The 47,137-nt window shown below is 39.3% G+C and carries 33 protein-coding genes and 1 pseudogene (1 of these 34 cut by a window edge); 15 read left to right on the top strand and 19 right to left on the bottom strand.

Annotated features, from left to right (window positions below):
• The 7 genes and pseudogenes from EIY84_RS11990 to EIY84_RS05195 form a co-directional block, all read left to right on the top strand.
• Positions 1 to 120, top strand: a pseudogene (locus EIY84_RS11990) (IS30 family transposase); the annotation flags it as partial.
• Positions 121 to 182: 62 nt separating this feature from the next.
• Positions 183 to 1,073, top strand: coding sequence for a pirin family protein (locus EIY84_RS05220; RefSeq protein ID WP_124640888.1), 891 nt, complete (start codon positions 183 to 185; stop codon positions 1,071 to 1,073).
• Positions 1,074 to 1,592: 519 nt separating this feature from the next.
• Complete coding sequence (locus tag EIY84_RS05215) at positions 1,593 to 1,985, top strand: hypothetical protein (RefSeq protein WP_124640886.1); 393 nt, start codon at positions 1,593 to 1,595, stop codon at positions 1,983 to 1,985.
• Positions 1,986 to 2,106: 121 nt separating this feature from the next.
• Positions 2,107 to 3,192, top strand: a complete 1,086-nt coding sequence (locus EIY84_RS05210) for an efflux RND transporter periplasmic adaptor subunit (RefSeq protein ID WP_187478276.1) — start codon at positions 2,107 to 2,109, stop codon at positions 3,190 to 3,192.
• Between the two features lie 7 nt (positions 3,193 to 3,199).
• A complete protein-coding gene (locus tag EIY84_RS05205; RefSeq protein WP_124640884.1) occupies positions 3,200 to 6,388 on the top strand; it encodes an efflux RND transporter permease subunit in 3,189 nt (1,062 codons plus the stop codon).
• A complete protein-coding gene (locus EIY84_RS05200) occupies positions 6,369 to 7,817 on the top strand; it encodes a TolC family protein (RefSeq protein WP_124640882.1) in 1,449 nt (482 codons plus the stop codon). The genes EIY84_RS05205 and EIY84_RS05200 overlap by 20 nt, the downstream gene beginning before the upstream one ends.
• 109 nt (positions 7,818 to 7,926) lie before the next feature.
• Positions 7,927 to 8,217, top strand: coding sequence for a DUF4298 domain-containing protein (locus EIY84_RS05195; protein ID WP_124640880.1), 291 nt, complete (start codon positions 7,927 to 7,929; stop codon positions 8,215 to 8,217).
• 81 nt (positions 8,218 to 8,298) lie between these two features.
• Here the strand turns inward: EIY84_RS05195 and EIY84_RS05190 are convergent, their stop codons facing one another.
• The 4 genes from EIY84_RS05190 to dnaE all read right to left on the bottom strand — a co-directional run bounded on the left by EIY84_RS05190 (position 8,299) and on the right by dnaE (position 21,176).
• Entirely contained in the window at positions 8,299 to 8,922 is a 624-nt protein-coding gene (locus EIY84_RS05190; RefSeq protein WP_241154737.1) for a TMEM175 family protein, read from the bottom strand.
• Positions 8,923 to 9,062: 140 nt separating this feature from the next.
• Complete coding sequence (locus EIY84_RS05185; RefSeq protein ID WP_124640879.1) at positions 9,063 to 12,416, bottom strand: GEVED domain-containing protein; 3,354 nt, start codon at positions 12,414 to 12,416, stop codon at positions 9,063 to 9,065.
• Positions 12,417 to 12,672: 256 nt separating this feature from the next.
• Positions 12,673 to 16,305 carry a fibronectin type III domain-containing protein gene (locus EIY84_RS05180; protein ID WP_124640878.1) on the bottom strand — a complete coding sequence of 1,211 codons (3,633 nt, stop codon included), beginning with the start codon at positions 16,303 to 16,305 and terminating at the stop codon, positions 12,673 to 12,675.
• A gap of 236 nt (positions 16,306 to 16,541) precedes the next feature.
• Positions 16,542 to 21,176, bottom strand: coding sequence for a DNA polymerase III subunit alpha (gene dnaE, locus EIY84_RS05175; protein ID WP_124640877.1), 4,635 nt, complete (start codon positions 21,174 to 21,176; stop codon positions 16,542 to 16,544).
• Between the two features lie 262 nt (positions 21,177 to 21,438).
• Here dnaE and EIY84_RS05170 point away from each other — a divergent pair, with 262 nt between their 5' ends.
• Both EIY84_RS05170 and EIY84_RS05165 read left to right on the top strand, forming a co-directional pair.
• On the top strand, positions 21,439 to 23,511 hold the full coding sequence (locus EIY84_RS05170) for an alpha-ketoacid dehydrogenase subunit alpha/beta (protein ID WP_124640876.1): 2,073 nt from the start codon (positions 21,439 to 21,441) through the stop codon (positions 23,509 to 23,511).
• Positions 23,512 to 23,596: 85 nt separating this feature from the next.
• The gene (locus EIY84_RS05165) at positions 23,597 to 24,019 is read left to right on the top strand and encodes a hypothetical protein (RefSeq protein ID WP_124640875.1); all 423 of its coding nucleotides are present in this window, start codon (positions 23,597 to 23,599) and stop codon (positions 24,017 to 24,019) included.
• Between the two features lie 69 nt (positions 24,020 to 24,088).
• Here the strand turns inward: EIY84_RS05165 and EIY84_RS05160 are convergent, their stop codons facing one another.
• The 3 genes from EIY84_RS05160 to tyrS all read right to left on the bottom strand — a co-directional run bounded on the left by EIY84_RS05160 (position 24,089) and on the right by tyrS (position 27,208).
• Complete coding sequence (locus EIY84_RS05160) at positions 24,089 to 25,102, bottom strand: acyl-CoA dehydrogenase family protein (protein WP_124640874.1); 1,014 nt, start codon at positions 25,100 to 25,102, stop codon at positions 24,089 to 24,091.
• Entirely contained in the window at positions 25,095 to 25,685 is a 591-nt protein-coding gene (gene pnuC, locus EIY84_RS05155; protein WP_124640873.1) for a nicotinamide riboside transporter PnuC, read from the bottom strand. The genes EIY84_RS05160 and pnuC overlap by 8 nt, the downstream gene beginning before the upstream one ends.
• A gap of 227 nt (positions 25,686 to 25,912) precedes the next feature.
• A complete protein-coding gene (gene tyrS, locus EIY84_RS05150) occupies positions 25,913 to 27,208 on the bottom strand; it encodes a tyrosine--tRNA ligase (protein ID WP_124640872.1) in 1,296 nt (431 codons plus the stop codon).
• Positions 27,209 to 27,347: 139 nt separating this feature from the next.
• Here tyrS and EIY84_RS05145 point away from each other — a divergent pair, with 139 nt between their 5' ends.
• Positions 27,348 to 27,908, top strand: a complete 561-nt coding sequence (locus EIY84_RS05145; RefSeq protein WP_124640871.1) for an RNA polymerase sigma factor — start codon at positions 27,348 to 27,350, stop codon at positions 27,906 to 27,908.
• Between the two features lie 59 nt (positions 27,909 to 27,967).
• Positions 27,968 to 28,834, top strand: a complete 867-nt coding sequence (lipA, locus tag EIY84_RS05140) for a lipoyl synthase (RefSeq protein WP_124640869.1) — start codon at positions 27,968 to 27,970, stop codon at positions 28,832 to 28,834.
• Positions 28,835 to 29,194: 360 nt separating this feature from the next.
• Here lipA and EIY84_RS05135 read toward each other — a convergent pair whose 3' ends face one another.
• From EIY84_RS05135 to EIY84_RS05095, 9 genes are all read right to left on the bottom strand, one after another.
• Positions 29,195 to 29,869: a DedA family protein gene (locus EIY84_RS05135; protein WP_124640867.1), complete on the bottom strand. Its 675-nt coding sequence runs from the start codon at positions 29,867 to 29,869 to the stop codon at positions 29,195 to 29,197.
• Positions 29,870 to 29,945: 76 nt separating this feature from the next.
• The gene (gene prfB, locus EIY84_RS05130) at positions 29,946 to 31,055 is read right to left on the bottom strand and encodes a peptide chain release factor 2 (RefSeq protein ID WP_124640865.1); all 1,110 of its coding nucleotides are present in this window, start codon (positions 31,053 to 31,055) and stop codon (positions 29,946 to 29,948) included.
• A gap of 92 nt (positions 31,056 to 31,147) precedes the next feature.
• Complete coding sequence (locus EIY84_RS05125; RefSeq protein WP_124640863.1) at positions 31,148 to 32,494, bottom strand: AAA family ATPase; 1,347 nt, start codon at positions 32,492 to 32,494, stop codon at positions 31,148 to 31,150.
• A 48-nt stretch (positions 32,495 to 32,542) separates the two neighbouring features.
• On the bottom strand, positions 32,543 to 33,799 hold the full coding sequence (locus EIY84_RS05120) for a CinA family nicotinamide mononucleotide deamidase-related protein (RefSeq protein ID WP_124640861.1): 1,257 nt from the start codon (positions 33,797 to 33,799) through the stop codon (positions 32,543 to 32,545).
• 3 nt (positions 33,800 to 33,802) lie between these two features.
• A complete protein-coding gene (locus EIY84_RS05115) occupies positions 33,803 to 34,690 on the bottom strand; it encodes an alpha/beta hydrolase (protein ID WP_241154736.1) in 888 nt (295 codons plus the stop codon).
• Positions 34,691 to 35,080: 390 nt separating this feature from the next.
• On the bottom strand, positions 35,081 to 37,420 hold the full coding sequence (locus EIY84_RS05110) for an ATP-dependent helicase (RefSeq protein ID WP_124640859.1): 2,340 nt from the start codon (positions 37,418 to 37,420) through the stop codon (positions 35,081 to 35,083).
• A gap of 81 nt (positions 37,421 to 37,501) precedes the next feature.
• The gene (locus EIY84_RS05105; RefSeq protein WP_124640857.1) at positions 37,502 to 38,824 is read right to left on the bottom strand and encodes an Nramp family divalent metal transporter; all 1,323 of its coding nucleotides are present in this window, start codon (positions 38,822 to 38,824) and stop codon (positions 37,502 to 37,504) included.
• Between the two features lie 110 nt (positions 38,825 to 38,934).
• A complete protein-coding gene (locus EIY84_RS05100; protein ID WP_164472020.1) occupies positions 38,935 to 39,921 on the bottom strand; it encodes a hypothetical protein in 987 nt (328 codons plus the stop codon).
• Positions 39,921 to 40,118 carry a hypothetical protein gene (locus EIY84_RS05095; protein ID WP_124640853.1) on the bottom strand — a complete coding sequence of 66 codons (198 nt, stop codon included), beginning with the start codon at positions 40,116 to 40,118 and terminating at the stop codon, positions 39,921 to 39,923. The genes EIY84_RS05100 and EIY84_RS05095 overlap by 1 nt, the downstream gene beginning before the upstream one ends.
• Positions 40,119 to 40,215: 97 nt before the next feature.
• Here EIY84_RS05095 and EIY84_RS05090 point away from each other — a divergent pair, with 97 nt between their 5' ends.
• Together EIY84_RS05090 and EIY84_RS05085 are read left to right on the top strand one after the other, a co-directional pair.
• Positions 40,216 to 40,932, top strand: a complete 717-nt coding sequence (locus EIY84_RS05090) for a glycerophosphodiester phosphodiesterase (RefSeq protein ID WP_124640851.1) — start codon at positions 40,216 to 40,218, stop codon at positions 40,930 to 40,932.
• Between the two features lie 73 nt (positions 40,933 to 41,005).
• Positions 41,006 to 41,719 carry a 3-ketoacyl-ACP reductase gene (locus EIY84_RS05085; protein WP_124640849.1) on the top strand — a complete coding sequence of 238 codons (714 nt, stop codon included), beginning with the start codon at positions 41,006 to 41,008 and terminating at the stop codon, positions 41,717 to 41,719.
• Between the two features lie 72 nt (positions 41,720 to 41,791).
• On the opposite strand, the gene proS is transcribed toward EIY84_RS05085, so the two are convergent.
• On the bottom strand, positions 41,792 to 43,267 hold the full coding sequence (gene proS / locus EIY84_RS05080; RefSeq protein ID WP_124640847.1) for a proline--tRNA ligase: 1,476 nt from the start codon (positions 43,265 to 43,267) through the stop codon (positions 41,792 to 41,794).
• 147 nt (positions 43,268 to 43,414) lie between these two features.
• Here proS and EIY84_RS05075 point away from each other — a divergent pair, with 147 nt between their 5' ends.
• Together EIY84_RS05075 and EIY84_RS05070 are read left to right on the top strand one after the other, a co-directional pair.
• Complete coding sequence (locus tag EIY84_RS05075; RefSeq protein WP_241154735.1) at positions 43,415 to 44,407, top strand: prolyl-tRNA synthetase; 993 nt, start codon at positions 43,415 to 43,417, stop codon at positions 44,405 to 44,407.
• Between the two features lie 26 nt (positions 44,408 to 44,433).
• Complete coding sequence (locus EIY84_RS05070) at positions 44,434 to 45,825, top strand: OmpP1/FadL family transporter (protein ID WP_124640845.1); 1,392 nt, start codon at positions 44,434 to 44,436, stop codon at positions 45,823 to 45,825.
• A gap of 376 nt (positions 45,826 to 46,201) precedes the next feature.
• Here the strand turns inward: EIY84_RS05070 and EIY84_RS05065 are convergent, their stop codons facing one another.
• Together EIY84_RS05065 and EIY84_RS05060 are read right to left on the bottom strand one after the other, a co-directional pair.
• Entirely contained in the window at positions 46,202 to 46,894 is a 693-nt protein-coding gene (locus EIY84_RS05065) for a ZIP family metal transporter (protein ID WP_124640843.1), read from the bottom strand.
• A gap of 17 nt (positions 46,895 to 46,911) precedes the next feature.
• Positions 46,912 to 47,137, bottom strand: the 3' end of a protein-coding gene (locus tag EIY84_RS05060; protein ID WP_124640841.1) for a class I SAM-dependent methyltransferase. Its footprint extends 518 nt past the window's final position; the window shows 226 of its 744 coding nt (coding positions 519-744); its start codon lies beyond the right edge, outside the window; the stop codon is at positions 46,912 to 46,914.

Raw genomic sequence — 47,137 nt, 5'->3', positions numbered from 1 at the left:
ATTGAAAGGGTAATAAATATTTTAAACAACAGACCACGAAAAAGATTTGGTTTTAAAACGCCCAATGAAATTTTCGCTCAAAAATTGAATGAAAACTGTGATGTTGCATTTATAACTTGAATCCACCCTTCAAAAACTTTATATCTTTTAAATGATTACCTTTAGCATATTAATTCAACAGTATGTCAAATCTCAATCTCATCATAGAAGAAAGAGCGGCCGATATTGGCGGCTTTTTAGTAGGAAGGTTACTGCCTTTCATCCAAAAAAGAATGATAGGTCCTTTTTGTTTCATCGATCATTTAGGCCCTGTGAAAATGGACGAAAGAAAAAATATGGATATTCGTCCTCATCCGCATATTGGGCTATCCACCCTAACTTATCTTTTTGAAGGAAGCATTATGCATCGGGACAGTATCGGGAACACTATGGAAATCACTCCAGGAGCGGTGAATTGGATGACCGCCGGAAAAGGAATCGTTCATAGCGAAAGAACTCCGGACTATCTAAGACAAAAAGATAAAACCCTTCACGGATTGCAAATTTGGGTGGCACTCCCAAAAGATTTGGAGGCTATGGATCCCCAATTTACCCATGTGGAAAAAGATGCTCTCCCAACATGGACGGAAAATGGAGTCGATTTTAAATTAATCGCTGGAAAAGCATTTGGAAAAGAATCTCCTATCCCAGTCTTTAGTCCCTTGTACATGATTGAAATAAAAACCAAATCTGCCCAGATCTTGAACTTAGGCGAACAACTTTTTGGAGAATCCGGACTCTATATTTTAGAAGGAAGTATTGAAAGTGAAGGACAAATTTTTGGCTCTCGACAATTATTGGTGGCTAAAAACACAAAGTTATGCGAGTTTAGCATTCAAGAAAATTCAACGATCTATCTTTTTGGTGGCGAAGCATTTCCTGAAGAACGATTCATTGATTGGAATTTTGTTTCCACATCCAAAGAAACCCTCAAGGAAGCCAAACAAAGATGGAAAGATCAGAAATTTGACAAAATAGTTGGAGACGACATCGAATTTGTACCCTATCCGGATTATAAAATTCCTAAAAAATAAGGCGTAGAAATCTGGCTTATCCACTCTGGAAGTAATATTAATACCAACTCGTTTTAGATAAAAATGAGTACCTCTAAGTAAAAACAAAAACCCAACTTCTAGCCCTGAAAGGGCGAAATCCTTCTTCTTAAATTCTTTACATCAAATTAAAATAAACTTAAAAACAACCCTCTGGTACAGCATTTGAACGGATAAAATGATTTTAATTTTTGAGATTTTAGTTTTTTTGAAAATAGTAATAAATGACAAAAAAATATTTGAAACCACATAGTCACTTAGGGCGATTTTATTTGCTAAAGAAACAGCAGTAACACACAAGAGATATCCGTCTTTGACGGATACTAAGTGCAATTGTGCAGACTTATTGTTGCATTTACTATATTTCTATGGGGTTTAAATAATGGGTTTTATGTACCACAATTCTTGTCATGTACTTAGTTTGAAAATATTAAAAGAAAATTAAAAAGCACCTTGTCCATAGGAGATTTGTTAAATCAATTCTACATTTGCAGACCTAAAATGAGAAACCTTTCGATCTATATTCTGACCAGTATTTTCCTTCTTTTATCCATTGGGAGCAGATACTTTGTCAACTATATTTATCAAGATCATTTCTCGCAAACTACGCATCATTTCCAGGGGAAACCTGCTGGTTTAAAATTCAACCATCACAAACTCACTTCAGAAAAAGTACTGAATGATGTTGGCGATTTAGAGTCCATTATCGTTTCAGAAGACGATATGCGATTCACAGAAAACCTCCAAAATTTGGTAGTTTTCGCCACCGTTTTCGGTTTTTTCATTTTACTAGGACTGCACTTTAAGAAAAGAAGTTCAGAGGAAGTTCTGTCTGAAATCCTCCTCAGCAGTTCCATCAAAAAATTCATACTCCTGCGATCCATCAGGATTTAGACCCGCACATAACTTTCTTACCGTTTTTATTTAAGCGGTACCCACCCGTGTTGTGAAGTTTTCATTTCGCAATAATGCATTATTCAAACCAAATTTTTCACGAAAACCATTCTCTCTAATTATGATGAAGAGCGTTATTACAAGCTGTTTGCTTGGCTGTCTGTTGTGGCTTACGGGCTGCACGAAGAAACAAGAAGAAAAAGAAGAAAAAACCGTTTATCCTACCACCTCTCCCGTGGTTATGGATACGGTGATCGATAAAGATTATGTCGCCCAAATACAATCGGTAAAGAACATCGAAATCCGAGCTCAAGAAAAAGGTTTTCTGGAGAAGATTTTTGTGGACGAAGGACAATTTGTACATCAAGGTCAATCTTTGTTCAGAATCATGCCTCAAGTTTACCAAGCCGAGGTCATGAAAGCAAAGGCCGAAGTAGAACAAGCCGGTATAGAACTGAAAAATGCGACCACCTTGGCCAACAACAATATTGTTTCTAAAAACGAAAAAGCCATGGCCCAAGCCAAACTCAATGCTGCAAAAGCCGAATTGAGAATGGCAGAAATCCACCTTTCTTTTACCGACATCAAAGCTCCTTTTTCAGGAATCATCAACAGAATCCCTCTCAAATTGGGATCTCTGGTGGACGAAGGCGCTCTGCTAACTTCCTTATCCGACAATACGGCAATATACACCTACTTCAATGTGTCTGAACCTGAATATCTTAATTATCAATTGAATGCCGCTTCACGAGGTCAAAATTTAGTTTCGCTAATCTTGGCCAATGGACAAGACTTCCCCCAAAAAGGAGAAGTACAAACCATAGAAGGCGAATTTGATAACGAAACCGGAAATATTGCGTTTCGGGCTAAATTTCCCAACCCCGAAAAACTCCTCAGAAACGGACAAACCGGAAAAGTTAGGATGACTGTACCCTTGAAAAACGCAGTCGTTATCCCACAAAAAGCAACCTTCGAAATTCAAGATCAAAAGTATGTTTTCGTGGTGGGCAATGACGGGAAAGTCAAATCCAGAAACATAAAAATCGCTTACGAATTGCCGGATGTCTATGTCATCAGTTCCGGGTTGAGCCCTCATGAAAATTTTCTTCTGGAAGGGGTGCAAAAAGTAAAAGACGACGAAAAAGTAAAGACCAAACTTCAGGATCCACAGCAAGTTTTGCAATCTTTAAAACTAAAAGCAGACTAAATTTATCATGTTTAAAAAATTCATTCGTAGACCCGTTCTGTCTATTGTAATATCTCTGATTATCGTGTTTATGGGAATTTTATCTTTGGTAAAACTTCCGGTAACGCAATTTCCGAGCATCTCGCCACCCAAAGTGAACATCAACGCCTCTTATCCTGGTGCCAATAACGAATTGCTGATAAAATCAGTCGTTATCCCTTTGGAAAGAGCCATCAACGGTGTTCCGGGGATGAAATACATGGCTTCAGATGCCGGTAACGACGGTGAAGCGACCATCTCTGTAGTTTTTGACTTGGGCACAGATCCCAATGTGGCAGCAGTCAATGTTCAGAATCATATTTCTTCCGCCATCAACAAACTCCCACCGCTTGTGGTGAGAGAAGGGGTGAAAATTACCCGTGAAGAATCCAACATGCTGATGTACATCAATGTGTACAGCGACGATCCAAAAGCCAATCAAAAATTCCTCTTCAATTATGCCGACATGAACATCTTGTCTGAGCTGAAAAGAACCAAAGGTGTGGGAGATGTGGACATTATCGGTACCCGGGAATTTGCCATGCGCATTTGGCTGAAACCCGATCGATTGACCGCCTACGGAATTTCTGCCGATGAGGTGATGGAAGCCCTGCAAGCGCAAAGCATCGAGGCTTCTCCCGGAAGAATTGGTGAAAGTTCTGGTAAAAGACCTCAAGCTTTTGAATATGTTTTGAAATATCCAGGCCGATTCAATACAGAAGCAGAATACGGAAACATCATCTTAAAATCCAACAGCAGTGGGCAATTCATTCACCTGAAAGATGTTGCCGATATTGATTTTGGATCTGCAGCCTACGATATTTATTCCACTTTGGATGGCAAACCTTCTGCAGCCATCACCCTAAAACAATCCTATGGGTCTAATGCCAGTGAAGTCATTAAAAATGTAAAAACTTTGATGAAAACTCTGGAAAAAGATATGCCCAAAGGCATGCATTATAAAATTTCGTATGATGTTTCGCACTTTTTAGATGCTTCCATAGAAAAAGTAGTCCATACCTTGTTCGAAGCTTTTATTTTGGTGGCCATTGTGGTGTTTTTATTTTTGGGCGATTGGCGATCCACCCTTATCCCAACGCTTGCCGTTCCGGTTTCGTTGATCGGTGCATTTGCCGTAATGTCGGCCTTCGGAATCACCCTCAACCTCATCTCGCTTTTCGCTTTGGTAATGGCGATTGGTATTGTGGTGGACGATGCCATTGTGGTGATAGAAGCCGTACACGCCAAGATGGAAGAAAAAGGATTATCACCACTAAAGGCTACTGAAGAAGCCATGCACGAAATTAGCGGAGCCATTATCGCTATTACTTTCGTAATGGCCTCGGTGTTTATTCCGGTTGCATTTATGAGCGGTCCGGTTGGTATTTTTTACCGTCAGTTTTCCATCACCATGGTTTCCTCCATCATCCTATCGGGTTTGGTAGCACTTACATTAACACCGGCTTTGTGTGCCATGATTCTGAAAAACCACCACGGAAAATCTCCTAAAAAAACGCCAATCAATCGTTTCTTGGACCAATTCAATTCCGTTTTCACCAAGGGTGCCGATCGTTATAAAAATTTACTCACCAAAACGGTTACTCGTAAAATGGTAACCCTGCCCCTTTTATTGGCTTTCTGTATCGGAACTTTTTTCTTGGCAAATAAAATACCGACCGGTTTTATCCCGGCAGAAGACCAAGGAATGATCTATGCCATTGTACAAACACCTCCCGGATCAACTTTGGAGAGAACCAATCAAGTGGCTTTAAGGCTTCAGAAAATTGCTCAGAAAATCGACGGTGTACAATCGGTTTCCTCTCTGGCGGGTTTTGAAATCTTGAATGAAGGAACGGGATCCAATTCGGGAACTTGCCTCATCAACCTAAAAAATTGGAAGGATAGAAAGAAATCGTCCATAGAAATCATTGAAGAATTGGAAGAAAAATGCAAGGACATCAGTGGTGGAAGCATTGAGTTTTTCCAACCTCCATCCATTCCGGGATACGGCGCAGCAGGTGGTTTCGAACTTCGATTGCTGGACAAAGCCGGAAGTGGCGACTATCATAAAATGGAAAAAATATCCAACGATTTTGTAAAAGAACTCAGAAAAAGACCAGAAATAGGTTCTGTGTTCACCTTTTATTCGGCATCTTTTCCGCAATACATGCTTAAAGTGGATAACGAATTGGCCGAACAGAAAGGGGTTTCCATAGATAAAGCCATGTCCAACCTCTCTACTTTGGTAGGATCCGATTACGAAACCAGTTTTATCCGTTTCGACAGACCTTACAAAGTCATTGTGCAAGCCGGTCCACAGTACAGAGCGTTGCCAAGCGACTTGATGAAGCTGTATGTTAAAAACAACAAGGACGAAATGGTTCCTTACTCCGCATTTATGAAGATGGAAAAAGTCTATGGACTGTCGGAAATCACCAGATACAACATGTACAATTCTTCTGAAGTTACCGGAAATCCTGCACCGGGTTACAGTTCTGGCGATGCCATAAAAGCTATACAAGAAGTGGCGGACCAAACGCTTCCAAGAGGTTTCGGTATCGATTGGGCGGGGATTTCTAAAGACGAGGTGAGCCGTGGTAACGAAGCGGTTTACATCTTTTTAGTTTGTCTTGGTTTTGTGTACCTCATTCTTTCGGCACAATATGAAAGTTTTATTTTGCCCTTGCCCGTAATTCTCTCTTTGCCTACCGGAATTTTTGGAGCTTTTATTTTCCTACAATTTTTTGGTTTGGAAAACAATATTTATGCTCAGGTTGCCATGGTGATGCTCATCGGTTTGGTAGGAAAAAATGCGGTGTTGATTGTAGAATATGCCGTGCAACGAAAGGCCGAAGAAAACATCTCTGTGGTACAAGCCGCTATTGATGGGGCACACCTAAGATTTAGACCTATTCTGATGACTTCTTTTGCATTTATTGCCGGATTAATTCCTTTGGCACTGGCAACAGGACCTGGAGCAATTGGGAACAGAACCATTGGCTCGGCAGCAGCTGGAGGAATGCTTTTCGGAACCGTTTTCGGATTGCTCATCATCCCGGGATTGTACTACATTTTCGGAACCCTTTCCGAAAGAACCAAACTGGCTAGATATGAAGAAGAAAATCCATTAACAGAACAAACTGAACCTTACCAACACGATGAAAAATTTAACGATTAACAAATTAGTGGTGCTGCTCGCAGTATCGGCGGCAGTAACGGGTTGTAAAGCACCAATGGCAACTCTGGTAAATTCTGAAATTAAAAAAAACATTCCAGAAAATTACAACCAACAAGATCCCGGTTTAGACCAAAAAAACAGTGGAACTACACCTTGGCGCGTGTTTTTTACAGATCCAAACTTGGTAAGTCTGATCGAAATTTCCCTGAAAAACAATCAGGAACTCATGATCACCTTGCAACAAATTGAAATTGCAAAATCTGGGGTTTTGGCAAAAAAAGGAAAATTGAGTCCTTCGGTTTCGGCAGGAGGCGGCATCGGACTGAAAAAAGCAGGAAGATACACCAGTGAAGGCGCCGGAGATGCAAGTACCGAGATTGAACACGGAAAGGAAATGCCCGATCCTTTGGCGAATTTTGATTTGGGAATATCCGCCAATTGGGAAGTGGATATTTGGAAAAAATTAAGAACAGAAAAAGAAGCCGCCGTTGCTCATTACCTTTCGACCGTGGAAGGAAAAAACTTTGTTCTCTCTAATTTGATTGAAGAAGTGGCCAATTCATACTACGAACTTTTGGCCTTAGACAATCAGTTGGAAATCATCCAGCAGTACATCCAGTTACAGCAAAAGGCATTGGAAATTTCGAAAATCCAAAAACAAGCTGCCGCCACAACAGAACTGGCGGTGAAAAAATTCGAAGCCGAATTGTCCAAAGCTAAAGCAAGAGAATTTTTAATAAAACAACAAATTACAGAAAAGGAAAATCAGATCAATGCATTGTGCGGGCGTTATCCGCAACCAATTCTGAGGGCTAAAGAAAATTTCATGTCCACTATTCCACAAACTATTTTTAGCGGAATACCTTCTCAACTTTTGTCCAACAGACCGGACATAAAACAAGCCGAACTGGAATTAAAGGCTGCAAAACTGGATGTAGAAGCGGCCAGAAAGGAGTTTTATCCCTCTTTGGAAATTTCGGCGGCTCTTGGTTTAGAAGCTTTTAAGCCATCTTATTTGGTGAAAATGCCAGAATCTCTGGCGTACGGTTTGGCTGGAGATTTGGCCGGCCCTCTCATCAACAAATCAGCCATAAAAGCCAATTTTAACACTGCCGATGCACGACAAATACAGGCTTTGTACGAGTACGACAAGACCGTTCTGAAAGCCTATTTGGATGTTGCTAACCTGATGTCGAAAATAAAAAACATCGACCATTATTATCAGTTAAAATCTGAGGAAACGAAAGCTTTGGAACAGTCGATTGGGATTGCTAACCAATTGTTCAAAAACTCCAGAGCCGATTATCTTGAAGTATTGCTGAACCAAAGAGATGCCTTGGATGCAAAAATGGAATTGGTGGAAGCCAAGCAACAGCAACTGAGTACCGTTGTCGACATCTACAAAAATCTTGGTGGCGGTTGGCAATAAGAAACCGTCAATGGGAATTTTATTTTGTTGAAAGATTGTGGTAAATTTGGATTTTCTATCTTTCAAATCGAAGCAAACAAGCCGAAGGATGATATAAAAACAATGAAGAATGCCAGAAAATACAAATCTAGAAACCATAAAAAAATTAGACCAATTGCTTTTTGAATTTGACAAAAACATTCAAGAAATTAAGGCTTTTGAACTGAAATTAAAATCGACCCAGAACATGGGAAATGAACTGTCCAATTATCTTCAATCTGAAGATTGGATACGCGATTATGAGAATTTTGGGCATTTGGACTTTCACATTTTAGGCGAAGACGGACTTTATAATGCACTTGAAGATTTTGAGAATTTGAAGAAGGAAATCTTACAGTTCATTGCAAACAATTTGAAGTAATTTTTTTGCATCAAATACATGAAATATCCAAGGGGAAAAACTCCTTGGATATTGTTTTATAAAACGGAAAAGTATTACGATTTATTTTAATTTGGAACTGAGCCCGAAAGCGTAGTTGATCTGAATGAGAATGATAAATCCTATACTCAACAATGGAGAAATAAAACAAAGTAAAGCTCCCAAAGCATACAGAGATTGGGCAACAACGATTCTTTTCCTGAGAGGTTCATCTACCAAATTTTTGGTTTCTTCGTTTACAAAATCTTTTTTCACCGCATAGATCCAATTGGTGTAGAGCATTGCTCCCAGCATAAAAATATTGATCCAATAGATAAAAACAGGAAATTTGTACGAGGTATAATCTCCCAAAAATGCTGTTGTAAATGGCAACATGGACACAAAGAGCAAGAAGAGCAGATTAATCCAATTCAGGTTTCTGTCGCTTTTTTCGATGTGTTTGTATTGTGATGCATGACCTACCCAAAAAATTCCTGTGGTCATGAAGGCTAAAAGATAAACCAAAAATTTTTCCTTCAGCTCCATAAAGGCAGAAATTAAGTCTTGTTCAGAATGTATGGATTCCATCACCGGAACGCGGATTTCTAAGACCAATAAAGTTAAGGCGACACCAAAAACGCCATCGCTAATGGCAATAATCCTTCCGGTGTCTTGGCCGGCAATTTTGTTGTAATGCACATTCATCATCTTATCGTTTTGTACAAATATAAATATTCCTAAAGAATTTTTTAAATAAAGGGTTCAACTTTAAATTTAATAACATCAACAAAGCAAAAAAAAGAGAGGCAACCTTTTGGGTTGCCTCTCAAGTAGTTATCAATTAAAGATTATTTCTTCATTGCTTTCACTGTTTTCACAGATCCGTCTTTGTAATGTAAAGTTACCATATACAATCCGGTTTTCAAATCTCCTAATTGCAATTCAGCAGTTGGTTTAGCAATTGTTTTCACCAATCTACCAGAAGCATCTACAATAGAAATGGATCTCACCTCTCTCACATCAGAAATATGAAGAACATCAACAAATGGATTAGGATAGATTTTCACACTGTCTTTAGCTGCTACTTCAGCCGTTGCTAAAGCCCCAACAGACAAAGTAAAGTCTACATAATTACCATACGCCGCAGGTCCACAAGGGGTAAGTGTACCAATATAGGACTCTGCCATTCTTACTCTATAATTACCCGGAGTCTGAGCTGCCGGAATATTAATAGTACCCGTTGCAGATGTTGCATAAGATGTTGTTGCCAAAACTGATTCTCCCGGTCCATCAAACTTCATATCGTTGTTCCAATCTACCCAAATATAATAATACGCATCCGCAGATGAAGGTAACAAATTAACAGTTATTGCAGCACCTTGTACTCCACTAAAAGTAGTTGCTGTTTGATTATCATACGCCTGATACGAAGATGCCGTATAAGCCAAGTTAGTCACACCTCCTGTAGTAGAAACATTTCCTAAGTAATACAACTGAGAAGAAGCTCCTCCTGTAGGTCCACAATAGCCTGTTCTTACTTCTATAGGACCAGACCAAGTACTTTTATCAGATGCTGTACAGCTGGATCTTACCCAAACGAAATACGAAGTATCCATAGTCAAACCTGTCATATTATAAGTAGTTGCAGTTACAGAAGCTGTTGGCGTTGTAGTTGCAGTTGGCGCCGTATTGGTCGTTGACGAATACACATCGTACCCTAATCCAGGAGCTGGAGTTGGAGCTGTCCAATTTACCGTTCCTGAGGTGTTGGTAACATTGGCGATTGATAATCCAGTTGGAGCTACACAAGTAGGAATCATTAAATTGATATTATCAACAGCTGCTGGAGGGTTGGTACCACCCGAACCATCATTCCACCATTCAAACAATAGACGAACCGTCTGACCAGCGAATGCAGATAGATCCACATTTGCATTTACATAATTTTGCCAAGAACTTTGTTGGTTAAATACTCCTCCAATCTGGGTAATACCCGTAGTTGTATTTATTTTTGTCCCTGGTGTTGGGTTAAATGAAGTTGGAACCAAGAACACTCTTAAGTAATCGTAAGAAGCAGATTCTCCTTGAGCTTTCCAATCAAATGAAAGTGTTGATAAAGTTGTACCGGCCGGCACAGCTATATCTCTGTATGCATGTACTGCAGTTGTAGAAGCTGTGTCGTAAGCATTGGTAGTACCGCCGTCATTGGTTACATACAATGAACCTGCCGGGTTACCCTCTGCCGTACCTACAAACCACTGATTGGTTTGTGTACCGTTGATTAACGCCATATCATTCGTACCACTAAAATCTTGAGTATACGGTAACGATGCAGGAATCTGTCCCGTCATAAATGAAGGTAAAGCCTCCCAAACACTTTGAGCTGCACCACAATTGGATCTTACCCAAACATAATACACGGTATTCGGTGTCAAAGCAGATAAGTTGGTTGTAGTTGCAGTCCCGTTCCATGTCGGTGTTGTAGTCGCTGTTGGATCTACATCAGAAGTTGAATAATACACATCATACGATGCAGGAGCAGGTCCAGCCGGTGCATTCCAAGAAAGTGTAGCCGTTGCACCTGTTACATTGGAAGCAGCTATCGCAGAAGGCTCAAGACAACCGGCAACTTCTTCAATAGATATATCATCCATGGATAAATACCAAGGAGAAGAGCTTATTTCCCCTTTGATACCAACTACATAAGTACCGGTAGTAGGAACCGTAAAGTTACCCGACACTTTTTGGTAATCGCCATTGATAATATTAACAGCAGGAGCAATCACATTGGTCATTGCTGCAGCAGTCGAAGAAGTACCATAGCTAATCGATACATTTGCGTAAGTAGGAGTTGATGAATCTTGTCGTGCATACACTTTAGCCGAATAAGTTGTACCCGCCGTTAACTGTATCGGGATAAACAACCAATCCTTATTACCGTATTGCAAGAAAGTATTCCAACTACCCGTCCTAGGCGTTCTATTGTATGTAGTATATGTGTTATTTGCTCTCCAAACTCCTCCTCCCTCAATAGAAGCTTGAGCTAAGCAACCGGTAACCGGAGTATCGTGAACATATCCACTTTCAAAACCTTCGAAATATGGGATTGTATATGGATCACACATGGTAGTAAAACTTCTCTCTGTACATGAGTTAGAATACACCGTTCCATTATCCGCATTGATTGTATAATAGTAGGTCGTGTTCGTAGTAAGAGGTGTTGCAAAAGTATAAGAAGTAACATTACCCAAATCAATACCAGCCAAAACATCACTTGCACCAGGTGTAGATCCTACAGTAATATTGTAATTGGTAGCACCGGTTACAGCAGTCCAAGAAATCGTTGGTGTCAAAGATTGACCATTCGCTGCATTTGCAGGGGAAGTTACTGACGGACAGAAAGTCAAGGTTGTAGAAGAATTACCCATAACCCAAGGACTTTGCTCGGAAGTACAATTTGATCTTAACCAGAAATAATACTGTGTGGACGGTTGCAATCCTGTTACCACTGTAGAAGTCCCTGTAAGCCCGGTTACCAATGGTGTTGTAGCCGCATCTGGAGACGGAGTGCTTGATGTTGAATAATACAAATCATAACCTCCTGTCGGCACTGTAGTTGGAGCCGTCCACGCCAAATTAACAGTCGTAGCAGTAGCTCCTGAAGTTAAAATCGCTGAAGGCGTTAAACAAGATGGAGCAGCCGTAACTACCACTTTATAATCGTGCGCTTCTCCATACGCAAATGATGTATTATCACACGGGACAGGATCTTGAGAATACCTATCTCCCACTCGCATTCTGTAAGTTCCTGGAGTCACATTTCCCGGGATAAGAATATTCCCATTGGTTGTATTTCCTGAAGCAGAAGCTGAACTCACCGTTTCCGTAGCATCGTTTGCAAAAATTCCGTCGTTGTTAAAATCGATCCAGATTTTCACTTTCTGACTCCCAAAACCGTGGGTTACCTGGTAAGCAGTAGAAACACCTGCTTGGATCGTAATGGTTTCCGTCGCATAATAGTCTCCATAAGCACCTGTAGAACATCCCGTACTCAAATGCTGATAGGAAGCACTAGGCACTGAAAAGGAGTCTATCATATCTCCATCACTACAACCCTCATCATAAGTGGGTGTACAATAAGTTTGAGCATTGAGCTGGTAAGCCGTCAGCACCAATGCTGCTAAATAATAAAATCTCTTCATGTTTTATATTTTTTTAACATAATTTGGCTAAGTTATAAAAAAAAATGATAAAACTCATGTTTAATTAATTTTATTTGTCAACATTTTAAAAAAGACACATAAAGAACATTGTTAACACTAATAAAAAACATATTTTATTAAACATTCAATTAATTAAAGTCACAAAGTCAATAAAATTCAACAAAAAAAAAAAAAAAAAAAAAAGGTTGCCCAATTCTGGACAACCTTATTTAAAAATAAACAAATTATTTTTTGATTATTTCTTCATTGCTTTCATCGTTTTTACCGAACCGTCTTTATAATGAAGAGTCACCAAATACATTCCGGTTTTCAGATCTCCTAAATGCAATTCAGTAGTTGGTTTAGCAATTGTTTTCACTAATCTACCAGAAGCATCAGTGATGGTTACAGATCGAACATCTTTAACATCTGAAACATTCAACACATCAACAAATGGATTAGGATAGATTTTCACATTATCTTTAGTTGCTACTTCAGCCGTTGCCAAAGCTCCAACTGACAATGTAAAGTCCACATAATTACCATACGCAGCAGGTCCGCACGGAGTAACAGCACCAATATAAGATTGAGCCATTCTTACTCTATAATCACCTGCAGCCTGTCCCGCAGGAATATTTATGGTCGCTGTAGCCGAAGTCGTATAAGAAGTAGTCGCTAAAACAACTTCACCCGCACCATCGAATTTAAAATCATTATTCCAATCCACCCAAACATAATAGTATGCATCCGAAGAAGAAGGCAATATATTCACCGTAATAGCAGTACCAGGAGTTCCGCTAAATGTTGTTGCTACTTGGTTATCATACGCCTGATACGAAGACGCAGTATAAGCCAAGTTAGTCACACCACCTGTAGTAGAAACATTTCCTAAGTAATACAATTGGGAAGAAGATCCACCTGTTGGAGGACAGTATCCTGTTGTTACCATTAACGGTCCAGCCCAAGAACTAGACTCCGTAGTAGAACAAAGAGATTTTACCCAAACATAGTATTGCGTATCCGATGTCAAACCTGTAAGTGCAGCTGTAGTTGTTGCAGAAGTTTGAGACGCAACCGTTGTAGCATCTGGCACCACACTGCTTGCCGTATAATACACCGCATATCCGTTTGCAGGAGCCGTACCAACCGGTGCCGTCCATGAAATATTTGCAGAAGTAGCCGTTGCAGAAACCGTAGCTAACGCCGTTGGCTCAATACAAGAAGAAGCCTCTTCAATAGAAATATCATCTAAAGAAACATACCAAGGAGTACCATTCATATACCCTTTGATACCCACTACATAAGTACCGGTAGTTGGTACCGTGAAGTTTCCGGAAATTTTTTGGTAATCTCCATTAACAATACCTGTAGGCGCAGCTACAACATTAGTCATTGCAGATGCAGATGCAGAAGTCCCATAACTAATTCCAACATTGGAGTTGGATGCAGTTGCACCATCTTGTCTTGCGTACACTTTTGCAGTATAAGTTATCCCTGCCGTTAACTGAATCGGGATAAACAACCAATCTTCGTTACCGTATATCAAGAACGCATTCCAAGAACCCGTTCTAGGAGTTCTATTGTAATCTGTAAAAGTATTATTCGCCTTCCACACACCAGTACCCGTCTGTGACGCTTGAGATAAACATCCCGCTACAGGAGAATCGTGTGTATAACCGTTTTCAAAACCTTCGTTATACGGAACTGTATACGGCAAACACATCGTTCTGAACATTCTTTCAGTACATGAGTTAGAATACACCGTTCCATTATCCGCATTAATAGTATAATAATATGGAGTATCATTCAACAACGGTGTTGCAAATGTATAAGAGGTTACATTCCCCAAATCTACTCCCGCCACAACATCACTAGCACCAGGCGTTGACCCAACAGTAATATTATAGTTTGTAGCTCCATTAACCGCATCCCAAGTAATCGTTGGAGTTGTAGAAACCCCAGTTGCGTTGTTTGCTGGTGCAGTAACATTAGGACAGAAAGTTAATGTTGTAACTTTTCCACCATAGAACCAAGTACTCTTTTCAGTTGCAGAACAATTGGATCTTACCCAAGAATAATACTCTGTTAACGGTTGCAAGTTAGAAACATTTGTCGTCAAACCGGTTAAACCAGTTAGCGTTGGAGCCGTACTCGCATCCGGCGGAGTGTTAGAAGTTGAATAATACACATCGTATCCGCCAGCCGGAGCTGTTGGAGGAGCCGTCCAAGTCAATGTATAAGAAGTTGCAGTTGGAGCCGAAGAAGTCACACCATTAGGCTCAATACAAGCAGCAGCAACATCAATAGAAATATCATCTAAAGAAATATACCAAGGAGATCCGTTCATATACCCCTTAATCCCCACAACATAAGTTCCGGTTGTTGCAGGAGTAAAGCTTCCTGAAACCTGTTGATAATCTCCATTAATAATACCCGTAGGCGCAGCTACAACATTAGTCATTGCCGCAGCAGATGCAGAAGTCCCGTAACTAATTCCAACATTGGAGTTGGTTGCTGTCGCACCATCTTGTCTCGCAAACAATTTCACCGTATAAGATGTACCTGCAGTTAACTGAACAGGAATAAACATCCAACGATCACTACTGTATTTCAAGAAAGCATTCCAAGAACCCGTTCTAGGAGCTCTATTATAATCCGTTAAAGTATTATTTGCAGTCCACACATTGGTTGATGTCCCGGTAGCATTCGCCTGAGACAAACATCCCGCAACAGCAGTGTTGTGCGTATAACCGTTTTCAAAACCTTCAAAATAAGGGATTGCAAATGGATCACACATGGTGGTAAAATCCCTTTCCGTACAAGATGAGGAAGAAGAAGCACCAGCAATCGCATTGATTGTGTAATAATACTTAGTATTAGTACTTAAAGGAGTTGCAAAAGTATATGAAGTTACATTCCCCACATCCACACCTGCAACTACATCACTAGCTCCAGCCGAAGAACCAACAGTTACTGTATAGCTCGTAGCTCCAGCAACAGCTCCCCAAGAAATAGTAGGTGTTAAGGATTGCCCAAATGCACCAGCAGTTGGTGCAGAAACAGCAGGACAAGGCACCGTTGCCGTTGTCGTAAACGAAGTCTCTGTACAACCTGTAGCTAAACCGAAATTATTTTTAGGAAGAACATTAACATAATACTGAGTATTATATAACAATCCTGGAGTTACGGAATAACTGGTCACATTCCCAACATCTACCCCATTCATCACATCGGTTCCACCAGGAGTGGTCCCCATATTCACAACATAACTGGTTGCTCCAGGCGCAACATTCCAAGAAAGAGTAGCTCCTGAAGCTACACCCGTTGCCCCAGCTGTTGGAGCCGTAATCGTTGTACACGCTGGCGCAGTCGTCGCAGTTTGATTTAATTTTACATCATCAACAACCAACCAATAGTCACCAGAAATAAACTGATTAGAAATTCTAAATTTGAAGTTTGCCGCAGCCGGAATTGTTCCCGCAGGAATATTCCCTGTAAAAGTAGTACAAGAAGTTACCGATGACAATGCCACATCTGCACCTAATTGCGCATAAGTTGTACCTCCATCTATGGAGTATTCAACTTTTAATGTTCCTCCAACTCCAGAACCCGAACTGTATTCTAAAGTTTTGTACTGGAAAGAAACCGCCAAATCTCCTCCGTTAGAAACATTAGAGGTATACACCAAATTCCCAGCGTTTCCTCCATAAAAGTTTCTGCTTAAACCTGCAGTCCCCGCGCAAAATCTTGGCGAAGTGGTCGTCCTTGAAAATCCTGAATACGCCCACCCCGTAGGTGTTGTTGTGGACTCAAAACTTTCATTAACTGTAATTTGCGCTGAAGCACCGATTCCCAATGCCGCAAAACACGATAATAAAACTCTCTTCATATCTATTATTTAAAAATGATAAGTGGCAAATATAACAATAATCCACAACCAAACACAAAGCTTCAAACAGAATTTAATAATTTTTAAATAAAATTCATGAAAACAACGCAAATAAACACTTAAAAACAATTGCAATGTCACAAATTCAAGCTTCTGAAAGATATTCAATTTAACATAATAAAAAAGAGAAAGACATACACTTTCTCTTACTTTCGATAACAATCTGTAAACAATTCTTAATTTAGATAGAATTGATATTTCTGTTCTTGAGCTACCAGACCCAACATATCTCCATCCAGCTTCAAAGCACATTTTAAAGAGATCAATTCCATACAGGACTCGTCTTCTGGATTTCTAATACTAAAGGACAGTTTCTGAGCTCCCTCTTCGTTCATAAAATTGTTTTTTATAAACTCGATATCCTCTCGTCTTATGTCGTTGACATCCATTACCAAGGTCATGCTTTTTACAAATTGGTTGAAAACATCCTTCAATTCCGACACATCGACCACATTGATAAAAACCCTTCCATCGGATAAAACAGCATATTTTATTTTGAAAATCAAAAATCGCTGCAGATCGATCTTATCCCTTAGCTTCATATAATCCCGATCGCCCAAACGGAAAGAGCAACTACCGGTGTAATCTTCCAAAGTAACAAAAGCTACTTTTTCGCCGCTCATCTTACCGTCTCTTACCACATATTCCGTCACCAAACCGGCTACTGTATATTCAGCACCTCGATCTTTCATGGCCTGTTTTTCTTTCCATGACAATTTGGGATCGTTAAAAAGTTCTACCTGTTTTGTTAAAATCGATGAATTTTTGAACGCTTCCACCTCGTCCAAATCTAAGAAATTAAAACTTCCTTTTGGTTCGGCTTTTTTTGATACTTCTTCAACCTCAAGATTTTCTTCCATTTCAAAATCATCAGAAATTATCTCCGTTAATTGATCGTCAGAATCCTGAGTTTCAACCGGAAGAATCACTTCTTCATTATTAACATTTTCACTTTTCTGCTCTTCCAAAATGGCTTTTTTACTCAGCAATCCTTTAATAAATTGGAATTGATACTTGAACTCGTCCAAAGGATGTGCAGATAGATAGAAGCCAATAATTTCCCTTTCCTTATTCAGTTTGAACATATTTTGCCATTCCGGAGCAGGATTAATTTTGGGTTGTTCAATCTTAACCTCATCGGCAAAATCGGCAAATAGAGAGTTTTCCATTTCGTTTTTAGAATCTTGGTAACTCGATCCGTACTTCAACAATCTCTCAATGGTTATTCTACCACTGATGTCGGGTTCAAAATATTGAGCGCGGTTGTACTGATCGGTTTCGTCGAAAGCACCGGCAATAACCAAACTTTCCACCACTCTTTTATTGATTTGCGAAGAAGGTACTCTTTCGAAAAAATCAAAAATATTTTTAAATCGTTCTTGCTTTCGTGTTTCCACAATGGCTTCACTCGGTCCCTCACCAATTCCTTTTATCGCGCCCAAACCAAAACGAATCTGACCTTTATCATTCACCGAAAATTCGTATTGACTTTCATTAACATCAGGACCCAAAACATCCACACCCATAGATTGACAATCCTCCATGAACAAGGTGATTTGTTTGGTATTGTTGATGTTGTTGGACATCACACTCGCCATGTATTCTGCCGGGTAGTTGGCCTTGAGGTACGCAGTATGATACGCAATCAGCGCATAACAAGTTGAGTGCGACTTATTGAACGCATATTCTGCAAAGGCCTCCCAGTCTTTCCATATTTTATTGAGTTTTTCTTCGTCCAGGTTATTTTTTCTTCCTCCTTCCAAAAACAACGGGAACATTTTATCCAAAACATCTTTTTGTTTTTTACCCATTGCTTTTCTTAAGGTATCCGCTTGGCCTTTGGTGAAATTTGCCAACTTTTGAGAGAGCAACATTACCTGCTCTTGGTACACGGTAATCCCATAGGTTTCTTTCAGATATTCTTCATTTTCAGGCAAATCGTACACAATTTCTTCCAAACCGTGTTTTCTGTTGATAAAGTTCGGAATGTACTTGATCGGACCCGGTCTGTACAATGCATTCATCGCGATAAGGTCGGCAAAAACTGTAGGTTTCAGTTCTCGCATGTATTTTTGCATACCGGCACTTTCGTATTGGAAAATCCCAATGGTCCTTCCCTCTTTGAAAAGTTGATAGGTTTTAGCATCGTCCAAAGGAATTTCGTCCGGATTGATATCGACACCGTGTCGGTCTTTCACCAATTTTATCGCATGCTTGATGATGGTTAAAGTCCTAAGTCCCAAGAAATCCATCTTTAGAAGCCCGGCACTTTCTGCGACGGAGTTATCAAACTGCGACACCAAAATATCAGCATCTTTTGCAGCAATCGTAATCGGGACCAGATTAGAAATATCTTCCGGAGTAATAATCACACCGCAGGCGTGGATCCCGGTATTTCGGATGCAACCTTCCATTTTTTGTGCCGATGCCAAAACTTCGTGCCTTGCATCTGATTGATCCTCAAGAATGGCTTTCATTTCGTCCACCAAGACCTTATCTTCATCTGCCAATTTATCGTATTTGGATAGTGCTTTGGCAATGTTCATCCCTGGAGTTGCAGGAATTAATTTGGCTATATTATTGGTTTCCGGAATGGAAACATCCAACACCCTTCCCGCATCTTTTATCGCCGACTTTCCTCCCAAAACCGAGTAAGTAATGATCTGCGCTACATTCATCTTACCGTATTTTTCGACCACCCATTTGATGATTTTATCCCTTCCTTCATCGTCAAAATCGATATCGATATCCGGCATGGAAACCCTTTCAGGATTCAAGAATCTCTCAAAAAGGAGGTCGTACTTAATAGGATCTACATTGGTAATCCCGATGCAATAGGCTACAGCCGAACCTGCAGCCGAACCCCTTCCAGGGCCTACCCAAACCCCCATATTTCGGGCTTCGTTACAAAAATCCTGAACAATTAGGAAATATCCCGGATATCCGGTATTGGCAATTACCGACAATTCAAAATCCAATCGTTCGGAAATTTCTGGGCTTATCTCATCGTATTTTGCTCGAGCTCCCTCGTAGGTCAAGTGCCTTAGAAAGGCATTTTCGCCCCGCTTACCACCGTCTTCTAAATCCTGAGCATCTTGAAATTCTTCTGGAATATCAAAAGCCGGAAGCAGGACATCTCTTTTTAATTTGTACGGTTCAAATTTTTCTAAAAATTCAGAATACGCCTCAAAAGCCTCAGGATATTGATGAAAACTTTGCCTTAACTCTTCTGCTGACTTTATAAAATAATCCTGAGTAGCCAAGCCTCGTCTTCTTCCAAAACCTTTGCCTATCTCTGTCGAAAGCTTCTCTCCGTCTTTAATGCAAGAAACAATATCCTGGATGTTGGCATCCGATTTATGGGTATAAAAAGTTTCGTTTTGCGCCAAAACCTTCACCCCATATTTTTCCGCCCATTTCAATAAAATACCGTTGACATATTCCTCTTCGGGAAGTTGATGATTTTGAATCTGAACATAGAAATCCGAACCGAATGTTTCTTTCCACCACAAGAAGAGCTCTTCACCTTTTTGTTCTCCGTACTCTAAAATGGTTGCCGGTATATCTCCAGCAATCCCCGAGGTTACGGCAATTACATTTTCTTTGTATTGAGCCACCATCGCTCTGGAAATTCTCGGAACACCGAAATAAAAACCATGAAGAAACCCTAAGCTGGAAAGTTTTGTTAAATTTTTATATCCTGAAAAATTCTTAGCCAAAAGCACCATCTGAGTTCTTCGATCGGGGTCATCTTTGGTAAATTGCTTCTGCTCCGGTCGATCAGAAAGGTAAAACTCTGAACCCAAAACCGGTATTAATGTTTTTTTCTGTAAGATTAATTCATCCTCAGGGGATTTATTCTCTTTTGCTTCTGCTTCTTCTTTTTTCTTTTTAAGATCGCCGTTGTATTTTTCAACTTCAGAAACAAATTTAAAAGCCCCCATCATATTCCCCAAATCTACCAAACCTACAGCCGGGAAATTTTGATCAGCAGCTGTTTTCACCAAACTGGAAAGACTGGTGGTTGCTTGTAACGACGAAAAAATGGAATGGTTATGAAAATGAAAATAACTTCCCAAATCGATGTCCGAACCCAAACCAACACCTTGTTTGGATTTACTTTTTTTAGAATCCGCGACTTGTCTTCGGATCACAATATCAAAAGGAGCAATCGGCTCGATGTATTTCAACTGGAACCGTTCCAGCACCTCAGGAGTGGTTTTCAGATTTTCAGCAGGGATCACTCCAATCCGCATCATTTCAAAGAAAACCTGGGCTGTAGCATTAACATCGGCTGCGGCATTGTGGGCTTCATCAAATTTTTCGCCATAAAGTTTTTGATAAAGTTCTTCCAATTTCGGACTCTTAAACCTTCCCATTCTTCCTCCTGGAAGTTGACAGAAATCCGTTCCTAAATGCATGGTATCGGCAGACGGAAGTTGCTCTAAAACATTATCCAAATTCTTCCTAAAAAATTCAGCTCCAACGATGTTATAATCGAATTCTATGTTATGTCCAGCACCAATTCTGGATCTCTTGACCACTTCGGCAAATTCTTGCAAGACTTCGGTAAGATCACGACCTTGCTCGTGAGCCATTTGGGTAGAAATACCGTGAATTTTAGTGACATTAAAGGGAATATCGTAGCCTTCAGGCTTTATGATATAATCCTGATTTTCAATAAGATTACCTTCATCATCGTGCAGTTGCCAAGCAATCTGAACCATTCTTGGCCAATTGTCCGAATCTGAGAGTGGTGCATTGAAATTTTTTGGCAACCCGGTGGTTTCAGTATCAAAAATCAGGTACATAATTCTAGAATTTTGGTAAAAATAATTGAAAAGAAACGAATAAAAAAGTGGTTTAATCAAAAACTTTTATCAGCAAAAAATTAGTCTTTCTTTTAACAAAACCAAACTTACTTAAGATCAGTCTTTAACTCAATTGTAAAAACCATACAAAAACATCTTAATTTGAAAAAATTAACATAAAAAACGCAACATAAATCATATATTATTAAAATTATCAAAATAGATTTCATCCCTAACTATAAAATATATACTTTTGCTTTCTATGGAAAAAGTACAAGAAAAAATAAAACAGGACACTTTACTTCAAGCCTACCAGCACATGATGCTTGCCAAAGCCATGGCAGATATTTATGAAGAAAATAGATCCATAACCAAATATGTTCACTCAACTTCTAGAGGTCACGAAGCCATACAATTGGCCACCGCATACCATCTTTGTCCGGAAGATTGGGTCTCTCCATACTACCGAGACGAAAGCTTGCTTTTAGGAATTGGTTTTGAGCCGTACCGTTTGATGTTACAACTTTTAGCAAAAGCCAACGATCCTTTTTCGGGAGGGAGATCGTACTATTCCCATCCATCCAGCCGAGAAGAAGATAAACCGAAAATCATCCATCAAAGTTCTGCAACCGGAATGCAAGCCATTCCGACCACAGGAGTTGCACAAGGCTTGAAATACATTCAAGAATTTAACTTACAAAATTTTGACAAAAACCCTGTTGTGGTTTGCAGTTTGGGAGACAATTCTGTCACAGAAGGTGAAGTAGCAGAAGCTTTTCAGTTTGCAGCACTGCACCAATTACCGATTATTTTCTTGGTACAAGATAACGATTGGGGAATTTCGGTAACCAAAGAGGAAGCCCGAACCAGCGATGCCTACGACTACGCAGCAGGTTTTGTAGGTCTAAACAGAATGCGTGTGGACGGAACCAATTTTGTGGAAAGTTACCTCGCCATGCAAGAAGCCATAAACTTTGTGAGAAACGAAAGAAAACCCATGTTGGTTTGTGCTAAAACCGTTTTGATCGGCCACCACACTTCTGGAGTGAGAAGAGAATTTTACCGAGACGATGCCGATCTGGAAAAACACAGAGCTCAAGATCCCGGGAAAAAACTATATGCTTATTTGCTGGACAATGGAACCGATGAAAACCACCTAAAACAAATAGAAAAAAAGGCAAGATTAGAGGCGGAACAAGCTTTTGAAAAAGCCTGCAATGCCGAAGATCCCAAAGCGGAAAGCGTTGAAGATTTTGTTTTTGCTCCAACCCCCATCACCGAGGAAGTAGGGGAAAGATGCCCGGCTGAAAATACAGAAAAAATCGTGATGGTGGATGCCGCCATCCATGCCATACAAGAATTGATGTGGAAACACCCAGAAGCCCTGCTTTACGGTCAAGATGTGGGTGCCAGAATTGGAGGCGTATTCCGTGAAACCGTAACCTTGGGAGGTAAATTTGGTGAGAAAAGAGTGTTCAACACCGCCATACAAGAAGCCTACATCATTGGATCTACCGTCGGGATGTCTGCCGTTGGACTAAAACCCATTGTTGAAGTTCAGTTTGCCGATTACATTTACCCCGGAATCAACCAACTGATTACAGAAATTTCTAAATCGTCCTATCTAAGTGGTGGAAAATTCCCAGTGAGCAACATCATCCGTGTACCGATTGGAGCTTACGGAGGTGGTGGCCCATACCACAGTGGAAGTGTAGAAAGCATCTTGGCGAACATCAAGGGAATAAAAATCGCTTATCCCAGCAATGCTGCCGATTTCAAAGGCTTGTTAAAAGCAGCTTATTACGACCCAAATCCGGTAATTATGCTCGAGCACAAAGGATTGTACTGGAGTAAAGTTCCGGGAACCGAAGACGCAAAAACCATAGAGCCTGCAGAAGATTACATCTTACCATTTGGAAAAGCCAATACCGTAATCGCAGCCGATGATGGTGAAATAAACAAAGGCAGAACAATGGTTGTTGTCACCTACGGAATGGGCGTCTATTGGGCCAAAGAAGCAGCAAAACAATTCCAAGGAAGAGTGGAAGTCATTGACCTAAGAACCTTGATACCTCTGGATGAATCCCTGGTTTTTGAAAGAGTAAAAGCGCACGGAAAATGCCTAGTGCTAACGGAAGAGCAAGTTCAAAATTCTTTTGCTGAAGCCTTTGCCCATCGTATTTCTAACCATTGTTTCAAATATTTGGATGCTCCGGTAGAAGCCATGGGATCTTTGAACCTCCCTGCTGTACCTATTAATTTGATTTTGGAAAAAGAAATGTTGCCCAATGCAGAAAAATTAGCCTTGAAAATCAGAAAAATACTCAACGACTAATAGAACTTTTAAAATATCAAACAAAAGCTAAATTAATTTCAAAAAAAATAGTATTTTTACCCCGATTTAACAAGAAACTTTAAACATGAAAAAAATATCCTCAATTAAAAAAATCTGGACTTTAGCTCTAACCGTTTTATTTTCGCTTTCCATTTTCGGAATGTTGCAATCTTGCGGTACAGACGGTGTTGAAGTTCTGCCCAATCCTACTCCGGCCGAGCATACCGTTCAGTTCAAACTAACAGCGACCAATGCAACCGTCGGAAATGCAGTTGCCATGATAGGATCGGCAACCACCGAATACGCTTCTCTGAGTGGAAACACTTGGGAAAGTCCCGAGCTAAAAGTTGCACACTCAGAAGGTTCAGTAGCAATCTCGGCATACGGAACCGGTTTTGGACCTACTTCGGTATTGAAAGCTGAAATTTTTGTTGATGGAAAATTAGTAAAATACGGCACTGCAAGCGGACAAGACTTAAATGCCATTGCTTTTTACTCATTCAAATAGACCAAATCTTTTTTTTAATATCCTGAACTGCTTCAAGAAATTGGAGCAGTTTTTTTTATAAATACCACTCTACTCTTTCCAATCTTTTCTAAAATTAGCATGTTGAGTGGCCGTAAAAAAATCATTGAATATTTGATGAATAGGCTCATCTACATGCGTTGCTTTGGTGCCTAACTGAAAATAAATTTCCAACAAGTCATGGCTTAATTTAGAAACCGACTCTTCTCCAAATTGATGAATTTCCGTTTGTTTTTCAGAAAGATCCAAACTTTCAGACCTTAATAATTCTTCGATTTCCAAAGCAAAATATTCTGTTTTGGCTTCTGTTTCTTTAATGAATTTGATGAAATTTGAAAAATCCAATAGAGGTCGGATAATCTTAGCTTCTTCCACAAAATGCTCTGCCATCCCCAAATAATTAACCAAAAGTGTGAGATCGGCAAATATCCTGAACGGAATTTTATCCAACACCGAATGGGTAAAAAACTCATTGTACACAAAGCTGAAATCCTCTTCTACATCCACATTTTCTACCGAAAAAGAATAAGTTCCGGTTGCTTTCATCCCCATCGATTTCCAATTTGGGATGATTGTAACTTTCGTTTTTGGAATGACAAAAGATTTAAATTGCTCGTTTCCGTTCTCATCCAAAATTGCGTTTCCATCCTTTATCAACACTGCATTGAGCGTAAAATGAGTGAGATGAGGAGCTCCAGTAGCAAAATGCCAAGTTCCGTTGATGTGATATTTTCTTTCTTTAATTTCGGCGGTCCCTCCCAACATTCCGCTACCTCCAAAACAGGCTTTGGGATCAGTAAATAATTGCTGAGCGATTTGAGGTTTTAGGTTTCTGGAAAAATAATTGGCTCCAGAACAGAGCGTAACCATCCAACCCAAGCTGCCATCAATTTTGGCTACGGTTTTCAATACCTTCAAACCTTCATGGAAACGGCATCCCAAACCTTGATATTCTTTGGGAATCCAAATTCTTAACCATTGTTTTTCGTGAACGATATCCATGATTTCATTTGGAATTAAATTCACTCCAAATAGTTTTTGTTGAATGTCTTGAATCTTAAGCATACTGAGGTTTTAAAAGAAGTTTTTTCCAATGAAGATAACCCGCCACTCCGGCACAAAATAAGAAAATAGAAAACAAACCGTAGAGGTACAAATCTTTATGAAACATCAGCGGAATGGAAATAATATTGCTCACATTGAGTAAAATCCAGTTTTCAATTTTTCGTTTGGCCATCAGCCACATTCCGGACCAAGCAAAGGCGGAAACCAGAGAATCCCAGATTGGGACATCGCTGTTGGTAAAATGGGTGAGGAAATAATAAAAAATCCCGAAACTGAGAACGACAATTCCCCCTGCTTTCAGTTTTTCTGAATGATTGGTTTGGGAAATGGCAACTTCGGTTTTTTCTTTCCCGAATTTCCAGAAAAGCCAACCGTAAATGCTCATCACCAGATAATAAATATTCAAAGTAAATTCGGCATACAACTTGGCTCTGAACATCACCAACATGGACAATACAATCCCGGCAATCCCAAAAAGATAATTGTGAACATAGTTTTTCCTGGCCAAAAGCACTTGGAAAATAGAAAGAATAACGCCCAACCATTCGAAGATGGTGGTTTTTAGAAAAATATCCTGCATCATAACATTTTTTAAATTGTATGATGAGATGATGGCAACAATCCCTACGCCGGCATTATCCGGATCAGGTGCAGAACTGGAGAGTTCTTGGGTATCATCTCAGCCAACTCTATTGGCACCCCATTGATGCGGCAAATTTGAGAAAAATTCTGGAATTAGAAAAACGAATACTCACAAAAAAAAAGACCTCCCAATCCGGGAAGTCTTGTGTAGGGTATCTCAACTCTAGTTTAAACCAACTTTAGGATGAAATAGCTCTTCTTTCCTTTTTGTAAAAGCAAGAACTGACCGTCGATCAGATGGCTTTCTTCGGCTACAAAATTCTCATCAACTTTTTGTTTGTTTACCGAAATGGCATTACCTTGAAGTTCTCTTTTGGCTTCGCCTTTGGACTTTAGGAAACCTGATTTTTCAGATAACAAATCAACAATATTTTGTCCGATTGCTTCGGATTTCGACACTTTTTTTTGTGGCACTCCATTGAAAACATCCAAGAAAGTTTCTTGATCCAAGCTTACCAAATCTTCGGCTGTTGAACGACCAAACAAAATTTCTGAAGCTTTCAAAGCTTTTTGATATTCTTCTTTTCCGTGTACCCAAACGGTAACTTCTTCAGCCAATTTTTTTTGCAATTTTCTTTCGTGAGGAGCTGTTTGATGTTCCGCAATTAAGGCATCAATCTCTTCTTTCCCAAGGAAAGTATAGAACTTGATGAATCTTTCGGCATCGGTATCGGTAGCGTTTAACCAGAATTGGTAGAAACGGTACGGTGAAGTCTTCTTTTTATCCAACCAATAATTTTCGCCGCTTTCAGATTTTCCAAATTTGGAACCGTCGGCTTTGGTAATCAAAGGAATTGTTAAAGCATACGCTTCTCCTTGCACTTTTCTTCTGATCAGTTCGGTACCGGTGGTAATGTTTCCCCATTGGTCTGTACCGCCCATCTGAAGTCTTACGCCTTCTTTTTGGTACAGGTGTAAGAAATCATATCCTTGCAACAATTGGTAGGTAAACTCGGTAAAACTCATCCCTTCTGCACCTCCTTCTCCGGTAAATCTTCTTTTTACCGAATCTTTGGCCATCATGTAATTTACGGTGATGTTTTTTCCGATATCGCGGATGAATTCTAAGAAAGAAAATTCCTTCATCCAATCGTAATTGTTGACCAAAACAGCAGCATTGGGTTCGTTGCCGTCGAATTTCAGAAATCTGGAAAGTTGATTTTTCAAGCAATCCACATAATAATTTAGGGTTTCCTCATCGAGAATATTTCGTTCAGATGATTTACCCGACGGATCTCCAATCATACCGGTTGCACCACCTACTAAAGCCATAGGTCGGTGTCCGTGGAGTTGGAAATGAGCCAAAATTTTAATCTGAACGAGACTTCCAATGTGTAATGAATCAGCGGTTGGGTCGAATCCGATATAGGCCGTAGTCATCTCTTTATTGAGTTGTTCTTCGGTACCTGGCATCATATCGGCATACAAGCCACGCCATTTCAATTCTTCTATAAAAGCGTTCATGTTAAAAAAAATTTAAGCTGCAAAGATAGTTTAATTTGTTGGAAGAAAAATCTAGAATCCTCTAAAAATGGTATAAAATGGTGAGAAAGAAGATCAAAAACACAGAAAACACATTCAATTTCATTACATTTGTAAGACTATGAAAAATGAGGAATTACTGCAACTGATTATTGCTGCCAACCAAAAAGATCAAAAGTCCCAAACGCAATTGATTAATTTGTTTTGGGAAACCGTTTTTTCATTCATCATGAAGAAGGTTCAGGACATAAATACAACAGACGAACTTACCGTGATTGTCTTTACCAAAGTCCTTTCCAAACTCAACCTTTACGATCCTGATTTCCAGTTCAAAACTTGGGTGTTGACCATTGCTCAAAACACCATTATCGATTACTGGAGAAAAAACAATACCGAAAAAGAATATACGACTGACCAATGGCAGGACATGAAAAACCAATTTGCCCAGTCTCCTGAAGAACTGATGATCTCTGTAGAAGAGCAACAAAAAATACAAAACATCATTTCCGGTATGGACAGCCGCTATCAAAAAATTATTCAGCTGCGATTTTTTGAGGAAAAAAGCATAAAAGAAATTTCGGAAGAACTTAACATAACGGTTGCCAACACCAAAGTATGCATCATGAGAGCTAAAAAAATCTTGGTCGAATTACTTAAAGATTATAACCTGAACAATGATTAACATTCTTTGGGAATAACTATGGAAAATTGCTTAATTTTGCATCGAATTTTTTTACAACAATGGAAAATCAACCTCAAGATACAACAGTACAAAAACCCAAATGGATCCGTGTAAAACTTCCGACTGGGAAAAACTACCGTGAGCTCCGCTCTTTGGTGGACAAATACAAACTAAACACCATCTGTCAAAGTGGCTCTTGTCCCAATATGGGCGAATGTTGGGGCTACGGAACGGCAACTTTTATGATCCTTGGAAACATCTGCACCAGAAGTTGTGGCTTTTGTGGTGTAAAAACCGGAAAACCCATGGATGTGAATTGGGACGAGCCTGAAAAAGTAGCACGATCCATCAAGTTAATGAACATCAAACATGCGGTACTGACCTCCGTGGATAGAGATGATCTGAAAGATATGGGATCTATACTTTGGGCCGAAACAGTAAATGCCGTGAGAAGAATTTCTCCCGGAACAACCATGGAAACCCTAATCCCGGACTTCCAAGGGATACACAAACACTTAGATCGATTGATTGAGGTGGCTCCTGAGGTGATTTCCCACAACATGGAAACGGTAAAAAGATTAACGCGCGAAGTGAGAATACAAGCCAAATACGAAAGAAGTCTGGATGTATTGAAATACCTAAAAGACTCCGGACAAAGAAGAACAAAAACCGGAATAATGTTGGGCTTGGGTGAGGAAAAAGACGAGGTTTTCCAAGCTATTGAAGATGTAAGAAATGCCAATGTAGATGTGATTACCTTGGGACAATACCTACAACCAACGAAAAAACATTTACCCGTAAAAAGATTTGTCACTCCTGAAGAGTTTGAAGAATTGGGTGCTTTTGCGAGAAGCCTTGGTTTCCGCCATGTAGAGAGTTCTCCTCTTGTGCGATCTTCTTACCATGCCGAAAAGCATATTTTGTAATTCTATAAATACCATCATAAAAACAACTCCAATATTTTAATTTTTATTGGAGTTGTTTTTTTATGAAAAATTGTAAAAAAGGGGCGAGCCGAAGGCGAGCCCTCAAAACGACGAATCTCTAAAAATAAACAAACCATGCACGCCCCTTAATCCTAGCCCGAATGGCAGCGGCATCCTTTTGCTAAGCCTTGGAAAGTGGGCGAGAAGCAAAAGATAGAGCGAACAGTCGGTCGGGTCTGGCCAAGAATACCGAGTCTTGATGCTTCAAGGTATCGAGTTTTAGGTTTTAAGTTTCAAGTTTCGGGTATAAAAAAAGCCTTCCAAAACGGAAAGCTTTTGTATTGTTAAGTTTTCGACATCCTATTGTTCTTCTCTTACTTTGGGTTTTGCAAAGAAAAATTTGAAAATAATAGGCAAAGTTGTTACCAAAACGATGATAAGGATGATCATCTCCAAATGCGCCTTTAGGTCAATTCCAAATTGTTGCTGGAACAAAGCATCTAAATAATGGCCTGCAAAAATCAAAGAAAAAGACCAAGCAAAAGCCCCCACGATGTTGTCGAACATGAATTTTTTCCTATCCATTTCTACTATACCGGCTACAATGGGCACAAAAGTACGAACGATAGGCAGAAAACGAGCTCCTATTACAGCAAAAGCTCCGTGCTCTTCAAAGAAATCGTGTGCTTTGAAAAGATATTTTTTCTTGAATAAAAAGGAATCTTGTCTTTTGTACAGAGATGGACCGGTTTTCTTACCGAACCAATATCCCACCATATTTCCTATGATACCTGCTACTGCAACTGCTGTTGCCAAAAGTGCCGTATTGACAAAACCTCCGCCATCAAAACCAAAAGTTTCTTTGATGATGGTGGACGAATAAATTCCTGATATGAATAAGAGTGAATCTCCCGGGAGAAAGAAACCTACAAAAAGTCCAGTTTCTGCAAAAACGATAAAAAGAATTAACCAAAACCCACCCAATTTGATATAAAATTCGGGATTTAGTAAATCCTGCCACTGAAAAGCATCCATAGTTAAAAAGTTAGTCGCAAATATAGTTTAATTTAAAAGAAAAATGCAGACTGAAAATGTTAATAATTCTTAAATTTTACAAATCCAAATCGTCCGAAACTGCAGTCCCATCCGCCATAAGAAAAGCCTTTAGGAAAGGAGTCAGCTGACCGTTCATCACGCCATCGACATCGGAAGTTTCGTAACCGGAACGCACATCCTTCACCAACTTGTACGGGTGCATCACATAATTTCGGATCTGGCTCCCCCATTCTATTTTCATTTTTCCGGCTTCGATTTCGTTTCTGGCTTTCATCCTTTCTTCCAACTCGATTTCGTAAAGTCTTGACCGAAGGAGCTGCATGGCTTTTTCTTTGTTCTGAAGCTGAGATCTGGATTCAGAATTTTCGATGATAATACCTGTAGGTGCATGTCGCAAACGCACGGCAGTCTCTACCTTGTTCACATTCTGTCCACCAGCTCCGGAGCTTCGCATGGTTTCAAAAGAAATATCTGCCGGGTTGATGTTGATTTCTATCGTATCATCAACCAAAGGATAGACATATACCGAAACGAAACTGGTATGCCTTTTCGCATTGGAGTCGAAAGGAGAAATTCTCACCAAACGATGCACGCCGTTTTCGCCTTTTAGATACCCAAAAGCATATTCGCCATCAATTTCTAGAGTTACGGTTTTCACACCAGCAACATCGCCTTCTTGAAAGTTGAGTTCTTTGATTTTATAGCCTTGTTTTTCGGCCCACATGGTGTACATACGCATCAGCATCGACGCCCAATCACAACTTTCTGTGCCACCTGCACCGGCTGTAATTTGCAAAACGGCCGGCAACTCATCGCCTTCGTTGGAAAGCATATTTTTGAATTCGAGATTTTCTATATTTTCGATCAAAAGCGGAAAAGAATCGTCCAATTCTTTTTCACTATCGGGATCTTCTTTTGCAAATTCGACCAAAACCAGAGCATCTTCGAATTGGTTATGAATGGATTCGTAATCTTCTACCCATTTCTTTTTGGATCGAAGTTGTTTCAAAAAAACTTCTGCCGTTTTGGGGTTGTCCCAAAATTCTGGAGCAGCTGTTTTTTCATCGTCATTCGCAATTTCTATACTTTTTTTTTCGATCTGAAGATATTTATAAAGGTCGTCTATACGACTCTGAACGGCTTTTAACTGGTCATTTGTAATCATGCTGCAAAAGTAAGAAAATCAATTCAGAAATTGTTTGGTGTTTCGTTTTTAGTGTTTGGTGTTTGGTCATGAAAACTAAAATACATCTTCAACTATTTTTTCTCTCCGTTGTGTTGAAATCCTATGGCTCTTTCCGGTTGCTCTTGCACGGTATAAGTGCTCAGTTCAGCCTTCATTCCTTCAATTCTCTGTGCAAAATTTTCATAATTGTTAATCGAAACATCTTGGATAAACTGCACAATTTGGTTGAGGTATTCTTCGGTTAGCTTGGTTATGGCATCTCTAAGAGCAGCTTCTAATAAATTAGAACCAATAACCATGTCCTCTTTTTTCAGTCTTTTGTATTGATTTTTGATGTGTTTCTTAAGACTTTGTGTAAAATCGACGATCATGGTATTGCTGAAAAGTTTCATTTTGCTGGTAATTTCTTTCCAAAATGGCAAATGATCGGCCTGATTGTTAATCAATATTTTGTACAACAAGGCATCTTCATTCAGGTTTTCCAACATATAATATTGCACCAACTCCATTCTTTCTTTGTGGTTGGGCGGAAAAACAGGAATCATCACATCAAATCGTCCTGGTGCCAAGACCTCATCATCGATTGCAAAAACGGTATGTGCAGAACCTATCATCAAAATATTTTCTTCTTCGAATTTAGAAATATAATGCATGATGATCTCTTTGGTTTCTTCGTTGTCCGAAGAAACGGAGACTTCTTCATTTCTTTCCATCATGATGGTATCAAAATCTTCAAGGAAAAGTAAAACTTTTTCTTCCTTTAGCATGGTCACCAAAAAATCATTGAAACCGGTTTTGTTGCCATCGACAAAAGAAGTACCCAGATAATGTTTTTTCACTTCTTTGAATTTGTATTCGATAAGTTCGGATATTTTATTGGCCCAATAGATTTTCCCACTTCCAGGAGGGCCATAAAGCACAATGCCAGCCGGTTTGTGTATGCCCCATTCTTTAACAGAATCTGGATTAACAAACGGGTCTAAGACTTCGGTAATGTAAAAATACAAATCCCGATATCCTATAAAATCCCTCTGAACCAGAGCACTTTTTTGACCAAAATAATTGTACACAAACCGGTAATCTCCTCCCAATTTTCTATCGATACCAAATGTAGATACTGAGGATTTGTACATCCCATTTTCAAACAAATTGGGCAGGTCTTTTTTTATAACTTCTTGAACTTTTTCTATGGGTTGCTGTAAGGTTTTAGCAATAATCTCTGCTGATTTTTCCTGAAAAAGATCTTTCTCAAATTTTTGTAGAAATTCTACATTTTCCAAGGCAAATTTTTCAAAGTCTTCTTTAACATCAAAATTGGTACACATGCATTCGTTCAGCTCGAGATCAAAATCGATCATGAATTTTTTGAGCGACTCTATGGAAATTTCTAACTTATTGGCAAGATCGGAAAGCTTCATAATTTTTGTATTTTTAAAGTTTTAAATTTACAAAAACCTGATGAATTCTCAGTTTTTAGTTTGAACTAAAATTTTCAAAAGATCCTGAAGCACCTTCATGGCTACAAAATTCATAAAATCTTTTCTTTCCAAATGGGGCAAAAATAAGGTGTACGATTTCTGAACATCTTTAACCTGAATGGTATAATACACCCTGCCCACCTCATTGTTGAACTCGTCCGAATTGGGACCTGCAACTCCTGTGGTAGAAATAGAAATGTCCGATAAAAACAAATCCCGACAACCTTTTGCCATTTCCTGTGCCACCTCCACAGATACCACCGTATGCTTTTCTATGGTTTCGGATTTCACTTTTAAAATATCAATTTTCTTGTGAAAATCATACGCTACTATCCCTCCCAAATAATAGGCAGAACTCCCAGAAACCGAGGTTATCAACTTAGAAACTTCACCACCGGTACAACTTTCAGCCACGGCAATGGTCAATCCTATTTCGGTTAGTATTCCTTTTAATATTTCTTCAATTCTATCGCCATCCCAAGCCAAAACATGATCTTTGACCAAAGGTTTCAACCCATCAATCTGTGAATTTAAAAGATTTTGCAAAACTTTTTTATCCTTTCCTACTGCAGTTAATTTCAGTTTTATCCTGTTAGCAATCGGCAAATAAGAAAGTTGCATATTTTCAGGTAATGCCATTTCCCAAGATTCAATTTTTTCTGAAAGTACCGATTCCGGAACATCGACTATGGAAATGGTTTGGGATAAAATATATTCCGAAGAGAATTCTTGTTGCAGAAATGGGATGATCTTGTCTTTCATAAGGGGCTTCACCTCGTATGGAACTCCGGGCAAACAAAATATTTTACATTGCTTATTGGACATCATCATGGCGGGTGCGGTTCCAAAATCATTTAGAAAAACCTTTGCTTTGGAGGGCACTTCGGCCTGAGAACGATTAAGTTCTAAAATTTCTAATCGTTTTCTTTTGGTTAGATAATCTTTTAAATGTCCGAAAACCACCTCATCCATCACCAATGTATCGCTAAAAACTTGTGCCAAAACCTTCTTGGTTTTATCGTCTTTGGTCGGTCCCAAACCACCGGTTACAATCACCAAATCTGCATGATTCACAGCCCATAGAAACGCAGATTCAATCGCTGAAACCTCATCAGAAATGGTTCTTATTTCAGAAACTTTTATGCCAATGCTTTTCAATTGTTCGGCGATAAAATTGGAGTTGGTATCTATCGTTGTTCCTGATAAAATTTCGTCGCCAATGGTGATAAGAATTGCTTTTTTCATTTTTTATTTGGAATTAAATTCTTTTCCTGTAATCCAATTGAGAATATTGGGATAGATGATGCTGTCTCTTTTATTCTCGCTAAAAAGTCGTGGTGCATGGCCTGCATTTTTCATAAATACCAGTCGATGTGGGATTTTTTTAGCTTCGAGAACAGAGTCCAATTCGAATGCTTGATTTTTATTGACCAAAAGATCATTCCCCCCTTGAAAAAGAAGAGTGGGAACATGATTGGCTAAAAATACCGGACTGGCTTCTCTAAAACTTTGCGGCGGACTTTTTCTATCCATTTTTTCGCCAACCATTTTCTCTATCAAAGGAAGAGCGTACTTGGAATAGGTGCTTTTCAGAAATTTTTCAGAATAAAAATCGGTTGGTCCGCTCATCGAAATAATTTTTAGAATTTCATCCGGATGTGTGTATCCATAGACCAAAGCGAGATGAGCTCCGGCACTTTCGCCCAATAAGATGAACGAATCGGTCTGAACATCCCAATTTTCATGTTCAAATTTAATTTTCTGAATGGCCAAACGAATATCATCCAACTGGTCTTTGTAAGTTATGGATTTGGACACCAAGCGATAATTGATCGCTACAGTGGGGATCTTATATCTGAACAGCAACTGCTGAACCTGTCTGAGATGTGCCTTGTCGCCATACTTCCAAGCACCTCCATGCACCAAAATCACCACCGGATAAAGCTTTGAGGGATTGGGCAAAAAAACATCCATCTTCTGCCTTGCATCCAGACCGTAAGGCACATTGTACATCTTCTGTCCGTTATTTCCAGAAGAAAAAACCATATATTTTTTGGACGATGTACAGGAGTGAAGCCACAATCCTAAAACAGAAAACATCCAAAGTGGATACTTTTTAATTGATGGGAAATTCATAAAATCATATTCCTTTCAAAAATAAAAAAAACTGCCCAAAAAGAGCAGTTTCTAAAATATAAAAATCTATTCTCAGTCAATTTTTCAATTAACTGCTATAAAAAAAACTAAATGAATATGTTCTATTTAAGAAATAACCTTAAGCCATTTTTAAACGGCCTGGACATTTTTTGCATCGTTTGCCGGTTTTGTATTTTTTGCAACATTTCTTTTTACCACAAAACATTTCTTCTGTTTTTCCAAATGCTGGACTAAGAGGTGCTATCTTGAAAGGGATGACTGTTGTATTCATGTTGCAAATGTATTAATTTAATTTAGAATAATTACAAATAATGACAATTATCAATCGCATTAAATATTTTAAACACTGAATATCAACACAATAAAAAATTACAGTTTTGTTAATTTGGCGTATTTCAAAATTAAATTCTTCTCTCCTTCACCTAAAAAATTAACTTTTGCCTTGATGTTCGCCGGATCTGTACCGTCCAAGAAGACCACCTCTCCTATCCCAAAACGATCGTGTCGAACGCGATCGCCCACCACAATTTCTTCAGTAGATTTGCCACTTGGATTGGTTATTTTTGCAGCATCAATGGGCTTCAATTGTTTTTTCTCGGGTTGAGGACTATCTTGTCCCAAAGACAATTTCTTTTTAGGTGCCGTCTCTACTTTTTTAAATTTTCTTGGGACGGAAGGCGTTTCATCAAATATAGATGACGATAGTCCAGATCGGTTCAAGAAACGGCTTTCAGTAACGGGATTGATCATTTCCAAATAATGGGCATCAATCTCACTTAAGAATCGTGAAGGTTCGCAGTCGGAAATTTTCCCCCATTGGAATCTAGAAATGGCATAGGAAAAGTAGGCTTGCTTTTCAGCTCTGGTTAACGCCACATAAAACAGTCGTCTTTCTTCTTCCAAATCTTCTCTGGTGGATGAGCTCATGAAACTTGGGAAAAGATTTTCTTCCAATCCCACAACATGTACTATCGGATATTCCAATCCTTTGGAAAGGTGAATGGTCATCAAAGAAACCTTTGGTCCTTCGTCATCCGATTGGTTGTCCTGACTGGTACTGAGGGCAATATTTTCTAAGAAATTAGACAGAGAGGCATCGCCATCTTCCAATTGCTGTTGTTCTTCGATAAATCCTTGCATGGAGTTCATCAATTCCTGAACATTCTCTACCCTGGAAATTCCTTCTGGAGTATGATCGTCTTTCAGCATTTTTATAAAACCCGTTCTTTTGGCAACTTCCATCGCTACTTGATAGACATTTTCGGTTTTTAACATGACCTGAAATGCACGGATCATCGCCCAAAAATCGTTAAGTTTGACGGTTGCCGCATTGTTAAGCCCCAATTGTGGTGCATAAAATGCAATATTGTCTAAAGTTTGAGAAAGAGAAATATTTTGAGAGTCGGAAAATACAATCAATTTATTTTGCGTCGTTTCTCCAATACCTCGAGCCGGATAATTAATGATTCTTAAGAGGGCTTCGTTATCGTTTTCATTCACCAAAACCCTAAGATAAGCGATCAGATCTTTGATTTCTTTTCTTTGGTAAAAGCTGAGTCCGCCGTACACACGATACGGAATATTTTTCCGTCTCAGAGCATCTTCAAAAGCTCTGGTTTGTGAGTTGGTACGATAAAGAATGGCAAAATCATCGAACATTTTTTGGTTGAAATGATGTTGCTCCCAAATGGTATTGGCAACGAAATTGGCTTCATCGGCATCGGTTAGTGCTCGATAGACTTTAATTTTCTCACCCACTTCATTTTCACTAAAAACATTTTTTTGGAATTGTTGCAGATTTTTAGAAATTACAACATTGGCAGCGTTCACGATATTTTGTGTCGATCGATAATTTTGTTCCAAAGAAACCGTTACAGCATCGGGATAATCTTTTTTAAAGTTCAAAATATTCTGAATGTTGGCACCACGGAAAGAGTAAATGGACTGGGCATCGTCGCCCACCACACAAATGTTTTCAAATTTAGACGCCAACGCTTTAACAATCAGATACTGAGAGTGGTTGGTATCCTGATACTCATCTACCAAAATATAACGAAAACGATCTTGATATTTGGCTAAAACTTCAGGAAATCGGGTCAACAACTCGTTGGTTTTCAGCAAAAGATCATCAAAATCCATGGCACCGTTTCGGTAACAGGCATCGACATATTTTTCATAAATCTGACCGATGAATTTCATATTGGCTTTATGATCGGCTTCCACCAATTCAGGATTGTTGTAATAGGCTTTTACGGTGATCAAATTGTTTTTATACGCCGAAATCCTGGACAAGACTTTTTTGGGTTTGTACAAATCCGAATCGATGTTCAGGTCTTTCAATACTTTTTTAAGAACATTTAGGGCATCTTGGGCATCATAAATGGTAAAATTAGAAGGATAACCCAAAAGATGAGCTTCGGAACGAAGAATTCTTGCAAAAACCGAGTGAAAAGTCCCCATCCAAAGGCTTCTGGCTTCGGATTCGCCCACCACTTTTGCAATTCTTTCCTTCATTTCTTTGGCTGCTTTGTTGGTAAAGGTAAGTGCCAAAATATTAAAGGGATCTACCAAATTGTTGATCAAATGGGCAATCCTCATGGTAAGCACTCGGGTTTTCCCAGATCCGGCACCGGCCAATACCATAAGTGGTCCGTGAAGTGTTGTAACTGCTTTGTGTTGAGATTCGTTAAGACCTTTCAAATAATCCATGCTGCATTTTTAAGATGCACAAAAATAACAGAAAAGACAGACAATTCAAATTATTGAACGATCTTATTTCTACACAAGTACTTATGAACTAAATAATGTCTGATACAATAAAATGATATTGAGAATGATGATGATGAAAGAAATAACCCATGCCGACCATTTCAAAACGGGTTTGTTCACAAACTGTCCCATTTTCAGTTTGTCGCTGGTAAACATCACCAAAGGGACAACCGCAAAACTAAGTTGCATGGACAATATCACCTGGCTGAGCACCAGCAATTCAGCAGTTCCTTTTTCGCCATAGATAATGGTTACCACCAAAGCCGGAATTACAGCGATGAGTCTTGTGATCAGCCTTCTCAGCCACGGTTTCAATCTGAGATTCAGGAAACCTTCCATCACAATTTGTCCTGCTAAAGTCCCTGTCAAAGTCGAGTTTTGACCAGACGCTAATAATGCTATTGCAAAAAATACAGAGGCCAAACTGGTGCCTAAAATGGGAGCCAACAATTGATGAGCATCGGTAATTTCAGCAACATGATGATTTCCTGTGGTATGAAAAGTAGCCGCTGCAACAATCAAAATGGCTGCATTGATGAAAAACGCCATAAACAATGACAAAGTACTGTCGATGGTTGCAAATTTTATGGCTTCTTTTTTTCCTTCCGCATTTCTTTCGTAATTCCTCGTTTGTACAATACTGCTGTGCAAATAAAGGTTATGAGGCATCACCGTGGCACCAATAATCCCAATGGCAATGTACAACATGGACGGATTGGTAACGATTTCTTTTTGGGGAACCAAGCCTGAGAGCAACGGAAAGACATCGGGCTTGCTGAGAATGATTTCGTACATAAAACATCCGAAAATGGTCAGAATAAGAGCTGCAACCACGGCTTCCAACCAACGAAATCCTTTGTGTTGAAGAAATAAAATCAGCAATACATCCACGATGGTGATTACGATACCCCAAGTTAAAGGTATCCCAAACAATAAATTGAGTGCAATGGCAGAACCTATGACTTCGGCCAAATCGCAGGCTGCAATTGCAATTTCGCAAAGCACCCACAACGCATAATTGACTTTAGGAGAGAAGTGATCCCTACAAGCCTGAGCCAAATCCCTTTCGGCAACTACGCCTAATTTCACAGCCAAATGTTGCAAAACCATGGCAAAAATATTGGAAATCAGAATCACGGAAAGCAAAGTATAACCAAACTGAGATCCACCGGCAATATCGGTAGCCCAATTTCCGGGATCCATGTACCCAACGGCAACCATGAGTCCAGGGCCTAAAAACGCAAAAAGTTTTTTCCAAAAACTAACTGTTCTTGGGACTTGTACACTTGCATGAGATTCGGGAAGGGAGTTGTTTTGATTGATTCTTTGCCAAGGTGCTTTCATTTGACAAAAATACTATTGTTAGCCTAATCTAACAAATTTATTTTCAACAATCTTAATCAAATGAATCTCAAAGAAATAATGTACCAAAAAAAAGAACTATAAAATCAGAATCATTGTTGAACATTCCACTTTTCTATTTCTATGGCCAATTCTTTCAAATCTTGTTTCATCAGGGTAATGAAGGCTTCTACCTGGTCCATCATATCGGCTCTATTTTTTAGCTGTTCAGAAGTATAAAGTCCACCTTTTCCGAAATACAAATCGTAGATTTTATCCTTATCTTTATCTTTACTTTCGGCTATTTGTTCGTAGTTCAACCATTCATCCACCAACAATTTCACAAAAGATTTTCTCTTTTTTTCCTTATCTTTCGTATTCAGATAATACCAGATGGAAGCCGGGTAATAAGACGATACTTTAGGGACATTCCAAATGTCACTGAGGGCATTTCGAGGATGAAAAAAATCGGTTTTCTTTTTATTGGTGAGCATCAAGACCCCGAGAGAGGCTTCAGCAAGACTTGCTCCTATGGCTACAGAACTCACCGCACTTTGTTTGGTATCGCTATTTGATAGGACTTCTGCAGCAATCGTTCCGGCGGCGCCAACAATGATAGAGCCTATCACCAAATTTTTCTCGGTATTGTCTTCTTTGCCCTTCAAAAATTGAGCTACCTGATCGGCTCTTTCTTCCTCGCAATCCAATTCACTGGCGACGGACGAAATTTCTAAGGAAGCGATGTTAATTTTTTGATGAATTTTTTGGAGCAATTCTAATTTCTCCAGCCTAAAATCGGTATTCTTATGATCCTTTTGATTCTCGCTGAGCTTTACAAAAGCGGTAAGATCATCCAACAAACCGATGGCATTGGCCGTATTTAGCGACTTTTCTGATATTTTAAGTTTTAGAAGAGGATCTATTTCCAAATCCGATAAGGGTTTTGGCAAATCGGATTCTGTATAATTCAATGGAGCGTGTTGGTTGCAATTGTTCTTCGAATAATGCTCGTCCAAAACGGTTTTCTGAACACCTACACATGAAGTTAATGCTAAAGACACAGAAAAAAACAGTACATTTTTCATCATGATGGCGATCATTAAAAATTAAATTTTTCCCTACAAACATGTTCTTTCACCGTAACCAAAGTGCCAGCTTTGTCCGTGTACCTCGTAACTTCGGTAGAGCATTCTTTATGATCATTCCAAAGTTTTAATTGGCGCTGAATCAGAAAAACCACGGCAACCACTGCTATAAAAAACAGAAGTGATGAATATTTTTTCATGCTTCTTTTCATTTTTGTTTAATCAAAAGTAAGGTTTTATTCATTTTAATCAAAATAAGCCCAACAAATTCATAAAAATATTAAATTCGTATAGAAAAAAACTACTCCCATGAGAAATCAACCGAAAATAATCGCCCATCGCGGATTTTTCAAAAGCGAGCCACCAACTTCTGAAAATTCCTTGCAATCCCTAAAAAATGCGCAACAACTTCCCATATTCGGATCCGAATTCGACATACGATTGACTAAAGACCATCGGCTTTTGGTTTTTCACGATGAATATTTTGAAAACTGGAAAATTTCTCATTCCGATTTGGAATTTCTAAAAACTCTAAAACTTAGCAACAACGAAGGGCTTCCTGCTTTTGAAGACTTTCTTTTGCAAGGAAAAAAAACTCCAAAATTCAAACTCGTCATCGAACTTAAACCGCCTGTAGAAGAGGATTTAAAAAAAATAATGGTTGAAAAATGTTTGAATCTGATCACCGAGAAAAAAATGGAAGATCAGGTCATTCTAATATCCTTCAGCATAAATATTTGTGAAACGATAAAAAAAATCAATCCACAAATTCATGTTCAATACCTGAAGGGCGATCTAAATCCAAAGGAAGTTTCCGATTTAGGAATAGACGGCATCAACTACCATTATTCTGTTTTTTTAGACCAACCGTCTTGGATTGAAGATGCAAAAAATTTGAATCTTAGCACCAATTCTTGGACGGTAAACGAGGTTGAAATTTATAAAAAATTAAATTTGATGAACATTGACCAAATCACGACAGATTACCCAAATCTTTTCATCGACATCATCAATGAAAATCAATAAAAGACTTCACATAAAATTAACACGAATGGCAAGTGAAATTCTTAATTTTGCATTTTGAAAAGAAAATAAAATTATGAATTTACAAGGTAAAAACGCCATCATCACTGGTGGCAGCAGAGGTTTGGGCAAAGCGATTGCTATGGCTTTGGCTCATGAAGGAGTCAACATCGGAATTACAGGAAGAAGTACAGAAACCCTAAAAACCGTAGCTGCTGAAATTGAAAATTTAGGCGTAAAAGTGGCTTTTGCTGCATTCGACATTTCTAAAGAAGAGGAAGTAAACCAAGGAATAAAAAAAATAATTTCGGATTTGGGAACGGTTGATATCTTGATTAACAATGCCGGCATTGGTAATTTTGGAAAACTGGACGAAATGCCAACAAAAACTTGGGAACAAGTGATGCAAACCAACTTGATGGGTGTCTATTACGCTGCACAAGCTGTTTATCCGTATCTAAAAGAAAAAAATCAAGGTGACATTGTAAACATTGCCTCTATAGCCGGATTGAAAGGTGGAGCTGGAATGTCGGCCTATGCCGCTTCCAAAGCAGCGGTAATCTCTCTTTCGCAATCCATGATGGCCGAATGGAGAAAAAACAACATTCGTGTATTCACCCTCACACCAAGTACCATTGCGACCGACATGAGCATAGATGGAGGTTTGACCGATGGTAATCCTGAAAAAGTACTTCAACCTGAAGATTTTGCAGAATGGGTAAGAGACATTTTAAAGATGAACAGAAGAGCTCTGATTGCTAATGGATCTATTTTCTCTACCAATCCTTAAAATACAGACTTCGATTGTAAAAAAATATTCCGTCTCATTTGAAACGGAATATTTTTTTGTTTGACATAAAATTTAATACGCTTTTGCGAATATAACTCTTTGTTTGGATGGTTTCCCGGAGATCAAAGAAACGCCTTCTTCCATCTCATTGTCCAAAGGAATACAACGGATGGTTGCCTTGGTTTCTTCTTTTATTTTCTCTTCTTCCTCTTCAGTGCCGTCCCAATGTGCTGAAATAAATCCGCCTTTTTCTTCCAAAACTTTTTTAAATTCTTCGTAGGTATCCACCTTGGTAATGTTTTCTGTACGGAAATTCAACGCTTTGTTGTAGATTTCTTCTTGAATTTTCACCAACAATTCTTCGATGTACACATCGATATTTTCCAAAGAAACCGTTTCTTTAGTCAAGGTATCTCTCCTAGCAATTTCTACGGTTTTGTTTTCCAAATCCCTAGCCCCCATAGCAATTCTTACAGGTACACCTTTCAGTTCGTATTCAGCAAACTTCCAACCCGGTTTATTCTTATCGTCGTTGTCAAATTTCACAGAAATACCTTTTGCTCTCAGTTTTTGTTGTAGATCCAAAGCCACTTCAGAAATCTGTTGCAACTGTTCTTCTCCTTTGAATATTGGAACGATCACCACTTGGATTGGAGCCAATTTCGGAGGAAGTACCAAACCAAAATCATCGGAATGAGCCATAATTAAAGCTCCCATCAATCGCGTTGAAACTCCCCAAGAAGTCGCCCAAGCATGTTCTATTTTCCCTTCTTTATTGGTGAATTTCACATCAAAAGCTTTAGCAAAATTTTGTCCTAAAAAATGAGAAGTTCCTGCCTGCAATGCTTTACCATCTTGCATCATGGCTTCTATACAATAGGTTTCATCGGCACCAGCAAACCTTTCGCTTGGTGTTTTCAATCCCTTGATTACGGGCACCGCCATAAATCCTTCAACAAATTCGGCATACACATCCAACATTTGCTCGGTTTCTACAATGGCTTCTTCTCTGGTGGCATGAGCCGTATGTCCTTCTTGCCAAAGAAACTCTGCCGTTCTTAGGAAAAGCCTTGTTCTCATTTCCCAACGCACGACATTTGCCCATTGGTTAATAAGGATTGGTAAATCTCGGTACGACTGGATCCAGTTTTTATAGGTATTCCAAATGATGGCTTCAGAAGTCGGCCTTACGATCAATTCCTCTTCTAATTTCGCATCCGGATCTACCACCAATTTGGACGGATTGTTCGGATCGGTCTTTAGTCTATAGTGAGTAACTACAGCACATTCTTTTGCAAAACCTTCTGCATTTTTTTCTTCGGCTTCAAACAAACTTTTGGGTACAAAAATTGGGAAATAAGCATTTTGATGTCCTGTTTCTTTGAATCTTTTGTCCAACTGATCTCTCATTTTTTCCCAAATAGCAAAACCATAAGGTTTGATGACCATACAGCCTCTTACCCCTGAGTTTTCTGCTAAATCGGCTTTTACGACTAGTTCATTGTACCATTTGCTATAATCTTCGCTTCTGGAAGTTAATTTTGCCATTTCTTGTGCTGATTTAATTTAACTTTTAACTCTAAATTTTATCCAAATAATAAAGTATATTTGGAGTATCGAATTATACTAAATATTTGGTATAATTTTGGTATAAAACAGTGCAAAGATAATTAAACTAATTTTCAAATAAATGTCATGAAAAAAAATATTAATAAAAACAGGTTTAATTTACCACAACTTAGAGCATTAGCCTTTCTTACGGCAAGTTTAGTAGCCGTATCATGTGGTACACAGATGGGTGCATACAGCGAGTCCGATGGCGTGTATTACGATCCTAACAAGGATACCTTACCCGTTGAAACAGTAGACAATTACGGCAATCAGGTTGGCGAATATTATGATTACAGCAACCAGAACGATGTTGCCCGTTTGGACGACAAGGGTATTTATTCCAAAAATTACAATTGGGGAGCACCAGGATCCAATTCGGATTGGGGAAATTATACCGGTACCGAGGTTAATTACAACAATTGGGCTTCTCCATATTACAATTACGGATATTCCCCTTACGGATGGAATTTTGGTATAAGCTTTGGCTATTCTTGGGGATCTCCTTGGAACAATTGGTACGGATACAGCCCTTATTGGGGTTATGGTGGATATTATTCCCCATGGTATTACGGATACAATCCTTATTGGGGTTGGAACTCGCCTTACTATTGGGGAGGTGGCTACTACCCGTACTACAATTACGGATATTACAGACCGGTTTACGATTACAGAAGAAGTGGCTCTAGCGGAAACTTTGGAAACTCATACCAAGGAAGTTTTGGCAATAAAGTAGGCAATCAAAACTCTGGATTTAGAGATCGTGGATTTGGAAACACCAATCAAAACAACTCTGGATTCAACAGACCCGGAAATCAAGGTCAGCAAAACACTTTCCCTAGATACCGTGGACAATCGAACACGCAACAAAATGTTCCGAACATCCCAAGACCTAGAAATACAACCCCACAATACGAAAGCCCTAGAAACAATGGAGGATTCCGAAACGATAGCGGTTTCAGACCGTCTTCTAACTCCAGCGGATTCGGAGGTGGGTCCAACGGAGGTGGCTTCCGCTCCGGAGGTGGTTTTGGAGGCTCTTCAGGAGGTGGAGGTCAAAGATCCGGTGGCTTTAGATAATACAAGAATTAAACTATACAATTGAAATGTTAAAAAAATCAATTTCTATATTGAGCATCTCGGCTTTCTTTTTTGCTCAGGCTCAAAATGTAACAGTACTTAGAAACACCATGGATGTGTACAGCGGTGGCGGACTACAGGGAACTGCTAAATACAATGCCATGTCAGGATCCATGGGAGCTTTGGGAGGCGATGCTTCTGCAGCTGTCACCAACCCTGCAGGTGTTGGGGTCGCCATATCCAGCAGTATTTCTGGTACTTTGGCCATCAACAACATCAACAACAAAAGTACACTTGCGGGTGCTTCTAAAGAATACAGTTTCAACAAAACAGATTTGGGAAATATCGGCGGGATCGCCTCTTTCCAACTGCTCACAGAAACCCCTTGGAAATTTGTAAATATCGGAGTGAACTACTCTTCAAAATCCATCGAAGATTATGTTGAAACTCCAGGAAATAACAACTTGACCTACAGCATTCCGGCAACAGCAGATGTACTCACCTACGCTGGACATGCCTTTAACCGATACGGAAATGTCAGTAAAATGAACATCGCCATAGGTGCTAATTACGACAACCAAATCTATATTGGTGGGGGATTAAATTTCCATGGTGCACAAATCGACCAGTACGACTCGGCAGCTTTCTATTCGGCCGTTGACAAAAAAATAGATTACTACGAAAAACAAGACACGCCTTATTCCGAAACCTCATCCGGTTTTTCTGCCAATGTTGGTATTATTGGAAAAATCTCTCAAGAATTTCGTTTGGGAGCAGCCCTAGAAACACCTACTTGGTGGACTATGGAAAGGGTGTACAATTATTACAGCTCGCCCAACGACGGAACGGCTGCAGAAGACCGAAAACTGACCACTCCGATGAAGGCAACACTGAGTGCAGCCATGGTTCCTACCAAAAATCTTGCAGTAAATGTGGACTACACGGTTGGCTTGGGAAAACCAAAATACAAAGTCTATGGCGGTGCAGAAACGGAACTGAACAACTTCTATAAAGAATATTCTCAAACCACTTCCGAAATAAAAATTGGAGCGGAATATCGTATTAAAAACTTTAGATTAAGAGGCGGTTACGGTTACGAATCAAACCCTACAAAAACCGTAAACTTAACCGAACTGACTGTGAACGGCAACCTAAAAGACGCATCTTACAGCAATTTCCTATTGGGCGAGAGAAATACTTTGGGACTAGGTTTGGGTTATGACTTTGGATCTGTATTTTTAGATTTTGCGTATCAAAATGTGAGCTCAGAGTATAAAAATCCTTTCTTAAAAGGCGATGCGGCATACAACGCCGGGTACTTCTCCAACAAATACATTGTCGAGTACGACGGATCTCTAGTTTCTAATGTAAAAAGAAATCTTAACAACTATTCCATCACTTTGGGTTGGAAATTCTAACCTCATCGATGAAAAATTTCATACGGCTATCCTTTTCGGGTGGCCTTTTTTTTAGGAGCTTCAACGGTTCGTTTTTTTTCACCACCAGACCCGCTGTCCACTGTATCTTTTGTGCAAAGCTACACCCCAGGCTTACAAAAGGATGCCGTTTCCATCGGGACTAAGACCACGCCTCCACCTTTTTTGAAAATTTGTATCGTGACATTGAAAAAAAAAAAACTTACTGTACGGTTACGCACCGAAATCGTAGCCCGGATGGAAGTGGCTACCCCACAGCAAGGTTATGGAGCGCAGCGACAGAAACTGGCGAGGAGTAATAACGGACAGCCGGACGAGTATTGAAGAGGGTTACACCCTTTCTGCTCCTAAAAAAAAATTAATGTGAGTGAAAAAGATGTCCACTAAGTGCAAAAGCAATCCCCAACATCACCAAGAGGATTTTTTGCCAATCCATTTTGTGGTTTTTGTTGCTTTCAAAAATGATGACCGATGAGATGTGCAGAAAAATCCCACCTACGATGGCCAAAAAGTACGGCTCGAGATTGGGATCGAAATATTTCCCTAAAACCATACCCAAAGGTGATGAAATAGCGAAGAGCACTACGATCAGTATTCGTGGAAAATTGACTTTACTTTTTTTGAATAAGAACGCTCCCAACACAAAAGAAATGGGCAGGTTGTGCACCAAAATCCCCATGAGGTATGGCGAATCGTAATTATTGATATTGGCCAACGGAATCCCTTCAATAAAAGCATGGATGAACATCCCAACCATCAAAGCGATGGGTAAAATATTTTGCTCTTCTTCGTGTTGATGGAAATGTCCGTGCTCGAATCCTTTGGTAAGATTTTCCAAAAGCATTTGCAACAAAACTCCGGCAATTACAAAAACACCAATCTGATGATTGTCCGAATGATAAACCGTTGGGAAAACCTCGTTGAGGCATATCGTGATCAGAAATCCTGCGCTAACCACCAACAAGGATTTGGCAAATTGATCTTTGGAACCAAAATATTTACCCAAAACAACGCCCAAAACGACACTCAAAATCAGAAGTAGTATAATCATAAACAAAGTATAGGGTCTCAGTTTTCTTTGACAAAGAGATTAATGGCTCTTGGTGAGGTTTCTAAATCGAAATCGGACAAGTGATAATCGCCCCAAACTTTTTTGCGGACAAATCCAAATTCCTGAGCATACTTTTCGATTTGCTCCAAGGTATGCAATTTTACTTTTTCAAAAAAATGAAAATCTTCGCCTTGGTCAGTAAAAATAATATCTTTGATGACATGTCCATCGTGTATTCTTTTT

Origin of the sequence: Amniculibacterium aquaticum, from assembly GCF_003852705.1 — a bacterium.
In the GTDB taxonomy this organism is placed as follows: Bacteria; Bacteroidota; Bacteroidia; order Flavobacteriales; family Weeksellaceae; genus Amniculibacterium; species Amniculibacterium aquaticum.
This window is presented reverse-complemented; position numbering and strand designations above follow the sequence as displayed.

Excerpts from the sequence above, each read along its gene's own strand:
- EIY84_RS05220 (WP_124640888.1), top strand. The coding sequence starts at position 183 with ATGTCAAATCTCAATCTCATCATAGAAGAAAGAGCGGCCGATATTGGC.
- EIY84_RS05215 (WP_124640886.1), top strand. The coding sequence starts at position 1,593 with ATGAGAAACCTTTCGATCTATATTCTGACCAGTATTTTCCTTCTTTTA.
- EIY84_RS05210 (WP_187478276.1), top strand. The coding sequence starts at position 2,107 with ATGATGAAGAGCGTTATTACAAGCTGTTTGCTTGGCTGTCTGTTGTGG.
- EIY84_RS05205 (WP_124640884.1), top strand. The coding sequence starts at position 3,200 with ATGTTTAAAAAATTCATTCGTAGACCCGTTCTGTCTATTGTAATATCT.
- EIY84_RS05200 (WP_124640882.1), top strand. The coding sequence starts at position 6,369 with ATGAAAAATTTAACGATTAACAAATTAGTGGTGCTGCTCGCAGTATCG.
- EIY84_RS05195 (WP_124640880.1), top strand. The coding sequence starts at position 7,927 with ATGCCAGAAAATACAAATCTAGAAACCATAAAAAAATTAGACCAATTG.
- EIY84_RS05190 (WP_241154737.1), bottom strand. The coding sequence starts at position 8,922 with ATGATGAATGTGCATTACAACAAAATTGCCGGCCAAGACACCGGAAGG.
- EIY84_RS05185 (WP_124640879.1), bottom strand. The coding sequence starts at position 12,416 with ATGAAGAGATTTTATTATTTAGCAGCATTGGTGCTGACGGCTTACCAG.
- EIY84_RS05180 (WP_124640878.1), bottom strand. The coding sequence starts at position 16,305 with ATGAAGAGAGTTTTATTATCGTGTTTTGCGGCATTGGGAATCGGTGCT.
- dnaE (WP_124640877.1), bottom strand. The coding sequence starts at position 21,176 with ATGTACCTGATTTTTGATACTGAAACCACCGGGTTGCCAAAAAATTTC.
- EIY84_RS05170 (WP_124640876.1), top strand. The coding sequence starts at position 21,439 with ATGGAAAAAGTACAAGAAAAAATAAAACAGGACACTTTACTTCAAGCC.
- EIY84_RS05165 (WP_124640875.1), top strand. The coding sequence starts at position 23,597 with ATGAAAAAAATATCCTCAATTAAAAAAATCTGGACTTTAGCTCTAACC.
- EIY84_RS05160 (WP_124640874.1), bottom strand. The coding sequence starts at position 25,102 with ATGCTTAAGATTCAAGACATTCAACAAAAACTATTTGGAGTGAATTTA.
- pnuC (WP_124640873.1), bottom strand. The coding sequence starts at position 25,685 with ATGATGCAGGATATTTTTCTAAAAACCACCATCTTCGAATGGTTGGGC.
- tyrS (WP_124640872.1), bottom strand. The coding sequence starts at position 27,208 with ATGAACGCTTTTATAGAAGAATTGAAATGGCGTGGCTTGTATGCCGAT.
- EIY84_RS05145 (WP_124640871.1), top strand. The coding sequence starts at position 27,348 with ATGAAAAATGAGGAATTACTGCAACTGATTATTGCTGCCAACCAAAAA.
- lipA (WP_124640869.1), top strand. The coding sequence starts at position 27,968 with ATGGAAAATCAACCTCAAGATACAACAGTACAAAAACCCAAATGGATC.
- EIY84_RS05135 (WP_124640867.1), bottom strand. The coding sequence starts at position 29,869 with ATGGATGCTTTTCAGTGGCAGGATTTACTAAATCCCGAATTTTATATC.
- prfB (WP_124640865.1), bottom strand. The coding sequence starts at position 31,055 with ATGATTACAAATGACCAGTTAAAAGCCGTTCAGAGTCGTATAGACGAC.
- EIY84_RS05125 (WP_124640863.1), bottom strand. The coding sequence starts at position 32,494 with ATGAAGCTTTCCGATCTTGCCAATAAGTTAGAAATTTCCATAGAGTCG.
- EIY84_RS05120 (WP_124640861.1), bottom strand. The coding sequence starts at position 33,799 with ATGAAAAAAGCAATTCTTATCACCATTGGCGACGAAATTTTATCAGGA.
- EIY84_RS05115 (WP_241154736.1), bottom strand. The coding sequence starts at position 34,690 with ATGAATTTCCCATCAATTAAAAAGTATCCACTTTGGATGTTTTCTGTT.
- EIY84_RS05110 (WP_124640859.1), bottom strand. The coding sequence starts at position 37,420 with ATGGATTATTTGAAAGGTCTTAACGAATCTCAACACAAAGCAGTTACA.
- EIY84_RS05105 (WP_124640857.1), bottom strand. The coding sequence starts at position 38,824 with ATGAAAGCACCTTGGCAAAGAATCAATCAAAACAACTCCCTTCCCGAA.
- EIY84_RS05100 (WP_164472020.1), bottom strand. The coding sequence starts at position 39,921 with ATGATCGCCATCATGATGAAAAATGTACTGTTTTTTTCTGTGTCTTTA.
- EIY84_RS05095 (WP_124640853.1), bottom strand. The coding sequence starts at position 40,118 with ATGAAAAGAAGCATGAAAAAATATTCATCACTTCTGTTTTTTATAGCA.
- EIY84_RS05090 (WP_124640851.1), top strand. The coding sequence starts at position 40,216 with ATGAGAAATCAACCGAAAATAATCGCCCATCGCGGATTTTTCAAAAGC.
- EIY84_RS05085 (WP_124640849.1), top strand. The coding sequence starts at position 41,006 with ATGAATTTACAAGGTAAAAACGCCATCATCACTGGTGGCAGCAGAGGT.
- proS (WP_124640847.1), bottom strand. The coding sequence starts at position 43,267 with ATGGCAAAATTAACTTCCAGAAGCGAAGATTATAGCAAATGGTACAAT.
- EIY84_RS05075 (WP_241154735.1), top strand. The coding sequence starts at position 43,415 with ATGAAAAAAAATATTAATAAAAACAGGTTTAATTTACCACAACTTAGA.
- EIY84_RS05070 (WP_124640845.1), top strand. The coding sequence starts at position 44,434 with ATGTTAAAAAAATCAATTTCTATATTGAGCATCTCGGCTTTCTTTTTT.
- EIY84_RS05065 (WP_124640843.1), bottom strand. The coding sequence starts at position 46,894 with ATGATTATACTACTTCTGATTTTGAGTGTCGTTTTGGGCGTTGTTTTG.